Origin of the sequence: Shewanella sp. SM29 (assembly GCF_025654245.1) — a bacterium.
GTDB lineage: Bacteria > Pseudomonadota > Gammaproteobacteria > Enterobacterales > Shewanellaceae > Shewanella > Shewanella oncorhynchi.
The window spans coordinates 1-57671 of sequence record NZ_JAKKRN010000019.1 but is presented as its reverse complement, the minus strand read 5'-3'; the positions used below and the strand labels follow the sequence as shown (position 1 = coordinate 57671).

At 46.0% G+C, this 57671-nt stretch carries 51 protein-coding genes (1 of these 51 running past the window's edge); 20 read left to right on the top strand and 31 right to left on the bottom strand.

From position 1 onward, the window contains the following. Positions 1 to 1217, bottom strand: the 5' portion of a protein-coding gene (locus tag L5L77_RS14115) for a SulP family inorganic anion transporter (RefSeq protein ID WP_105252613.1). It extends 541 nt beyond the left edge of the window; 1217 of the gene's 1758 nt are visible here — the first part of the coding sequence; the start codon lies at positions 1215 to 1217; the stop codon falls past the left edge of the window. A 184-nt stretch (positions 1218 to 1401) separates the two neighbouring features. Further along, positions 1402 to 2028: a LysE family translocator gene (locus L5L77_RS14110; RefSeq protein WP_028760074.1), complete on the bottom strand. Its 627-nt coding sequence runs from the start codon at positions 2026 to 2028 to the stop codon at positions 1402 to 1404. Positions 2029 to 2120: 92 nt separating this feature from the next. Here L5L77_RS14110 and L5L77_RS14105 point away from each other — a divergent pair, with 92 nt between their 5' ends. Next, on the top strand, positions 2121 to 3479 hold the full coding sequence (locus L5L77_RS14105; protein ID WP_173496654.1) for a PLP-dependent aminotransferase family protein: 1359 nt from the start codon (positions 2121 to 2123) through the stop codon (positions 3477 to 3479). 184 nt (positions 3480 to 3663) lie between these two features. On the opposite strand, the gene L5L77_RS14100 is transcribed toward L5L77_RS14105, so the two are convergent. Beyond that, on the bottom strand, positions 3664 to 5538 hold the full coding sequence (locus tag L5L77_RS14100; protein WP_263185437.1) for a choice-of-anchor I family protein: 1875 nt from the start codon (positions 5536 to 5538) through the stop codon (positions 3664 to 3666). Positions 5539 to 5990: 452 nt separating this feature from the next. On the opposite strand from L5L77_RS14100, the gene L5L77_RS14095 reads away from it, so the two are divergent. From L5L77_RS14095 to ilvN, 3 genes are all read left to right on the top strand, one after another. Continuing rightward, a complete protein-coding gene (locus L5L77_RS14095; protein ID WP_263185436.1) occupies positions 5991 to 7214 on the top strand; it encodes a multidrug effflux MFS transporter in 1224 nt (407 codons plus the stop codon). 518 nt (positions 7215 to 7732) lie between these two features. Continuing rightward, positions 7733 to 9451 carry an acetolactate synthase 3 large subunit gene (locus L5L77_RS14090; RefSeq protein ID WP_105252618.1) on the top strand — a complete coding sequence of 573 codons (1719 nt, stop codon included), beginning with the start codon at positions 7733 to 7735 and terminating at the stop codon, positions 9449 to 9451. Then, positions 9451 to 9945: an acetolactate synthase small subunit gene (gene ilvN, locus L5L77_RS14085; RefSeq protein ID WP_028759823.1), complete on the top strand. Its 495-nt coding sequence runs from the start codon at positions 9451 to 9453 to the stop codon at positions 9943 to 9945. The genes L5L77_RS14090 and ilvN overlap by 1 nt, the downstream gene beginning before the upstream one ends. Positions 9946 to 10046: 101 nt before the next feature. Here the strand turns inward: ilvN and L5L77_RS14080 are convergent, their stop codons facing one another. The 14 genes from L5L77_RS14080 to trmJ all read right to left on the bottom strand — a co-directional run bounded on the left by L5L77_RS14080 (position 10047) and on the right by trmJ (position 20542). After that, entirely contained in the window at positions 10047 to 10490 is a 444-nt protein-coding gene (locus L5L77_RS14080) for an Hsp20 family protein (RefSeq protein WP_028759822.1), read from the bottom strand. Between the two features lie 362 nt (positions 10491 to 10852). After that, a complete protein-coding gene (gene ndk / locus L5L77_RS14075) occupies positions 10853 to 11284 on the bottom strand; it encodes a nucleoside-diphosphate kinase (RefSeq protein ID WP_263185435.1) in 432 nt (143 codons plus the stop codon). A gap of 196 nt (positions 11285 to 11480) precedes the next feature. Then, positions 11481 to 11648 (bottom strand): hypothetical protein, encoded by a 168-nt coding sequence (locus L5L77_RS14070; protein ID WP_081729028.1) that lies wholly within the window; start codon positions 11646 to 11648, stop codon positions 11481 to 11483. A gap of 217 nt (positions 11649 to 11865) precedes the next feature. Beyond that, positions 11866 to 12063, bottom strand: coding sequence for a Fe-S cluster assembly protein IscX (gene iscX / locus L5L77_RS14065; protein ID WP_028759821.1), 198 nt, complete (start codon positions 12061 to 12063; stop codon positions 11866 to 11868). A 113-nt stretch (positions 12064 to 12176) separates the two neighbouring features. Further along, positions 12177 to 13082: a 30S ribosomal protein S6--L-glutamate ligase gene (gene rimK / locus L5L77_RS14060; protein WP_006081851.1), complete on the bottom strand. Its 906-nt coding sequence runs from the start codon at positions 13080 to 13082 to the stop codon at positions 12177 to 12179. A gap of 157 nt (positions 13083 to 13239) precedes the next feature. Then, complete coding sequence (gene fdx, locus L5L77_RS14055) at positions 13240 to 13578, bottom strand: ISC system 2Fe-2S type ferredoxin (RefSeq protein ID WP_006081852.1); 339 nt, start codon at positions 13576 to 13578, stop codon at positions 13240 to 13242. Positions 13579 to 13586: 8 nt separating this feature from the next. Beyond that, entirely contained in the window at positions 13587 to 15449 is a 1863-nt protein-coding gene (gene hscA / locus L5L77_RS14050; protein WP_263185434.1) for a Fe-S protein assembly chaperone HscA, read from the bottom strand. Between the two features lie 67 nt (positions 15450 to 15516). Beyond that, positions 15517 to 16041, bottom strand: coding sequence for a co-chaperone HscB (gene hscB / locus L5L77_RS14045; protein WP_263185433.1), 525 nt, complete (start codon positions 16039 to 16041; stop codon positions 15517 to 15519). 16 nt (positions 16042 to 16057) lie between these two features. Continuing rightward, positions 16058 to 16381 carry an iron-sulfur cluster assembly protein IscA gene (gene iscA, locus L5L77_RS14040; RefSeq protein WP_006081855.1) on the bottom strand — a complete coding sequence of 108 codons (324 nt, stop codon included), beginning with the start codon at positions 16379 to 16381 and terminating at the stop codon, positions 16058 to 16060. 14 nt (positions 16382 to 16395) lie between these two features. After that, positions 16396 to 16779 (bottom strand): Fe-S cluster assembly scaffold IscU, encoded by a 384-nt coding sequence (gene iscU / locus L5L77_RS14035; protein ID WP_006081856.1) that lies wholly within the window; start codon positions 16777 to 16779, stop codon positions 16396 to 16398. Between the two features lie 37 nt (positions 16780 to 16816). Beyond that, positions 16817 to 18031, bottom strand: a complete 1215-nt coding sequence (locus tag L5L77_RS14030; protein WP_113940595.1) for an IscS subfamily cysteine desulfurase — start codon at positions 18029 to 18031, stop codon at positions 16817 to 16819. Positions 18032 to 18111: 80 nt separating this feature from the next. Further along, positions 18112 to 18573, bottom strand: a complete 462-nt coding sequence (iscR, locus tag L5L77_RS14025; RefSeq protein ID WP_006081858.1) for a Fe-S cluster assembly transcriptional regulator IscR — start codon at positions 18571 to 18573, stop codon at positions 18112 to 18114. 378 nt (positions 18574 to 18951) lie between these two features. Beyond that, complete coding sequence (gene cysE / locus L5L77_RS14020) at positions 18952 to 19773, bottom strand: serine O-acetyltransferase (protein ID WP_028759817.1); 822 nt, start codon at positions 19771 to 19773, stop codon at positions 18952 to 18954. 40 nt (positions 19774 to 19813) lie between these two features. Beyond that, the gene (trmJ, locus tag L5L77_RS14015) at positions 19814 to 20542 is read right to left on the bottom strand and encodes a tRNA (cytosine(32)/uridine(32)-2'-O)-methyltransferase TrmJ (RefSeq protein ID WP_263185432.1); all 729 of its coding nucleotides are present in this window, start codon (positions 20540 to 20542) and stop codon (positions 19814 to 19816) included. A gap of 153 nt (positions 20543 to 20695) precedes the next feature. On the opposite strand from trmJ, the gene suhB reads away from it, so the two are divergent. Further along, positions 20696 to 21499 carry an inositol-1-monophosphatase gene (gene suhB, locus L5L77_RS14010; RefSeq protein ID WP_028759815.1) on the top strand — a complete coding sequence of 268 codons (804 nt, stop codon included), beginning with the start codon at positions 20696 to 20698 and terminating at the stop codon, positions 21497 to 21499. 276 nt (positions 21500 to 21775) lie between these two features. On the opposite strand, the gene lolE is transcribed toward suhB, so the two are convergent. The 3 genes from lolE to L5L77_RS13995 form a co-directional block, all read right to left on the bottom strand. Then, positions 21776 to 23026: a lipoprotein-releasing ABC transporter permease subunit LolE gene (gene lolE, locus L5L77_RS14005; RefSeq protein WP_105252620.1), complete on the bottom strand. Its 1251-nt coding sequence runs from the start codon at positions 23024 to 23026 to the stop codon at positions 21776 to 21778. Further along, positions 23023 to 23718 carry a lipoprotein-releasing ABC transporter ATP-binding protein LolD gene (gene lolD, locus L5L77_RS14000; protein ID WP_028759813.1) on the bottom strand — a complete coding sequence of 232 codons (696 nt, stop codon included), beginning with the start codon at positions 23716 to 23718 and terminating at the stop codon, positions 23023 to 23025. Before lolD ends, lolE begins: the two co-directional genes overlap by 4 nt. Before the next feature lie 134 nt (positions 23719 to 23852). Continuing rightward, positions 23853 to 25085, bottom strand: a complete 1233-nt coding sequence (locus tag L5L77_RS13995) for a lipoprotein-releasing ABC transporter permease subunit (RefSeq protein ID WP_263185431.1) — start codon at positions 25083 to 25085, stop codon at positions 23853 to 23855. A gap of 94 nt (positions 25086 to 25179) precedes the next feature. On the opposite strand from L5L77_RS13995, the gene L5L77_RS13990 reads away from it, so the two are divergent. The 3 genes from L5L77_RS13990 to L5L77_RS13980 all read left to right on the top strand — a co-directional run bounded on the left by L5L77_RS13990 (position 25180) and on the right by L5L77_RS13980 (position 30393). Then, entirely contained in the window at positions 25180 to 25821 is a 642-nt protein-coding gene (locus tag L5L77_RS13990) for a hypothetical protein (RefSeq protein WP_263172021.1), read from the top strand. 85 nt (positions 25822 to 25906) lie between these two features. Further along, positions 25907 to 29392: a transcription-repair coupling factor gene (gene mfd, locus L5L77_RS13985; RefSeq protein WP_263164790.1), complete on the top strand. Its 3486-nt coding sequence runs from the start codon at positions 25907 to 25909 to the stop codon at positions 29390 to 29392. Beyond that, a complete protein-coding gene (locus tag L5L77_RS13980) occupies positions 29392 to 30393 on the top strand; it encodes a peptidoglycan binding protein CsiV (protein WP_263185430.1) in 1002 nt (333 codons plus the stop codon). The genes mfd and L5L77_RS13980 overlap by 1 nt, the downstream gene beginning before the upstream one ends. A gap of 67 nt (positions 30394 to 30460) precedes the next feature. On the opposite strand, the gene L5L77_RS13975 is transcribed toward L5L77_RS13980, so the two are convergent. The 3 genes from L5L77_RS13975 to L5L77_RS13965 all read right to left on the bottom strand — a co-directional run bounded on the left by L5L77_RS13975 (position 30461) and on the right by L5L77_RS13965 (position 35272). Further along, positions 30461 to 30736 (bottom strand): acylphosphatase, encoded by a 276-nt coding sequence (locus L5L77_RS13975; RefSeq protein WP_028759808.1) that lies wholly within the window; start codon positions 30734 to 30736, stop codon positions 30461 to 30463. 587 nt (positions 30737 to 31323) lie between these two features. Further along, complete coding sequence (locus L5L77_RS13970; protein ID WP_263185429.1) at positions 31324 to 33024, bottom strand: toxin-antitoxin system YwqK family antitoxin; 1701 nt, start codon at positions 33022 to 33024, stop codon at positions 31324 to 31326. Positions 33025 to 33034: 10 nt separating this feature from the next. Continuing rightward, complete coding sequence (locus L5L77_RS13965) at positions 33035 to 35272, bottom strand: hypothetical protein (protein WP_263185428.1); 2238 nt, start codon at positions 35270 to 35272, stop codon at positions 33035 to 33037. An 851-nt stretch (positions 35273 to 36123) separates the two neighbouring features. Between L5L77_RS13965 and L5L77_RS13960 the strand changes: the two genes are divergently transcribed. The 5 genes from L5L77_RS13960 to L5L77_RS13940 all read left to right on the top strand — a co-directional run bounded on the left by L5L77_RS13960 (position 36124) and on the right by L5L77_RS13940 (position 39261). Further along, entirely contained in the window at positions 36124 to 36582 is a 459-nt protein-coding gene (locus tag L5L77_RS13960; protein ID WP_263185427.1) for a hypothetical protein, read from the top strand. A 70-nt stretch (positions 36583 to 36652) separates the two neighbouring features. Continuing rightward, positions 36653 to 37591, top strand: coding sequence for a hypothetical protein (locus tag L5L77_RS13955; protein ID WP_263185426.1), 939 nt, complete (start codon positions 36653 to 36655; stop codon positions 37589 to 37591). A gap of 90 nt (positions 37592 to 37681) precedes the next feature. Continuing rightward, on the top strand, positions 37682 to 38278 hold the full coding sequence (locus tag L5L77_RS13950) for a hypothetical protein (protein WP_263185425.1): 597 nt from the start codon (positions 37682 to 37684) through the stop codon (positions 38276 to 38278). Positions 38279 to 38343: 65 nt separating this feature from the next. Next, positions 38344 to 38970 carry a hypothetical protein gene (locus L5L77_RS13945; protein ID WP_168826262.1) on the top strand — a complete coding sequence of 209 codons (627 nt, stop codon included), beginning with the start codon at positions 38344 to 38346 and terminating at the stop codon, positions 38968 to 38970. 135 nt (positions 38971 to 39105) lie between these two features. After that, positions 39106 to 39261, top strand: coding sequence for a hypothetical protein (locus tag L5L77_RS13940; protein WP_263185424.1), 156 nt, complete (start codon positions 39106 to 39108; stop codon positions 39259 to 39261). Between the two features lie 283 nt (positions 39262 to 39544). Here L5L77_RS13940 and ycfP read toward each other — a convergent pair whose 3' ends face one another. After that, on the bottom strand, positions 39545 to 40084 hold the full coding sequence (gene ycfP / locus L5L77_RS13935; RefSeq protein WP_212601507.1) for an alpha/beta hydrolase YcfP: 540 nt from the start codon (positions 40082 to 40084) through the stop codon (positions 39545 to 39547). Positions 40085 to 40163: 79 nt separating this feature from the next. Then, the gene (nagZ, locus tag L5L77_RS13930; RefSeq protein ID WP_131524457.1) at positions 40164 to 41192 is read right to left on the bottom strand and encodes a beta-N-acetylhexosaminidase; all 1029 of its coding nucleotides are present in this window, start codon (positions 41190 to 41192) and stop codon (positions 40164 to 40166) included. A gap of 385 nt (positions 41193 to 41577) precedes the next feature. On the opposite strand from nagZ, the gene L5L77_RS13925 reads away from it, so the two are divergent. Beyond that, on the top strand, positions 41578 to 42954 hold the full coding sequence (locus tag L5L77_RS13925) for an L-serine ammonia-lyase (protein ID WP_028759794.1): 1377 nt from the start codon (positions 41578 to 41580) through the stop codon (positions 42952 to 42954). A gap of 118 nt (positions 42955 to 43072) precedes the next feature. Here L5L77_RS13925 and fghA read toward each other — a convergent pair whose 3' ends face one another. Together fghA and L5L77_RS13915 are read right to left on the bottom strand one after the other, a co-directional pair. Continuing rightward, positions 43073 to 43915, bottom strand: a complete 843-nt coding sequence (gene fghA / locus L5L77_RS13920) for an S-formylglutathione hydrolase (RefSeq protein ID WP_011919405.1) — start codon at positions 43913 to 43915, stop codon at positions 43073 to 43075. Between the two features lie 134 nt (positions 43916 to 44049). Next, entirely contained in the window at positions 44050 to 45189 is a 1140-nt protein-coding gene (locus L5L77_RS13915) for an S-(hydroxymethyl)glutathione dehydrogenase/class III alcohol dehydrogenase (RefSeq protein WP_014610474.1), read from the bottom strand. Between the two features lie 176 nt (positions 45190 to 45365). Here L5L77_RS13915 and L5L77_RS13910 point away from each other — a divergent pair, with 176 nt between their 5' ends. Further along, positions 45366 to 46244, top strand: coding sequence for a LysR family transcriptional regulator (locus L5L77_RS13910; RefSeq protein WP_028759792.1), 879 nt, complete (start codon positions 45366 to 45368; stop codon positions 46242 to 46244). A gap of 45 nt (positions 46245 to 46289) precedes the next feature. Here L5L77_RS13910 and L5L77_RS13905 read toward each other — a convergent pair whose 3' ends face one another. After that, a complete protein-coding gene (locus tag L5L77_RS13905) occupies positions 46290 to 47579 on the bottom strand; it encodes an NAD(P)/FAD-dependent oxidoreductase (protein ID WP_173244619.1) in 1290 nt (429 codons plus the stop codon). 502 nt (positions 47580 to 48081) lie between these two features. Between L5L77_RS13905 and L5L77_RS13900 the strand changes: the two genes are divergently transcribed. Then, positions 48082 to 48717 (top strand): class I SAM-dependent methyltransferase, encoded by a 636-nt coding sequence (locus L5L77_RS13900; RefSeq protein ID WP_263185423.1) that lies wholly within the window; start codon positions 48082 to 48084, stop codon positions 48715 to 48717. Between the two features lie 51 nt (positions 48718 to 48768). On the opposite strand, the gene L5L77_RS13895 is transcribed toward L5L77_RS13900, so the two are convergent. Continuing rightward, positions 48769 to 49347, bottom strand: a complete 579-nt coding sequence (locus L5L77_RS13895; RefSeq protein WP_263191896.1) for a nuclear transport factor 2 family protein — start codon at positions 49345 to 49347, stop codon at positions 48769 to 48771. Positions 49348 to 49765: 418 nt separating this feature from the next. Between L5L77_RS13895 and L5L77_RS13890 the strand changes: the two genes are divergently transcribed. Further along, positions 49766 to 51754 (top strand): TonB-dependent receptor domain-containing protein, encoded by a 1989-nt coding sequence (locus L5L77_RS13890; protein WP_263191897.1) that lies wholly within the window; start codon positions 49766 to 49768, stop codon positions 51752 to 51754. 535 nt (positions 51755 to 52289) lie between these two features. Further along, positions 52290 to 52580 (top strand): cytochrome c3 family protein, encoded by a 291-nt coding sequence (locus L5L77_RS13885; protein WP_028759787.1) that lies wholly within the window; start codon positions 52290 to 52292, stop codon positions 52578 to 52580. Positions 52581 to 52817: 237 nt separating this feature from the next. Here the strand turns inward: L5L77_RS13885 and L5L77_RS13880 are convergent, their stop codons facing one another. Next, positions 52818 to 54827, bottom strand: coding sequence for an ATP-dependent DNA helicase (locus tag L5L77_RS13880; RefSeq protein ID WP_263185421.1), 2010 nt, complete (start codon positions 54825 to 54827; stop codon positions 52818 to 52820). Between the two features lie 443 nt (positions 54828 to 55270). Here L5L77_RS13880 and L5L77_RS13875 point away from each other — a divergent pair, with 443 nt between their 5' ends. Together L5L77_RS13875 and L5L77_RS13870 are read left to right on the top strand one after the other, a co-directional pair. Beyond that, complete coding sequence (locus tag L5L77_RS13875) at positions 55271 to 55771, top strand: GNAT family N-acetyltransferase (RefSeq protein WP_263185420.1); 501 nt, start codon at positions 55271 to 55273, stop codon at positions 55769 to 55771. Between the two features lie 129 nt (positions 55772 to 55900). Then, positions 55901 to 56878 carry a transposase gene (locus L5L77_RS13870; RefSeq protein WP_263185472.1) on the top strand — a complete coding sequence of 326 codons (978 nt, stop codon included), beginning with the start codon at positions 55901 to 55903 and terminating at the stop codon, positions 56876 to 56878. A 267-nt stretch (positions 56879 to 57145) separates the two neighbouring features. On the opposite strand, the gene L5L77_RS13865 is transcribed toward L5L77_RS13870, so the two are convergent. Then, positions 57146 to 57671, bottom strand: a 526-nt coding sequence (locus tag L5L77_RS13865; RefSeq protein WP_263222966.1) for a GGDEF domain-containing protein, incomplete at its 5' end; no start/stop codon positions are given.

The window sequence follows — 57671 nt, the reverse complement described above, 5'->3', positions numbered from 1 at the left end:
AAGGTTATCCCAGGGATAACCCCAATAAACAACACAGAGAACAAGGTGATACAGGCAAGTAAAAAAGCAGACCTATCCCGCACTCGCAGATTCCACAGTGACTTTAAATCGATAAGCGAGATTGAGGCAATCACCAGCACCACACCTAAGGCGGCACTGGGGATAAACTTCAAAGGCGCAGTGAAAAATAGCGCCACAACACCAATCAATACCGCCGCAATGATAGACACTAACTGGCTCTTACCACCATTGGCATCATTAACCGCAGTGCGGGAATCCGCGCCGCTCACCGCAAAACCTTGAGATATGGCTGACGCTATATTGGCTATACCTAACGCCCTGAACTCTTTATCGGCATCTATATCGTAACCGTTTTTTGCCGCAAAGCTTCGAGCCGTCAACATCATGCTCACAAAGCTCACCATGGCTAAGTTAAGCGCCGGTACCACAAGCTCACGGGCAATACCTAAATCAAATACAGGCGCTTGGAATGAAGGTAATCCAGAGGTCACTTCTCCGACGACGCTAATATCAAAGCTCGTCAGGTTAAACACCCAAACAAGGAAAGCCGCCATCGCCATTGCGCACATAGAAGCTGGCCATTGAGGACGAAACCGTTTCACTAAGGCATAAGTCGCTAGCGTCACAATCCCCATAGTCAATGTCGGCCAATGGGTTTTGGATAAGTAGGAAGGCGCACCGCTGAGGCGTTCGATTAGATAACGCTCATCGAAGGTAAAACCGAAGATTTTTGAAAACTGTCCCACGATAATGGTAATTGCAACGCCATTAAGCAACCCCATCAAAATCGGCTTTGATAGAAAATCGGCGAGCACCCCCAGCCTAAAACGACTCGCAATCAAGCACCAAAAGCCTGTCATGGCCGTCATGGTCATCACTAACTGCCAGTGCTTCATGCTATCCCCTGCAGCTAGGGGCGTGACAACTGCGGCGATAACAGCACAAGTCGCCGCATCTGGACCCACGATTAATTGTTTTGAGGTGCCAAATAGTGCGTATACCAACATTGGTAATACGCAGGAATACAAACCCACGGCAGCATTCACACCAGTGAGCTGGGCATAAGCAATCGCTACGGGTAATGCCACAGCGGCAACGGATAAGCCTGCGCGCACATCATCCCTAAGCCATTGCTTTTCATATTGTAATAATTGCGCCAATCCCGGCATAAACGAAATCAAACTAGGGAACTTCACTCGGCAACCTCCATATACACACTATCAAGATAAGCAACAAGTATAACTGAGACTGAAAATGTTCAGCTAAAAGGTCATTACCTAAAAAGCCATCAATAGTATGTTGGTTATGGCATAAAGCCAATCATTACGCGAGTGTCTTCCTCAGAATATTTATAGGCTTAGGCACTTAATTCAAGCCAAGCTAGCGTAATATCATAGGTAATGACACTAAGAGCAAGCTGCCCATAAACCAATTAAAATGGCGCTTACGTCTATCGGTATTGAGTTTCTTACTGATCGCTGCACCGACAAATACCCAAGTAAATGATGCAGGAAATCCCACTATGTTGAACATTAATACGCCAAGAAACGCACTCAACCAAAAGCCATCGCCACTTAATGTAAAAGCGCTACACAGGGTAATCGTCGACATCCAAGATTTAGGGTTAATCCATTGAAATAACGCAGCTTCAATGAGCGTCATAGGTTTTCGTCCATCATCCAAATGCGTGCTCTGCACTGGCGACGTCACTAATTTGTACGCGAGATACAGCAAATATGCTAAAGCGAAATATTTCAATACTTGGTGCAATACCGGTAATGCTTCAAACAAGGTACCGAGGCCGAATAATACCGCAAGATGTAAAGAGGTCGAACCCAAGCGGATCCCTGCAATATGTGGCACGGTACGCAGCACACCAAAATGCGCTCCAGAGCTAGCTAAGAGAATATTGTTCGGTCCGGGAGTCATTGTCATAGTAGCGCAAAACAGCGCGGTCGAGGCCATTAAAGTCCATAATTGTGGATCATAAAGCAGTGCAGTATTCATATTCGCCTTAAATTGTATGCATACATTTGTTGACATAAAAAGATGCAATAAATAATATACGGAGAATATTAGAGATCAATGGATTTATTGTCATGGGTACAATCTGGACGCCAGACCTAACGACTTTTTCAGGCCCGAAATATCAGCGCTTAGTCAGTGCCATAGAACAAGGCATTTTGCAGAAGGTGTTAACCCAAGGCAGTAAACTGCCACCGCAGCGCCGTTTAGCTGATGCCTTAGGCATCACAATTGGCACTGTGACCCGCGCCTATGCATTGGCGGAACAAAGGGGTTACGTCGAAGCACGAGTGGGAGATGGCACCTATGTCAACGCCTCCCCTGTACCTGAAATGGGTAACGTACAATTGAATATGGCGACCTGTCAGCAGCCACTCACAGATCAAATCAGCACCCTAAGCGATTGCCTCAGCCAATTAGCGAAAGACCCCACTAAATTGAGTCAGTTACTCGGTTATCGCGCCAGTCCATTAGATCAACACCAACAAGTGTTCCACCAATGGTTAAACCAACGCGGCATACAGCAAACGCCCGAGCAACTGGTCTTTACCCATGGCGGCCAGCAAGCCATTTTTGCCTGTTTGAGCGCATTTTTATCAACAGGCGATGTACTGTTACACGAGCAATACAGTTATCCAGGCGTGAGAATTTGTGCTAAACAGCTTGGTGTCACTAGCGTTGGAGTGCCCCTTATCCACGAAGGATTAGATCTGCCGCGCTTTGAAGCCTTATTACAGATCCACAACCCTAAATTAGTCTATCTCACACTGAATAATCAAAACCCCACTTGCATTCAGTACAGTGAATCACAGCGGCAGAAAATCCTTGAATTATCAGAGCAATATCAATTCTATATCATTGAAGATGACGTGAATTATTGTTTACCTGAAGAATGGCATTCGCCCCTGTGGCAATTAGCAAAACAGCTGGCGATCCCAAGGGTGATTTATATTTCCAGCCTGTCAAAATTGTTTTCTGGCGGCTTAAGGCAAGGTTTTATTCTGGTTCCTGACCCCCTTATCGCCCAAGTGCGACTCGCTATTCATAGCCAATGCTGGATGGTGTCGCCGCTGAATATTGAAATTGCCTGTCAGTTGATAAAGAAAGGTCATATCACTGCAGAACGAGATACGCTCGTACGTCAACGCCAACGTCACTGTATCGCCATGGGCGAACGGCTGGGATTAACCCAAACTTGGCGAGGGTTAAACGGTTGGATACAACTGCCAGAAGATATCAAAGCCCATCATCTCGTTACCGCACTGGCCGCAAAAGGCATATTAGTCCGTAATGGTGATGACTTTAATTGCCATGATAATTTTATCCGCTTGAGCCTTGGTGGCGCCGAAAACGACACTCAATTCAATCTCGCGGTTGAATGCATAGAATCGACCATACGTTCCTTAGTGCAAAATGCTTATTCAGTGGTGTAAAAGCGCTTCAAGACCATTAAACTCAGCTAATTTTTATGCGCCATTTCAGATGAAGTTAATTCACACAAAATGGCGAATTTTGTAGAAAAGTGAATAAAAAAGCGCCAGTAGCATGCATGCTACTGGCGCTGATGTTACTGACAAGCTTGATGAACTATCGGTAAGCCATTAGTTATATGCACCACTATTTAATCTTAAGTTGGTAAACACTCGTGGTGCCACTAACTTCATTGCCTATGATTAACAAAGGATTACCATTAGGGCTTTTATCGGCACTGACAAATTTCATCCCTTCTGGCCCTAAATCACCCGCCAATGTCGCATCCCCTTTAACTTCACCCGTATCAGTATCGACAACGAAGTCAGCTTCAAAATCACGATTCACAACATAGTCGACAAAATGCACATCGAAAGGATTAGTCACGTCATAGATCATAAAGCCAGAGGTACGTTCTAAACCAACAAAGGCATATAGTCGTTGACCAATTTGGCCTAGGGCTAAAGCTTCTGGCTCTGGCCCCTTGTCATCGCTGCGACTATCACCTTTATTTTCTTCGTTGTTATTGTTGAACTTATCCCCCAGTAGTGCGGCGGTAATACGCTCAAAATCACTTCCACTGTCAAACACTTGCTGACCATCAGCATTCCAAATCGAGAAGGAACGAGCACCAAAGCTCACGACTTTGTCGTAATCGCCATCCTTATCATCGTCCCCCATGCTCTTCGTTACCTTAAGACGCGCTAATTGGGTTTTATCTTTTGCGGCGGCAAATTGTGGGTGATTCGGGTCGAGCACTAAATCCCCTGCGCGGGCCTCTTCCGAAAAAGCCGCATAGTCACGGGAGTCACCTTCATTCGCAGTCACAATAAAGTCAGTGTTATTCCAACGGTAGCTAGCAAGGGTATCGGGTTGATACATGCCGTACACCCCTGTGTAGCTTTGCAGGTTAACAAGATTGTCTTTGTCACTCGCATCAATTTTATTCACATCAAGCCCGTAATCTTTGAGGCCTAGCGGTAAAATCTTCGAGACTTTCGCATTGGCGATATCAATCACGGCAATAGCATTGTTCTCTTGTAAACTGACAAATGCACGGCGGTTATCTTGGCTAATGGCGATATATTCAGGTTCTAAATCCTGCGCCACACTCGCCATTGGACCATTAATTTTAATGTCAGCGGTGATTTCAGTTGCACGCGCACCGCCCTGATTAAACACACTAAAATCTATGATGGTCGCAGCGGCTGCAGGCTTACCGTCAGTAATCGCAATCAGCGCAACACTGCCTTCAGGATCTAAGGTATAAGCAGGATTAGGTTCGCCTTCATTGGCCACGAGTAAGGTTTTACCGTCGTGGGTGAACACTACATTATCGGGTAAAGCACCGACTTCGACGGCGCTGATAAACTGTGGAGCATCTGTACCATTAAGCTGATAAAAAGCCACAAAACCATTGGCTTGGGTTTTATTGCCTGCAGCGTCACCACGCTCAATGGCAGCCGCTAACAAGTTGCCTGAAATACTCACGCTGTTAACGCTTCCCATAAAGGTTTGACCCACATCCTTAGCAACATCGAGTTCTGCTAATTTTTCGAGATTATTCAATGCTAAAGGATCTGTGGTATTTGATGCAGTCGCTAATAAGCTGCCATCGATAATATCGACTTTGCCGCTAATCGCATTGACCACAAAAATACGGTTAGATGCACTGTGATATTCAACGATTTCAGCAGCACTTAAGCCATAAACGCCAGTCTGATGACGACCAATTAACTCTGCTTTTAAGCTTGCAGTTTGTGGCTGGCAAACATATTGGGTTTGCGCGACTGCAATTTCACTGTTATCCAATTGTCCATTATGGTTGGCATCTAATCCGGTATCGATACGCTGACCACCGGCGGGACAATTTGCATCACCGATAGTTAATGCGGTCACTTTAACCAGTGAATTTAAGCCGTTGTCGCCTTTATCACCTGCTGCGCCATCATCAACGCTGCAAGCACCGAGTAATAAGCTCGCCATAATGGCGGCTGCAAGCGGGAGTCGTTGTGTTTTCATCGTGTCATTCCTGAATATTTTATTTTTAGTAGGGTGAAGCTAAAGCCCACTAAATTAGTCAGCATAAAAGACACTTAGATGACAAAGCAGTGACACTCAGATGACAACTAACACTTTTGAATGAAGCATATTGGAGGATAACGGCTCGAGCCGCCAAGGTTATACCTCGATTATCGAGACTTACTACTTAGTTACAATTTAATCGGTAAAATACGGTAAAGAAATCATCGCAAAGATTGGTTTATTTGTCCTAGCGCTTTACTATGCTATTGCTTAATGCCTTACCGTGAAAATTGATCGAAGCATAATTCACTTTTCCCCAAACACTGCCAATTAGCGCAAGATGCTGGCTAAAAATGGACGGATTAGAGTGAATTGTCCTAGTACAATTTAAACCACGCCGCATAACCCTGAGAAATACGCTTTCAATTCTTTCGCCACCCGAGGTAACAGTGGACCCACAATCACAACCTTCTGCCCATAACGGTAGACGTATACCGAATTTAGCACTGCTTATTCCCATGCTAGCGGCGATTGTCGCGATCACACCATTAGCCATCGACATGTACTTACCTGCGATGTCGACATTGGCCCTTAGTTTTCATACCGATATCACAACAGTGCAACAGTCCCTGAGTATCTACTTAGCAGGTTATGCACTGGGCATGTTGTGTTTCGGTCCCTTAGCTGACCGCATTGGCCGTCGCCCTATGGTGATAATAGGGCTGAGTGGCTTTATGCTAACCAGTTTACTGATTGGGTTTGCTGGTCAAGTCGAAATCTTTCTTGGGTTACGCTTTTTGCAGGCCTTTATCGGCGCAGCAGCGACTGTGGTGGTACCGGGATACATAAAAGAAGTCTATGGCGACAATACCGCCAAAGGTATGTCTTACGTGAGTTTAATCATGATGTTAGCGCCATTACTGGCACCTAGCATTGGCAGCATTATCTTAGAACTCGGTGATTGGCATTTAATCTTCTTCATTCAATCTGCCTATGCCGCGACCCTGTTATTACTCGTGCTGTTTGCGCTAAAAATGCCCAGCGATAAAGATATGGATACTCGCAGCCAAAAATCGTTTCTTGGTGCCTATGCGACCGTATTTTCCCGACCTGGCGTTAAGTTGAACATTGCCAGCGGCGTGTTAACGTCTTTTGCGTTTTTCTGTTATCTCACCGCATCCCCCTTCGTTTATATGGAAGTCTTTGCCTTAGATAAATCCTATTTTGCCATCTTGTTTAGCACCAACGTTGGTGCCTTGATGTTGGCCAATATCATTAATACTCGCATTGTCGGCCGCTATGGTTCGCTGCGTATGTTGCACGTATCGACCTTTTTTGGCGCTATTGCGGGAGCTGGTTTATTAACCGTCAACCTACTGGATATGAGCTATCATTTTACCGTGATCATGCTTATTCCTTTGATGGGCAGCCTAGGGGTGATGTCGGTCAACGCCGATGCGATAGTGCTGATGAAGTTCAAACAAGAAACCGGAACGGCAACGGCGGTTATTGGCACCTTAAGATTTGGCTGTGGCGCATTAGCGGGGCCGTTATTAGCGGTGTTCTATGATGGCACAGCAGTGCCCTTCTCTGCCCTCATGTTAGGCTCTATTGTGTTAGTCGGTATTTGCCAATTTAATCGTCCAAAACATCAAATACAGCCGACGGTTTAAGGATCTATTTTTAAGGTTCCATGGATACCAATGCCACATCGGCAACACATGTTTGATCGCGTGAAAACAGCGCATTGGCTTTCACTAATGTAGCAAATAAGTAATATTTAATCGCAACAGTTAAGTATCTGCTTATCTAACGTCCCACACCAAAACGGCACTTTTAGTGCCGTTTTTGCTTTTTAAGTATCTAACAATCTGAAAAATATAAGATAAGCTCATAAGTCAGCCTAGATTACTTGGCGATTCCAGCAAGTTATCCAGCCATTCAAACGTGAAATTGTTTCAAGTTGGTTATTTTTTACATAAAAGGCTTGAAATGTTGTTTTTTTTGAATATGATGAAATTCTGTTCATTGCAACAGTTGCTGCATCCTAAGGATGAATCACTTGTCTTCTACGAAGTCAGTTCAGCATTTCGGAGTCTGAATTACCCTTCAGGCTTAATTTTTAGAGCGATTACCGTCGCTGTAACAAAATACTGTTTACCGTAACGGTACTATGCAATAGGAGTTCCACATGGAGATGTTATCCGGCGCCAGCATGATAGTGCGTTCTTTGATTGATGAAGGCGTAAAGCACATTTTTGGCTATCCTGGCGGTTCAGTTTTAGATATCTACGATGCCCTGCACGTTATCCCAGGTATTGAACACATACTCGTTCGCCACGAACAAGCTGCCGTGCATATGGCTGATGGTTATGCCCGTGCTACGGGTAAAGTGGGCGTGGTATTAGTCACTTCAGGACCAGGTGCCACCAACGCGATTACCGGTATTGCCACCGCCTACATGGACTCTATTCCCCTCGTCGTATTATCGGGTCAAGTACCGAGCAACCTTATCGGTAATGACGCCTTCCAAGAATGCGATATGATCGGTATCTCTCGTCCTGTGGTCAAACACAGCTTTTTAGTTAAAGATCCCACTCAAATCCCTGAAACAATAAAAAAAGCCTTTTATATTGCCTCTACCGGCCGTCCTGGGCCTGTGGTCGTCGACCTGCCAAAAGATTGCTTAAACCCAGCGCTGCTGCACGAATATATTTATCCCGAAAGCGTGAAAATGCGCTCATACAACCCGACAACCTCGGGGCATAAAGGACAGATCCGTCGTGGACTACAGGCACTATTAGCGGCTAAAAAGCCTGTGCTCTATGTCGGTGGCGGCGCCATTATCTCGGGTTGTGATAAGCAAATTTTACAATTAGCTGAGAGATTAAATATTCCCGTCGTCAGCACACTTATGGGACTGGGGGCTTTTCCAAGTACCCACAAAAACAGCCTAGGCATGCTAGGGATGCACGGTCGCTACGAAGCCAACATGACTATGCATAACTGCGATTTGATCTTCGGTATTGGTGTGCGCTTCGACGATAGAACCACGAATAATGTGGAAAAATACTGCCCGAATGCAACCATTTTGCACATAGATATCGATCCCTCGTCTATTTCAAAAACTATCCACGTCGACATTCCCATCGTAGGGTCGGCCGACAGTATTTTAGACAGCATGTTGACACTGTTAGATGAATCGAACGAGCACAATGACAACGATGCCATCGCCACTTGGTGGAATGATATTGAGCAATGGCGCGGCCGCGATTGTCTGGCCTATGACAAAAACAGTGGTCGCATCAAACCACAGCAAGTGATTGAAACCTTGTATAAGCTGACCAATGGCGATGCCTATGTCGCCTCTGATGTTGGCCAGCACCAGATGTTTGCCGCCTTGTACTATCCGTTCGATAAGCCGCGCCGCTGGATCAATTCAGGGGGTCTAGGCACCATGGGGTTTGGCCTACCCGCCGCGATGGGGGTTAAAATGGCGATGCCTGATGCCACGGTTGTCTGTGTCACGGGAGATGGTTCAATCCAGATGAACATTCAAGAGCTTTCGACCGCGCTGCAATATGATACGCCGGTTAAAATTATCAACTTAAACAATCGTTTCCTTGGCATGGTTAAACAATGGCAGGACATGATTTACTCTGGCCGTCACTCACATTCCTATATGGATTCAGTACCTAATTTTGCCAAAATTGCCGAGGCCTATGGCCATGTAGGTATGACGATCAGCGATCCCGCCGAACTTGAGTCAAAAATGGCTGAAGCGCTGGCGATGAAAGACAGACTGGTCTTTATCGACATCATGGTGGATGAAACTGAGCACGTGTATCCCATGTTGATCCGCGGTGGTGCGATGAATGAAATGTGGCTGACTAAGACGGAGAAATGCTAATGCGTCGAATTATATCTGTATTATTAGAAAACCAATCCGGCGCCCTGTCTCGTGTGGTCGGTTTGTTTTCACAGCGCGGTTATAACATTGAAAGTTTAACGGTGGCGCCAACGGACGATATCACACTGTCGCGGCTTAACATTACGGTCGTTGCCGATGAAATGGTGTTAGAGCAGATAGAGAAGCAGCTACATAAACTCATCGATGTGTTAAAAGTTTCGAATATTACCGAGTCTGCTTATATTGAACGGGAATTAGCCCTTATCAAGGTCCGCGCCCAGGGCGAGTTTAGGGAAGAAGTTAAACGGATGGCGGACATTTTCCGCGGCCAAATTGTCGATGTCACCGCCAATTTATATACCATCCAAATGGTCGGCACATCAGAGAAACTCGATGCGTTTATTCATGCGCTAGGTGAAGTGACTAAATTGGTCGAAGTCTCTCGCTCCGGCGTGGTGGGTTTGGCTCGCGGCGAAAAGGCCATGAAAGCGTAACTTTCTCACGGAAATCTCGTGGACATTTTTTTGCGTAAACACAAAAACATCAAGGGGAGCATTATGCTCCCCTTGTTTTTAGGTGGTTACCGCAGTGTCAATTATGACTGGCTGTCTAGCAAGCGCGATGAAGTGATCTCGATTTTGCGTGGTTTCAACGCTTCAGGGATTTCACGCACTAAATCAATATTGAGTAAGCCATTTTCTAAACTTGCGCCGAGCACAGTGACATAGTCTGCCAGTTGGAAAGTACGCTCAAAACCGCGTTCCGCTATGCCTTGGTACAAGTATTTACGCTCGGTTTGGCTTTCAGCTTTATTGCCTTTCACCAGTAATTTCTCACCTTCACTGCTGATCTCAAGTTCATTCATTGAGAATCCGGCCACGGCCATAGTAATGCGATAACGGTTCTCACCTAATAATTCAATGTTATATGGGGGATAGCCAGTATTGCCATTATTAGCGGCGGCATGTTCTGCCAACTGAGCTAAACGGTCAAAACCAATAGCACTACGGTACAGGGGAGCTAGATCATAATTACGCATATTCATATCCTTGTCTTAAGCAATATGGAGAATTGGCGGACGGTTTTCACGATGAAAACGCTTATAGAGTCTGCCGAGTTAAATCTTCTGTCCTTACGGCACAGAATTCACACTAGGATCCTCATCGAGCGATCCTGAAATAGATATAAGGATGGGAGATAAAATTTCAAGCAAAAAAATAAAAAAAATGTGCAAAATTTAAAAAGACTAATAAAAACAAACTCTAATTAAGTTTTAACACTTTGAATTGACGTGTGATTTGTATAGAGGCATTAGCGTCATTGCAACACGGAAATCTATATTCGCTAAATTGCAGCCAATAAAAAAGGAGCCTAGGCTCCTTTTTCAGTCTTAGCATCGAATTAACGAGTGCGTGGACACAATTCTTCAGCGCTGAAGAAGTAAGCAATTTCACGAGCAGCAGATTCAACAGCATCTGAACCGTGAGCCGCGTTTTCGTCAATGCTTTCTGCGAAATCAGCACGGATAGTACCAGGAGCTGCTTGAGCTGGATTAGTTGCACCTAAAATTTCACGGTGAGCTAAAACAGCGCTTTCGCCTTCTAATACTTGGACCATGATAGGACCAGAAGTCATAAATGCAACCAGAGCACCGAAGAAACCGCGCTCGCTATGCTCAGCATAGAAACCTTCAGCTTGTTCTTTGGTCAGGTGTAACATTTTAGCTGCAACGATCTTAAGACCAGCAGTTTCAAAACGATTGTAGATAGCACCGATGTGGTTTTTTGCAACAGCATCTGGCTTGATAATAGAAAATGTGCGTTCGATCGCCATAACTAGCTTCCTTTGTCAGCAAGTTTAAAAAATTCGCGCGGATTATACGAAATTTAAAAGCTAAATCCTATCTTTATAGCAAATTAGTCTGAGATATTGCGCACATTCGCTTTATTCGTAATCAGTTTGATCACACAAAATACCCCACTAGGATAATAAAATCTTAGCAGGGCATGTTAACTCATTAATAATGGGATTATTTTTTGTTTTTTGCCCAAATACCAGCCCATGCAATTAAAGCAACTAAAATGACTGCGGGAGCAAGATCTAACAAGTGGTGGAATAAACCGACACCGCCATGACCTGGATGAGCCCAAGCCATTGAAGGGACAAGCATACATAACAATACAAGCAAAAGTTTCATGTGAACATCCTTGCAGTTGCGATAATAAAGTTAAGCCATATAAATGCCTTAACCAATATACAACAAATTACGATATCCACTGAAAATGAACTTGACTGTGATCAAACTCTCGCGAAATATTCTCTGCGCCACTGCAAATACGTGAGGTAAATCACCTTAGTTAATCTTCTGAAGGACAAGATGCCTCACATAAAAAGCCGTACCACAACTGTGCTCACTACTTTTCATCAATCCAACACTGCTGAATTGCTTCCAGTATTTTTTCATTGCAATGCTTAGGATCATCAGCAAAATCATTCAAAGCTAACACCCACTCATACAGTTGGGTGAAATGCAGCTGAGTGGGATTCACCTCTGGGTGTGCTTCGAGTAATTCCAACGCAATATCTAACGAATCTATCCAAGTTAATGTCATCGTTTTCCCCTATTCTGTTCGCTTGAATGGATAAGCTAGTGCTTAACGCCGTTACCCATAAGGAGGTGAATCAAGTGTTGATATTCCGTAGTCAATACTCGACAACCGAGGCATTACCCCTGTGCTTGCGTCACCTTTTTTACTTTAATCGCATTTTTTTCAACAAAATCAATAATAGCACCCGCCACATCTTTCGTGGTGGCGCCTTCAATCCCCTCAAGCCCTGGTGAAGAGTTCACTTCCATGATCACAGGGCCATGGTTTGAGCGTAACAAATCAACCCCTGCCACATTTAATCCCATCGTCTTCGCCGCACGAATAGCTACAGAGCGCTCTTCAGGAGTCAGTTTGACTAAACTCGCCGTGCCACCACGGTGCAAATTAGAGCGGAACTCACCGGGCATAGCTTGACGTTTCATGGCGGCAATCACTTTATCGCCGAGCACGAAACAACGAATGTCTGCGCCGTTAGCTTCTTTGATATATTCCTGCACCATGATGTTGGCTTTCAGGCCCATAAAGGCTTCAATCACGCTCTCAGCCGCTTTGCGGGTCTCGGCTAATACCACGCCAATGCCTTGGGTGCCTTCGAGTAATTTAATCACCAGAGGCGCGCCACCCACCATATCAATCAAGTCGGGGATATCACTCGGTTTATTGGCAAATCCAGTAATGGGCAAGCCAATGCCGCGGCGTGACATCAGCTGCATAGAACGCAATTTGTCACGTGAGCGCGAGATCCCAACAGAATCATTTAAAGCATATACGCCCATCATCTCAAACTGACGCAAAACCGCCGAGCCATAAAAGGTAATCGACGCCCCAATGCGGGGGATCACAGCATCAAATGCGGGTAACTCTCGCCCACCAATGTGGATACTCGATTGCCGCATGTTGATATTCATATAACATTCAAGGGGATTGATTACGTGTACTTCATGACCACGTAATTGAGCCGCTTCAACGAGTCGCTTCGTTGAGTATAACTCAGGCCCTTGCGATAAGATCGCTATTCTCATTTGGTCTCCGGCAACCATTAATTTTGAGCGCATAATACGCCTGCGCAGGGATAAATCAAACAACTAGAGGCATAGACAAGATTAGTTGCACAAATGCTCAACGCCAAAAGCAAAAAACCAGTCACGTGGACTGGTTTTAACAATTATCGCGGCAGCATTAATTGCCTTCGCTGACCATGTTAACCGTGTATTTAGGGATCTCAATCACCATGTCAGTGTCGACCACTTTCGCCTGACAAGATAGACGGCTTTCGGGCTCAAGTCCCCAAGCTTTGTCTAACATGTCATCTTCCAGCTCATCACTTGGCTCAAGATCATTAAAGCCTTCACGCACGATACAGTGACACGTCGTGCAAGCACAGGACTTTTCACATGCATGCTCGATATTGATGCCATTACGCAGCGCAACATCAAGAATGGTCTCACCAACATTCGCCTCAAGCACTGCGCCATCTGGGCACAACTCGGCATGGGGAAGAAAGACTAATTGGGGCATTACATCACCTATATGTTGTCGATCGACTGGCCTTTGAATGCCACTCGAATAGAATTGTCCATACGTCTGGCAGCAAAATCTTGGGTTTGCTCATCCAGTTTTTCAATCGCGAGCTTAATCGCATCGGCATCATCGCCCGCGGCAACTTGCGCCACATTGGCCATAGTGGCATCGATTTGTCCACGCTCATCGGCATTCAGCAAGTCGCCATCTTTCGCTAACGCGGCATGTAAAGACTCGAGTACCCTCGCCGCCTCCACTTGCTGCTCGGCCAGCATACGACGACCGATATCGTCTTTGGCATACTTCATCGAATCTTTCAGCATAGTGGCGATTTCAGTATCCGATAAACCAAAAGAGGGTTTAACTTGAATGCTTGACTGCACGCCGGTGGATTTCTCCATCGCTGTCACGCTGAGTAAACCATCTGCATCCACTTGGAAGGTCACCCGAATGTGCGCAGCGCCAGCAGCTAACGGCGGAATACCCTTTAAGGTAAAACGCGCCAGTGAGCGGCAATCGGCAACGAGCTCACGCTCACCTTGCACCACATGGAATGCCATGGCCGTTTGACCATCTTTAAAGGTGGTAAATTCCTGCGCCCGTGCAACCGGAATCGTGGTATTACGCGACACCACTTTTTCCACTAAGCCGCCCATGGTCTCTATGCCTAATGACAAAGGGATCACATCGAGCAATAACAAATCCGATTCGGGTTTATTACCCACTAAAATGTCGGCTTGAATGGCTGCACCAATGGCGACAACACGATCGGGATCAATAGACGTCAGCGGTGGTTTACCGAAGAAAGCTTCGACCTGTTCACGCACTAATGGCACGCGCGTTGAACCGCCAACCATCACAGTTTCAAGCACTTCATCCGTCGTGACGCCCGCATCACGCAGGGTACGGCGACAGCTGGCAATGGTCTTTTTCACCAATGCCGCAATCATGGCATCAAATTCAGCTTTAGTAACGATTTGCGTCAGTTCAGTACCATCGGCAAGGATCACTTTTGCTTCAGTTTCTGCTGCATCCGTTAAGGCTTCTTTGACTCGACGCGATTCAATCAACAACTGACGACTTAATTGTGAGTCGATGTCGCTAAGCTGCCACACTTGTTGCATATGTGCTTGCAGTAAATGATCGAAATCATCGCCGCCAAGCGCTGAATCACCACCAGTGGCTAACACTTCGAATACACCGCGATTCAAGCGCAAAATAGAAATATCGAAAGTACCGCCGCCTAAATCATAGATGGCAATCACGCCCTCTTGCTTAGAATCTAAACCATAGGCAATCGCAGCAGCAGTCGGTTCATTCAACAAACGTAGCACTTTAACACCCAGCAAAGCTGCGGCATCTTTTGTGCCTTGGCGCTGGGCATCATCGAAATACGCAGGCACAGTGATCACCACGCCTTGCAGTTCGCCGCCTAAGGTTTTTTCAGCGCGGGCGATCAGCGGACGTAAAATCTCCGCAGATACTTGCACGGGATTCACTTGGCCTTGGGGAGTCACAAATAAAGGTAAACCGTTTTCGCTTTCGGCAAACTCGTAGGGCAATGATTGCTCGCCAGCTTTAATATCCGCTAGGCTGCGGCCCATAAAACGCTTTACCGAAACGATCGTGTTTTGCGGATCCTGCGCCGAACTCAACGCCGCAAGTGCGCCGACTTCGACTGAATCTTGGGTATAACGCACGATAGAAGGTAATGAATGCTGTCCAAGTTCGTCCGGCAAGGTTGCCGTCTCTCCACTTCGAACGGCCGCCACCAAAGAATTGGTCGTACCTAAATCTATGCCAACGGCAAGTCTATGTTGGTGCGGCGCGGCACTTTGACCGGGCTCAGCTATCTGCAAAAGGGCCATATATATCCAACTTAGTAATGCCAACTCAAGCGTACTTGAGTCAGCAAAGTAACATAAACACGGAAAATCAATCTAACAGAGCGTCTTCGACTCTGGTCAACTCGTCGTGTAATTTTGCCATAAATTTGAGTTTGCGAACTTGATCCGCCGCTAACAATGCATCTTCAGCCTGCTCACTGGTTAACAGTTGAGTCAGTTGCTGAGTGAGTTGCGCGCGGTACTCTGCAAACGATTGATATAGCTCGTCAATACTTGCTTGAGGATCGGCAGTATCGCGTATATCTTCTAACGCCTCGCGCCATTCCATTTGCTGCATCAAGAAGCCAGTATCTTTCACTGTCGTGGTTTCATGGCTTAATTCAATACCACGCAGCGATAACATATGCTCGGCGCGGCGAATGGGATCTTTTAAGGTTTGAAAACCATCATTGACTTGCGCCGTGCGCTGCACCGACAGCAATTTTTGCTGATCAGTATCATTGGCAAATTTATCGGGATGAACCGCCCGTTGCAGTTCGCGATAGCGTTCTGCAAGTAAGGCGGTATCAATATCGAAGGCAGGGGAAAATTTAAACAGCTCGAAATAATTCATGCGTCAACTTTAGCGGTTAAACAGTGAAACTCTCACCACAACCACACTCACCTTTTGCGTTAGGATTATTAAATTGGAAGCCTTCATTCAGCCCTTCTTTAACAAAATCCAGCTCGATCCCTTGAAGATAGATAAGGCTCTTGGCATCTATGATGATTTTCACATCTTCGATATCAAACACTTCATCGTCATCATTTAAAGAATCAACGAACTCAAGTACATAAGCCATACCAGAACAGCCTGATGTTCTTAAGCCGAGACGCAGGCCTACACCTTTGCCTCGGTTGACTAAGAAAGATCTGACACGATCGGCTGCCGCTGGGGTCATTGTAATCGCCATCTTAACTCCAGATGTTACTTAGCTTGTTTCGATTTGTACTCGTCGATAGCAGCTTTAATGGCATCTTCAGCCAAAATTGAACAGTGGATCTTCACTGGTGGCAATGCCAATTCTTCAGCGATATCCGTATTTTTGATCGCCGCAGCTTGTTCGATAGTCTTGCCTTTAACCCACTCAGTTACCAGTGAGCTAGACGCAATCGCGCTACCACAACCGTAGGTTTTGAACTTAGCGTCTTGAATGATGCCATCAGCACCAATTTTCAACTGAAGTTTCATCACGTCACCGCAAGCAGGTGCGCCTACCATACCGGTCACGACCGAAGGATCGTTTTTATCAAAAGAACCAACGTTACGTGGGTTCTCATAATGATCTATCACTTTTTCACTGTAAGCCATGGTACTGCTCCAAAATTATCTATTGTAAAGGTCAGAATTAATGATGTGCCCATTGAACTTGGTTCAGGTCGATCCCATCTTTAAACATTTCCCACAAAGGAGACATTTCTCTTAATTTATCAATAGATTGAGTAATTACTTCGATAGCGTGATCGATTTCTTCTTCGGTTGTGAAACGGCCGATAGAGAAACGAATCGAGCTATGTGCCATTTCATCGTTTAAGCCAAGCGCACGTAATACGTAGCTAGGCTCTAGGCTGGCTGAGGTACAAGCCGAACCCGATGAAACCGCTAAATCTTTCAGTGCCATCATTAACGACTCTCCTTCAACATAGTTGAAGCTGACGTTGAGGCTACCGCTAACACGCTCAATCGCATCACCATTGATATAGGTTTCTTCAATGTGCTTGATGCCATTCCATAATTTGTCACGTAATGCACCGATACGAGCATCATCAGAGGCCATTTCCGCTTTTGCGATTGCAGCAGCTTCACCTAAACCTACGATTTGATGCGTTGGTAACGTACCGCTACGCATGCCACGCTCATGACCACCACCGTGCATTTGCGCTTCTAAGCGAATGCGTGGCTTACGACGAACATATAGTGCGCCGATACCTTTAGGGCCATACATTTTGTGACCAGAAATCGAGATCAAATCCACTTTAGTGGCTTGCACATCGATAGGTACTTTGCCTGCACTTTGTGCCGCATCCATGTGGAAAATGATGCCCTTTGAACGGCATAGCTCACCGATGGCATCGATATCGTGGATAACACCGATTTCGTTGTTCACGTGCATAATGCTGACAAGGATAGTATCGTCACGCATCGCTGCTTCTAAACGTTCCATCGGAATGATGCCGTTTGCAGCAGGCTCTAAGTAAGTCACTTCGAAACCTTCACGCTCTAATTGACGACAAGTATCGAGAACTGCTTTATGTTCAGTCTTACTGGTGATGATGTGCTTACCTTTCTTGTGATAGAAATGAGCAACACCTTTTATCGCTAAGTTGTTCGATTCCGTCGCGCCAGAGGTAAACACAATTTCGCGGTGATCGGCGTTAATTAACTCGGCAACTTGGTTGCGAGCAATATCCACCGCTTCTTCGGCTTGCCAGCCGTAGCGGTGTGAACGTGAGGCCGGATTACCAAAGATGCCGTCCATTGTCATGCATTGGAACATCTTTTCCGCGACTCTAGGATCAACAGGCGTGGTGGCGGCATAATCTAAATAGATAGGAAGCTTCATAACACACTCCGTACTGAGCAGTCTCTGGTAGAGGCTACATACAACGTACAAAAATTATTTTTATATATAACAAAGTGCCGCTATAAACTGACTCTTTGTTCCTTTTGCATAGTGTCTTGCTTAAGTGAGATAAATTGCACATCTCGCTTCTGCATCAAGCCGGCAAGACTGATACCATCTAAAAAATCGGAAATTTGTTTGCTTAAATCGCCCCAAAGTGAATGGGTTAAACAGCGAGTTCCACTCTGACAATTGCCAAGTCCTTGGCAACGAGTCGCATCGACAGACTCATCTACAGCATGGACAACCATGCCGACTGAAATATCATTGGCTTCTAGACCTAAGCGATAACCACCGCCCGGTCCACGTACACTGGCAACTAAACCGTGTTTTCTTAGCTTAGCGAAGAGTTGTTCCAGATAGGAAAGCGAAATCCCTTGTCTTTCAGAGATATCCGCTAAGGGAACTGGTCCCGATGCTGAGTGGATTGCCACATCTAGCATAGCGGTTACTGCATAACGACCTTTTGATGTAAGTTTCATAACTACCATAGCTCCCGAACAGGTATGCATTATTTCAACATACCCGAGTAATTCAGTCAAGTATTAAAACCTACTAAAACACTCAAGTATATGAGTGTGCACATAACCAATACCCTTTCATCTTGGTGGGGTATTTAACCTTTTTCTAGCCTAAGATTCAATGCTAAAGCGCCAATTAATCGACATCTAGCACGATATAAACGCAGGATAAAAGTGATCTCGGTACTATGGCGCGATCAAACTCAGGTTTGATCGCAATATGCGCCTTTACAACAGGATGAGCTAAAGTAAAACGCTAAACGAAACCCTTGTGAGGGTCAGCCCTTAAGCAAGTTAGACCACTAAGTTAAATCATTTCGTTGAACCATTTCTTGAAACTTAGATACTCGGATCAAACTCATCTAATGCACTATGGCGTTTTTCCGCTGCCGCTTTTTCTGCATCATTAAACTCGCCCATATCCAGCTCTGGCAGCTTTTCAGTGCAGACATTGCCACCCAGCCCTTGAATGGCTTGACACAACTCTTGAACTTTCGAGTCCATCAAATGCATGTGATCGAGCATCTGCCCTATTGCATTGGCCACCGGATCGGGATTATCCGGTGATACCGCGTACGCATCGAAGCCATATTTTTTTGCCATCGCGCTGCGGCGTTCAGTTTTCTCTTTCGATTGCGGTGACGGTGTAGCCACCACGCGCCCAGGAATCCCCACAACCGTGGTATCTTTGGGCACATCTTTCACCACAACAGAATTCGAACCCACACGCGCACCATCGTGCATGGTAATAGGACCGAGGATTTTTGCCCCTGCGCCCACCACCACGTTATTGGCTAACGTCGGGTGACGTTTCCCCGCCTGCCAGGTGGTTCCACCAAGCGTGACACCGTGATAAAGAGTGCAATCATCACCAATCTCAGCCGTTTCACCTATCACAACGCCCATACCGTGGTCGATAAAAAATCGATGACCTATGGTTGCACCAGGATGGATTTCAACCCCTGTCAACCAACGGGAAAACGTCGATAAACAACGTGCCGTTAAGCGCCAATCGCGCTTCCATAGCTTATGGCTTATCCGATGCAACCAAATGGCATGCATGCCTGGATAGTTAACCAAGATCTCAAACGCGCTACGCGCCGCAGGATCACGGTGATATATAGATTCAATATCTTCTTTTAGCCTAGCTATCACGCCCATTGTTTATCCTTCGCGATTAGTGTTAATTATTAAGGTTTGGCTATTTTTCTTTAGCACCCGCCACTTTCTCAATTGACGTCAAAATACCCCTGAGGATATTCATTTCCTGACTCTCAATCCGTGCACGACTAAACAAGCGGCGAAGTTTCATCATCACTTGTCCAGGATGGTTCTTGATGATAAATCCTGTTGATAACAGTGTCGTTTCAAGGTGTGCGAAAAAACGTTCCTGATCGGCAGCCAAGGGATACTCAGTCAGCTCTTCTTCGGCCACTTCTTTTTGCGCGAGATGGGCAACGCGGGTTTCATAACAAATGATTTGTACGGCTTGTGCCAGATTAAGCGAGCTGTACTCTGGATTTGCAGGGATAGCCACATGATAAGTGCACTGTTGCAGCTCTTCATTGCTTAAACCATGGTTTTCACGGCCAAACACAATCGCAACAGGGCCTTTAAGTGCCTCGGTCGCTAATTTCACCCCAGCTTGTCTTGGCTCTAACATGGGCCAGTCTAAGGTGCGACTGCGCGCGCTGGTTGCAATCACTAGACTGCAATCGGCAATCGCTTCAGCAAGTGAATCCACTTTCACAAGATGTTTCAGAATATCCGATGCACCCGCGGCTAATGCTATGGAATGACCGTCGGGTTCAACCCGGGGTTCTGCAAGATACAGAGTAGACAGACCCATAGTCTTCATCGCTCTGGCAGTAGAACCAATATTGCCGGGGTGCGAAGTCCCCACTAAAACCACTCGAATATTACTTAGCATGAAACAACTTAATTTAATTCATAAAACGTTGGGGACGAATATTATCACAGCCATTGCCGAATGCTTATATGAAAATCGGTATTTGATATAACTATCAAATCGAGTATAATACCGCCCGCTATTTTAACGTTCTTTAACATCCAGGGGATTGCAATGCATCCGATGCTGACGATTGCTGTACGCGCTGCCCGCGCGGCCGGCCAAACTATTATGCGCGCCTATACTGAACTTGACCGTATCGAAGTCAGTTCAAAAGGTATCAACGATTTTGTTACCAGTGTAGACAAGGAAGCAGAAGCGACAATTACTTACCAAATTCGTAAATCTTACCCTGATCACACTATCGTGGGTGAAGAGAAAGGCGAAAACCGCGGTGAGAATAAAGACTATGTTTGGATAGTCGACCCTCTGGATGGCACTAACAACTTTGTTAGAGGCATTCCCCACTTCGCGGTTTCAATCGCTCTGCAATACAAAGGCAAGACTGAAGTTGCCGTTGTTTACGATCCTGTCCGTGAAGAACTCTTTACCGCTGTACGTGGTAAAGGCGCCAAACTCAATGATTTCCGTCTGCGTGTGACCAACGTGAATGAATTAGCGCCTACCATGATTGGTACTGGCTTCCCATTCAAAGCGCGTCAACACACTGAAACTTACATGGCTATTTTCGGCGAAGTCTTCGGCCAATGTGCTGACTTACGTCGCGCAGGTTCTGCCGCATTAGATTTAGCCTATGTTGCCGCGGGTCGTTTGGACGGTTTCTTTGAAATCGGCTTAAAGCCATGGGACATCGCTGCTGGCGATCTGATTTGCCGCGAAGCAGGCGGTACAGTGACTGATTTTACTGGCAACCATAACTATTTGGTTTCGGGCAACATCGTTGCTGGCTCACCTAAGGTGACCACAGAATTAGTGAAGATCATGCGTCCATTATTGAACGAAGGCTTAAAGCGTTAATCAAGATTAACACTTAGCTTTAAATAAACGCATAAAACAGATACAAAAAAGGCCAGTGGTAATCTCTTTAAGAGCGCCCACTGGCCTTTTTGTTTATGTGGTTTTCATTCTAAAGCCTTAAGTACTCGAGTCATCAAGTCCTCAGTCGCCACAATTTCGTATTTAGAAATAGTATAGTAATTAAGCAATAGTCATTGGGAAGAAAGGAGTGTCCTGAAAACATCTGCACTGATTTCAGCCCAAATCGGCTAACAGGACGAACAACCACTTATCCAGTTATCTACCCGCTAACGCTTGTGCTGGTGCAATTTGGCTCGCCTTCCAAGCGGGATACAAAGTCGCGATTAAACTCATCACAAACGCCATCACAATCACCAGTACTGCATCCGAAACATGCAACTCAGACGGTAAAAAATCGACAAAGTAAACATCGGCCGAGAGCAGTTGAATACCGAGTAACTGCTCAACTGAGCTCGCAATCGCACTTAAATTCAGCGCCACACTAATGCCAATAATGCCGCCAAGACCACAGCCAAGCAGACCATTTAACGCGCCCTGCACCATGAAAATCCCCATCACAGCCAAACGACTCAGGCCCATGGTCATCAAAATCGCAATTTCGGACGCTTTATCCCGCACCGCCATCACTAAGGTGGAGACGATGTTAAAGCAGGCCACACCAATCACCAACACTAGAACTAAATACATCACAGTACGAACTAACTGAATATCTTGATATAAATGCCCTTGGGTACGTGTCCAGTCACTGATATACACAGACTGCTTTTGCGCATAACCGAGTTCGCGCACTTTTACTGGTGCATCAAACACTTTATCGACGCTAATACGCACACCCGTTACACCGTTATTCATGTTCAAGATCTGCGCCGCGTATTGCAATGGAATATAAGCGGTTGTCAGTTCAAGCTCGCCGCCCAGATGATAGGTGCCTGACACCACAAAACGATGGCTCTTCGCCGCACGTAAACTGCCTGCCGCGTCGGGATCGATATCCTGCACATATAAGGCCAGCGTATCACCCACCTCAAGCCCCAACTTAGTCAATAAACTCTCGCCAAGGACGATATGATTCTCATCTTGGCTCAGACTCTGCCAGCTTGCATCACTCATAAACTGTGACAAAGTTGAAACCTTCGTTTCTTCTTTCGGATCAATACCCACCACGGCTAAGCCTTGAAAACCACCAGGCTTCTGCACTAAACCTTGCATGCGAATAAAGGGGGCAGCACCACGAATACCTTCAATTTGTAGTGCACCTTGCGCAACACTCTGCCAATTGACGATAGGTTCGTCCACCCCGACAATGTCCGCCTGCGGCACTACACCCAGTAATCTTTGCTCTAGCTCGCGCTCAAAACCATTCATTGCAGACAGAACTATGATCAATACCGCCACACCTAAAGCGATACCGGCAGTCGATGCAAAGGAAATAAAACTAATAAAACTGTTGGATTGGCGGGCGCGATAAAAACGCCAACCAATGGATAGGGCTAACGGTCCTTTCATACTTGGGTTTCCGCCGCTAATTGCAAGTAACCGTTTTTCATCATCAGTTGGCGGTCCATACGGGCAGCCAATTTATGATCATGGGTCACCACCACAAACGCCGTGCCTAACTGATCGGCCAGCTCGCGGATCAACTCATAAACCGCATCGCCACTGTTAGCATCTAAATTACCCGTAGGTTCATCGGCCAGCACTAACTTAGGTTTATTAATCAACGCCCTTGCGATAGCGACACGCTGACGTTCGCCGCCCGATAATTCGGCGGGGATGTGAGTCATGCGATGGCCTAGCCCTACCCGCTCCAATAAGACTTTGGCATCGGCGAGTGCTTGTTTACGGTCTTTACCTTGAATAAATGCCGGCATAGCGACATTTTCTAGCGCAGTGAATTCAGGCAATAAATGATGGAATTGATAAATAAAGCCGAGATCTTGATTGCGGATCTGCGCTTGGCGCGCACTAGACACTTGGTATAAATCTTCGCCTAGCAACAAGACTTTGCCCGCGGTTGGCTCATCCAAAGTGCCCATAATATGCAGCAGTGTGCTCTTACCTGAGCCTGAGCTGCCGACAATCGCCAACTGCTCGCCCTTAAACACCTGCAAATCGACATTAGACAACACTTGCGTGGTCACGGCGCCATCATGGTAACTCTTACTGACACTCTGCACTTGCAGTAACACGTCTTGCATTGAAGTTCTCTCTTAAACATGCTTTGGCATCGATTTATTTCATTAAATCAATACATTAAATTATTTTCATCTTGGCAAACCATCACTCACGGATGAATGCCCATGGGTGACGACTAATCATAAAAGCTCACGGGTTACTCGTATCTCAACGCAGTTGCGGGTTGCACACTGGCCGCACGCAGCGCGGGATATAAGGTCGCCAACAAGGTGACCAATAGCGTGCCTATCACGATCACTGACAACTGCATCAACTCCAGTTTTACTGGCAAACTCTGTCCCGCACCTAAAATCGAAATGCCTAAGGTCGTCATAATGCCATTCAGATTCAAGGTGATAAGTATACCTACCGCGAGCCCAAGCACTAAACCGAGTACTGCATTGAGCGAACCCTGCACCACAAAAATGCCCATCACGGCGGGCGTGGTTACACCTTGGGTTTTTAGCACTGCCACATCCGTGGTTTTATCGACCACCATCATCACTAGCGCCGAAACAATATTGAATGCGGCCACGGCCACAATCAGGCTCAGCATCAGCGACATCATGTTCTTTTCCATTTTTACCGCACCAAACAAGTGACCATAGGTATCACGCCAATCGCTGGTTGTTACCTTAATATCTTGTTTAGCGAGAACATCCTGCACTTTAGACGCTAAAGCGGGCGCGCTAAAGGGATCGGTTAAATAGAGTCTAAGCTGATCAATAGCCTCACTCGGTTGGCGCATTAGACGTTTTGCATCTTGATAATGGATATATGCAACGCCGGCATCAACCTGAGAGCCCATTTCAAAAATGCCAGATACCAAGAACTTACGTTGACTCGGAACTGGGCCTAATGGGGAGTACACCACACCATCGCCACTCAATAATCGTACCGTATCACCGGGAGCAACTTTGAGTTGCCGTGCGAGCTCAGATCCTAAAATCACCTTGAAGTCGCCACTCGCCAACTGTTCAAATGCACCTGAGTAAGTATGCTGCGCAACGGAGGATAACTTTTGTGCTAATTCGGGAAACACCCCATAAACCTGCACAGCGCGAATATTCGACGCAGATTGCACCATGGCCTGCGTCGACACGCTCGGTGTAATGCCTAACACCCCCGGTAAGGCTTTAAGCGCACTCGCCTGCTTTGTCCAATCGACTAATGGCGCTTCGCTATAAAGGGTTAATTGTGGCACTGCACCTAAGATACGTTGCTTAAGTTGGCCTTCAAGGCCATTCATCACTGAGCTGACAACGATCAAGGCTGCAACGCCTAAAAAAATGCCCGAAACGGCAAATAAGGTAATGAACGACGCGAACGCGTTCGCTTTTTTGGCCCGCCAATAACGGTAACCAATATAGAAAGGGAATCCTGGATTCATTGAAAGAGGGTTGCGTCCTGTGTGCTGAACTTGCTAAATCATGAAGATGGGCACGATAATAGGGGTATTGGTCCTATAAATAAAGAGGCAAGCCTTGTTCACTGACACCAATCCGTATTTTAGTGTGCCTCACCACTTTACCGCCTACCTAAGCCAATGGCCGAGTTCCCAGCCATTACCCTCAGAAATGGCTCTGAGATCAATGCAATCATTAGGCATTCAACTGCTCAGCGAAGTCAAAACACTCGAAGCTAACTGCTTGCTACAGCTGCGCCATTTAGATAACGAGGCAAAAGTTGTCGTGGATTTTTTAAAGCTGCAATCCCGCAAAGTAGATCTAGTGCTGCAACATGTATTAGAAAAAGAAACCCAAGAGGGCGAAAAATGCTTTGGTAACCAATTTGGTGGCAGTGGCCTGAGATTACTCACCCCAACAGCCTTAGACATTGGCTCCCACTATAAAATTACTCTGTTTATTCACGACGAATTAGTTGCCATTCTCTGTTTTGGCAAAGTCATTGCCACTCAAGCACAAAAAATAGCACAAGCCGAAGGCAATATGAGTCGTAATGACAGTACAGAGCAACATACTCAACCTGAACATCTACAATGGCAAACCGACTTTGAATTCAGTCAAATTCTTGAATCTGACGTGGAGCAATTAGTCAAAGCCAGCCTCAATGTGCAACAGAAACAACTCAAGTTACGCAAACTCGCCAGAGACGAGCGTCAATAGCCGCTGACTTTTCTCTGGCACCTACGCCATCAAGTCTCTACAATGTCTGCAACTCTTTGTGAATGAATCAGTTTATCGCACGCCAATGACTCACATATCAGCCCTAACGCCGCCAGCCGTCAAAAATGGCACTCAAATTCAGACTCTGTCCACCGTGGGCGGCGTTTGCCAAGCCGTTACACTCGCCAATTTAGCGCGTCAACATAAGGGAACGACCTTAGTCGTCACCAGTGACACGCCAAGTGCCTTAAGCTTAGAGTTAGAGCTGAGTTATTTGCTCAGTAAAACAGGCATTAAGGTCAGATTATTCCCTGACCGCGAAACCTTGCCCTACGACAGTTTTTCGCCCCACCAGGATTTAATTTCCCAGCGACTCGAAACGCTATCGCAGTTGTCTCAGATTGAGCAAAATATCGTTATCGTGCCCGTCACCACCTTGATGATACGCCTGCCACCTAAGGCCTATTTAAGCGCCAACGTGTTTGTGCTCAAAAAGGGGGATAGCTACAAGTTACACGATGTACGCCAGCATTTAACCGACACTGGCTACCATTCGGTGGAGCAAGTGTATGAACATGGCGAGTTTGCCATTCGCGGTTCGATTCTGGATATCTTCCCAACCGGGATGAATATGCCACTGCGCATCGAGCTATTCGATGAAGAAGTGGAAACCATTCGCCATTTTGATCCCGAAACCCAACGCTCATTGCAACCTGTCGACTCGATTCGCCTATTGCCCGCAAAGGAATTCCCCACCGACAGTTCGGCCATCGAAGGTTTTAGGCAAAGATACCGCCGCCGTTTCGAGGTCATAGTCAAAGAGCCGGAATCGGTTTATCAGCTAGTGAGCCGTAACTTGATGCCGGCGGGGATCGAAAACTACCTGCCGCTATTTTTTGATGACACAGCCACCCTATTCGATTACTTGCCCAAGGACACTCAACTCGTCACCTTAGGCGATATCGAAAAGTCGGCGCGCGCCCATCTACAAGAAGTCGAGCATCGCTATCAAGACAGACGCGTCGATCCGCTGCGGCCATTACTGGCGCCTAAAGAACTGTATTTACTCATAGAAGAGTTATTTGCCGCCTTTAAACCGCTGCCACGTTATCAAATGCAAGTGCCAGCAGATGGCACTGAAACAACGAAAGCGGTTGTTATTGCCGCCAGTACCCTGCCCGACATCAGCGCCAATCATAAATTAAAGCAACCGCTGCTAGCGCTGCAAGATTATGCCAGCAGCGCCAAACGCATGTTGTTTAGCGCTGAGTCCGAGGGTCGCCGCGAAGCGCTGCTTGAATTGCTCGCTAAAATTCAGTTAAAACCTGCGCTGTTTAACCATTTTGATGAATTTATTCAAAGTGATGCCAAGTTAGGCCTTATCGTGTCGCCGCTGTCACGCGGTTGTTTGCTGCAGATCAGCGCCAAAGAAAGTATCAGTATCATTTGTGAGACTGAACTCTTCGGCCATCGTATTTCCCAGCAACGTCGCCGTGAAAAACAGCGTCAGATCAGTAATGATGCCCTGATTAAAAACTTGGCCGAACTCAAAGTTGGCCAGCCCATAGTGCATTTAGAACACGGCGTTGCACTTTATCGGGGCTTAGTCACCCTAGATACGGGTGGACTGGTCGCAGAATACTTGCAATTAGAATACGCTGGCGGTGACAAACTGTATGTGCCAGTGTCTTCGTTGCATCTCATCAGCCGTTACAGTGTTGGCGCCGATGAAGACGCCCACTTAAATAAACTCGGCAACGAGACGTGGGCTAAAGCCAAGAAAAAGGCGATTGAAAAAATCCGCGATGTTGCGGCCGAGCTGCTCGATGTCTATGCCCGTCGCCAAGCGCGTCCCGGCGAAAGCTGCGCAATTGACGAAGAAGAATACGCTCAATTCGCCCGCGGCTTCCCCTTCGAAGAAACCGTCGATCAAGAAAGCGCCATCATCGCCGTGTTAGCCGATATGCAATCGCCGACCGCAATGGACAGATTAGTCTGTGGCGATGTGGGCTTTGGTAAAACCGAAGTCGCCATGCGCGCCGCCTTTGTGGCCGTCAACGCTGGCAAACAAGTGGTCGTGCTAGTTCCGACCACACTGCTTGCCCAGCAACACTATGAAAACTTTAAAGACAGATTTGCCGACTGGCCCGTGGTCACTGAAGTGATGTCACGCTTTCGTACCGCCAAAGAGCAGACTCAAGTGCTGCAGCAATTGGAAGAAGGCAAAGTCGATATCGTTATCGGTACCCACAAGTTACTGCAATCTGAGGCTAAGTTTGAAAACTTAGGCCTATTGATTATCGACGAAGAACACAGATTCGGTGTGCGTCAGAAAGAGAAAATCAAGGCGCTGCGCGCCAACGTGGATATCTTAACCCTGACCGCAACGCCTATTCCGCGCACCTTAAACATGGCCATGTCGGGTATGCGCGATTTATCAATTATCGCCACCCCGCCCGCCAAACGTTTAGCGGTGAAAACCTTTGTGCGGGAATCCGATCCTGCAACCGTGCGCGAAGCCATTTTGCGGGAAATTCTCCGTGGCGGCCAAGTGTATTACCTGCACAATAATGTTGAAAGTATTGAGAAATGTGCCCAAGGCATTATCGATTTATTGCCTGAAGCGCGAGTCGTCGTTGCCCACGGTCAAATGCGTGAGCGCGATCTAGAACGGGTAATGTCAGACTTTTACCATCAAAGATTCAACGTGTTAGTCTGTACCACTATTATCGAAACTGGTATCGACGTCCCAAGTGCCAACACCATTATTATTGAGCGCGCCGATACCTTTGGTCTGGCACAGTTACACCAATTACGCGGCCGCGTCGGACGCTCGCACCATCAGGCCTACGCTTATTTGATGACGCCGCATCCCAAACGTATGACCCCAGATGCGCGCAAACGTTTAGAAGCCATTGATGCTCTTGAAGATCTCGGTGCGGGCTTTATGCTGGCGACCCAAGATTTAGAGATCCGCGGCGCAGGTGAACTCTTGGGCGATGAACAGAGTGGCCATATTTCGAAAATTGGTTTTAGCTTGTACATGGAAATGCTCGAAGCGGCAGTAAAAGCCTTAAAACAAGGCAAAGAACCGTCACTGGCGCAAATGCTCAATCAGCAATGCGAAATTGAACTGCGTATCCCCGCCCTACTGCCTGAAGCCTATGTGAGCGACGTAAATATTCGTCTGTCGCTCTATAAACGCATCGCAGGCTGCGAAACACAGGCGGCGCTGGATGAGTTAAAAGTCGAATTGATCGACCGTTTTGGCTTATTACCTGAACCGACGCGTAACTTAATGGAAATGACCCTCTATAAACATGAGGCGACTCGCTTAGGTGCGACTAAAATAGAAGTGCACAGTAAAGGTGGCAGCATCGAATTTAGTGATGATCATGTCATAGATCCTGTATTTATTATTGGATTACTCCAAAGCCAGCCACAAATCTATCGAATGGAAGGACCGAATAAGTTAAAGTTCAGCCTTGCAGCCGAAACCAGTAAAGACAGGCTCGCTTTAGTGAAACTCTTGCTAGAACAATTATCGCAACATCGTCTTGGAGATAAATAGTGTTACGTAAACTCGCGGTCTCTATCGCTACACTCATTGCACTATCACACAGTCAGGTCGTCCAAGCAGAAGCTTGGTTCGAGGTTGAAGTCTATGTGTTTGAACGCCAAAGTCAGTCAAGTGAACAATGGCCTGATGCGCCGAACAAGACGAAAACCGATAACGCAATAGACTTAATCTCCCCAGCTATCGCGCAAGCAATCACGCCGATACCCAGCGCATCTGCGCCTTGCACACTGGTATTTGATGCCGATGCAAATAGCCACTGCGCTGAAACCTTAAACGGTACCTCAACGTCAGAACCTATGCCTGCCGCGCCTGCGAGTGTGGAATATCGTTACCCGCCGGTGATCCCATCAGAAATCAGCAGCGCACAGATCAGTTATCCTACAGCCAATGGCAACCCAGTATTGTTAACCCGCAGCCAAAGTCAGTTCGCGAGCATTATCAATAGTATTTCCCGCGAACGTGGTACGCGCAGTTTACTGCACATGGCTTGGCAACAACCTATGCGTGGTAAGAGTGGCTCAGTACCCATACGCTTATTTGCGGGTAAAGATTTCTCAGGTACTTATCACTTCGATGGCAGAAAAATCATTAAGCAAGCTCAAGCTGAGCCTATGATTAATGCCGATGGCACGCCAATGCTTGCACCTGCTGTATCACCAGTATGGGAATTAGATGGCACACTGAATATCTATTTAAGCCACTATTTGTATATTGAAACCGCATTGCACTTGCGCAAAGAAGGCAGAAAGTTAATGCCAGCCGTACCCAGTGATGCGGCCGATACCAGCGCAACACTCACGGCACCCAAAGTCATGACACCATTTTTAATGTCTGTGCCTTTGGAGCAAAACCGCCGTGTGAAGAGTGAAGAAATCCATTATTTAGATCATCCCGAAATGGGCATGGTGATCCAAATCCGCAAGATGGCGCAACCCAGTGCAATGCAAAATAATCAGAATGCCGAATCAATACAGACTGTTGGCCAATACTGAACAAACGCACAACCCGCACAATTCTTAAGTTAAAACGGTGCAGTTAAGTTAACACGGTACGTTTAAATTAAGACTGAACGATGGAGAAATCGAGGTAGATATCATCAGCCTCGTCTTCTCCTACTGTTACTGTTAATCCCTCAGTGCAAGGCACACCTACTTCGCACCAAGCAATTAAAGCATTAACCGCAATGTCACTGCCTTGGGCGAGAACTTCAACACTACCATCGCGGCAATTGGTTACATATCCTGTCACGCCCAAGGCTCTGGCCTTAGTCAGGGTCGCATGACGGCAACCAACACCTTGCACTTTTCCCGTCAAATTAATTAATACTCGCTTCATCTCACGCTCCTTTTTCACGGAACCTTGTTATAGAAATAAGCATAGCCGCAATTATCCAAAGGCTAAGTGTTAACCTATGGATTTGTAGAACAAAAAACAAACAATATTTAAATTTAGGCAAAAAAAAACAGCTAACAAGACTGCTGCTAGCTGTGTCGGGCGACATACGCAAAGGGATATCCAATAAATGGACAAATAAAACAGCAACTCTGTATCATTCTGTTACAAAATAGCAAGGGTCGCTACTTTACACAATAAATAATTATTTTCAAGAGTTTGAAAAGTAAAACTATCCATCCCGAATGAATATAATGCTTTTAGCTGAAAATCAGCTCGTACACCCATCTGCATTGTTCATGTTTAAAAACACCCCCTGTGATAGCCAAAGAAGTATAAAGGCATGTTGACGTTTAACGCTGAGATTGTGTTTGTTCTGGCAAGTTAGTAAACACGAAACGAGGGGTTGAGAAGTCCCCCTCTAATGACATGCCTGACGATAAAGCAAGGCAGCAAACTAGATGCAAAAAAGCAAAAAACCGACCTAATTAGTCGGTTTTTGCTTGATTGTGTGATTAGGTGATGAAGTGCTACTCGCTGATCATCTGACCATTTTGATAGCGATACTCGGATGACGGTTCACCATTAAAGTAGTACACCGACCTGCCGTGCAGTTGATTATCAAGATACTCATCACTTTGCAGCAGGCTGCCATCTTCATTAAAACTATAGCCTTTACCTTGCAATTGACCTTTATCATCATACTGGGCCTGCCCTAATAAATGACCATTGGCGGAAAAGGCTTGCCAGTGACCCACTTCGTGTCCAGCTTTATAGTTGCCATGCCATAGCTTAACCATGCTGTAGCTGCTTTCATCTTGCAGCAGCCATTGGCCTTCGCGCTGACCGTTAACATACTGACCTTGGGCTTGCAGTTGTTTATCAAAGCCACGCAGTAAATACGCGCCATGTAACTTAGCGTTTTTATAAAACTCTCGACGCATTATCGTGCCATCGGCTGCGATTTCTGTTTGTTCACCACTCAGCTCACCTTGTTGGTTAAACTGCTCATTGCGCGTCGTATCCGCGTTTTTTGTGACCCACTTGCCGGACTTTAACCCTAAGTGATATTGGCCGATGACAAAGCCGCCGTCCTCGGCCTTATCTTCTCGATATGCACCGTGCATTTGACCTTTGCGGTAGTTTATCCGCCTGATATAACCGTTCCAACCAGCACCGATATACAAGCCATCGTATCGCCCCTTGAGTTGTTCATCACGTTCAATCAGCTCACCAGCTGCATCAAAACGCTGACGTAAGCTCCAGTCTTTTGTAGTATCTTGCTGATATTGATAAGTTAACTTACCCGCAGAATCGAAGCGCTGTTCAGTGCTAATCTGACCTTTAGCGAAGTATTGCGTGTCGGTTTGGGTCGCAACGTTACCGGCATTATCATAGGTAATATGTTGAATTTCACGACCATCCTTATCATACTTTTGCCGCTCTGCTAACCGCCCTTGTTCATCAAAACGCTGCTGGTTTCCCACCTGTTTATCATGCTCATAGTGTTTAATCTCTTGCAGCACATCGGCAGCTCGGTAAATCAACACTTCGCCGTGTATTTTCCCCTTAAGATAAAACTCTTTAGTGTATAACCAGCCGTCTTTTGTCCAATACAGTCGCTCGCCTTCTCTTTTTCCCGCCACCATATTAACGGTTTGCTCCGGCTGACCATTGTTATGAAAGCTTTCATATAGCCCTTCCATACCGTTAGCGCCGTAGGTTACGCGTGTTTGCAACTGGCCATTGTTAAAATAACTTTGCGATAATCCTAATTCAGCACCATTCACACGATGCTGAAGCTCCCTTAATTGACCATTAGTATGGTAACTTTTCTGATCTCCATGCAACTGGCCATGCTGGTAGTGGTACTCTCCCGAGAGCGCTCCGTCTTCCCAATAATGCAGATGCGTGCCTTGATAACGCCCTTGTGCATCGCTACTGCCCTTGCGAGACAGTTGACCATCGGGATAGAAAAACTCAAAATCACCAACGATAAAACTCTCGGCTAAATTGGGACTGTTGACGCAGCCCTTAAAAACGGGTTTATCCGTCTCCAGATAAAAGAGTTGTAGCGGCCACTCGCCATTTTGCTCTGTCGGCGCTTGCTCCTGATAATAAATGGCTTCACCAGGCACATCGCTAAGCCGCCATAGTTCGTCGAGTAAAATTCGCTCAGCCGACAGATTAAACGACATAAGTAGCGCAAATAATAGTAATAAGACTCTCATATTCTGCTCCTTAAGGTAACGCAGGGAATGCATTAACCCACTGTTTATTGACCGGTTCGCCGCTTATCGTCAGCTGCTCTATCTGTGCTGCGCGCCCCGCCAGTACAAACCAGCGTTCCTCACGTAATACTTGCTGCAACGGACGCTGATAAAAATCACTGCTGTCACCTTGAATAGCAGGAGATAGCTGTAAATTTTGCGCATTTAAAAAACGATAGCGCCGCATAAAGTCGGCCACGGTTTGATGGGTATCAACATTCGGCAACTGAGTGATATCAATCAACCAGCTTTGCTCGGGTTGATACGCTAGCGCTTGCCATTTGGGCGTACCGGTACAGGCCAAAGTGCTGCTGACATTGATGTCGTAAAAATTGCGGCGGATCCCATCGGCGCTAGTCAGTTGGTACAGCACAAACTTATCCAGCCCTCCACCAAAACCCGTGTTGTTAGTGCTTGTGTTTGTCCATTGCAGTGTGTGCTCGTTGACCTTAGGTGCATCGACAACACTGAGCGTGCACACTACTGCTTGCTCGGAAGTTAACAGCAAACTGACGCCGTATTTGGCCACGACTTGCGGCTCAAGTAAGGCGGGGTCTTCAGGTGCAGTAACTTGCGGCTGATTAACATAGGACGCATACATATCATCACTATAAAGCAGTTGTTGCTGCGCCGGCGGATAGGCGACATTTTGCGCGTAATCTTGAGTCGGAATAAAACGAATGTTCTTAGTCAGTTCACCACTGTCAACCACAGTATTCACATAGAGTGTCAGCGTGGGCGGCGCTGCGGGAAAGGTAAACTGTGTGATCGATTCATATTGTGCAGCTGAGGCCAACGCCACCATATTTTGCTCTGCCGGGGTTAACCAATCCGGCCCAGTGGGCGGCGGTGAAAGATATTTCACCATAGCGCCTTCGGCACCGTCAAAGCGCCGGTATAACCAAGATTTGTCAGTGCTGCCTCGCGATTTCAGCAAATAACTGAATGGTTTATCTGGGATTGGCGAGAGTTCCAGCTGTATATCTTCATATTGCAAGGCCACAGTTTTGCTGGGATCGGGGGTCAGGTTAAGTTTGACTAATTTCGCGCCGCGATAATGGGCAGTCGCGCGAAACTCAGCAACCTGAGCTAAGAGGTCATTCGGCGCATTCCAACCGATAAGCAAATTCTGCTGCTCAGACTGATGGAAACCATCCTGTTCTGGATAACTATAACTACCTACCTTGCTCAATTGCAGCGGCAGTACTGTGCCATCCGCACTGTGTGCTGTGATATCGGTTAAGCTAAACCCGCCTTCGGGTTTAAAACCTGAAAAGTCATACTGATAAGTCAGCTTTAATAAATCATCTTGCTGGTAAAAGTAGCCCGCATCATAGGCAAATACAGCATCTTGGGTTAAGGTCTTATTGACGTTATCCAACACAACGTCAGGTTGTTTTTGATACTCAAATACTGGGAAATCATAAAAACCTAAATACTGCGTCAGATCGCCCAACTGGCGCTCCTGCGGCAACATAATAACGTTGCTGCGCACAGTGCCCTTATAGCCGTAGCGCTCAAACGGCGCTTCCGCCACTAAGGCTAACTGCGCTAACCAACCCCGCTCACGCTCTAACATCAACTGACCGTATATTTTGGCTTGTTCGCCGCCACTTTCAACTTTGGCTAACACATGCGTATCAGTGACTTGCAATACAGTAAGCTTGGCATTGGCGTGGTCTTGATAGGCAGGAAGCGCGACGACCGCCCCTGCTTTGGCGGGTATGGTGCTAAGGAAGGCCGATGAGCTAAAGAGCTTTTTCAGTTCCTGCTCAAGCTCTGCGCCGCGTTCAGCCAGCAGGGCCTGCCATACCGGTTTGTTCAATGCACTGAATTCTTTAACGCTGCCATCGTCTAGATTTAACGTAAATTCAAACCCCTGCGAGAAAATAGCGTGCATTTCTGGATTACGATCGGCCCGCTGGCCACTACTGACGCCGCTCCCTTGGCCATCGCGCATGTTCATATAATCGACATGCACTTGAAACCGACTGTTTTTGCCTGTTTCGAGGACCTTATAACGCAGCAATTGATGTGACGTGGCGTTAACCGTTTCGGTACGCTGACCATTGTCTACAGTGATGTTAGTGGTGCTATACAGCTGATACGAGCGCTCTTCCCCTTTTTCAGGCGTAAACTCAACATCAGCATCCCCAAAAGAACAGGCCGATAATAAACAGCATGCAACTACGCTAACCAAGTACTTCATGGTTATTCCTTGTATCTCAAACAAATAGTAAGCGCCGCATTATGCCCTTTCATACCCAGTAAATAAAATGCTTTGGCTATTTATGCCTATCCAGCGCAACACCAGAGTGCGCGACTAAGCATCCTTTTTAGATAGTCACAGGTACAACAATGCCAATCTTAGGCAAATTCTTAATGACGAATTCCGGCATCAAGAACTGATGCAAACAGCTAGCTGTGCGGCATTAATTGTCATTGTTTCCCAGTGACTCGCCGATTTTTTATTTAATAAGAAGTATCCCTATAGGCTCGACGGTAACATCTGCAGCACACGGAAGTGCAAATACCGCGTTCACATGGTCAATGATGTTCCCGGCATCATAGTGACATTTCCCATATCCCTATGGGTCAGATGTGAAAGAGCACCCATATCGCCAACGGTCACTGTTGTAACTGTAGTGGCACACAAATTAGCCCTAAACAGCTTTTGCCCCAAAGCTTGCTAGCACTCGGCAGGTGAATAGCAAACTTACAAACAAGTTGCCATACAAATTCTCATCTATTTACTCAATGTTTGGTTTTACAGTAAATCGCCTAACAATGTGCGGGTATACAGTCGTATTTAAATTTAGATATTTGGGGGTGATTTGAAGACAAAATCAGTACGCATTAATCAAACTGATAGAATCTCATAAAATCAATTAATTAAATCTACTTTTGGTTAATAGATTTGAAAAACGCGCATGCGCGTTTTTCCTGATGGTGTATTTGATAGAAAGCTGATAAGTTATTTATATACAGATAGTTAACTGTGCGCGCTTTCACTGGTAACGCGCATGAACACTAATCGAACGTTAGCTGCAAAGAGGCATAATGTCCCAATACAAACTGACGGAAGAGATCCTAAAAAGTTCTAATGCAGCAATTTGGGACCTGGCGAAGCTTGAGTGGTCCCTGTATCAAATATACGAAGCGGAGGAGCCGGAAACCTGCTTGTGCGGTCACTTCCCAATAATTGAAGTTTGCACCCTTCAAAACAAGCTTAACGGTCAATTTGCAACCGTTGGCAATTGCTGCGTTAAGAAATTTATAGGACTGCCATCAGACCTAATATTCCAAGCCGTCAAGAGAGTCCGAAAAGACAACCAAAAGTCACTTAATGCTGAAGCCATTAGACATGCATATGAAAAGAGCTGGATAAATGGGTGGGAGTATAATTTCTCAATCGACACAATGAGAATGCGCTCACTTACCAGCAAGCAGCTCCAAACTCGCATTAAGGTCAATGAAAAAATGCTGGCAAACATGAAAAAGAACTGTGGTAACGGCTAAAAATGCGCTCAACTGTCGCTCATTTCGTCAGTTAGCTTAATCGTTATAAATCACTTGAGTTCGGAGGATTATGAATATTTCAACCTTAGAAATAAGTAAAACGGCAATGTATCACGGAGAGTTTACAGACCGTAAAAAAGAGTTTTCAGAAGCATGTAAATGGCTATCCGAAGAGATGGGTTTTCCATATAAAAGTACTCGAATGGGCGACTACGAGCGGCTGCTAAAAACATTTGTTAACCCTGGAGCTAAAGCGCCTACGGAACGAGACTTAATTGATGATTTTTATCACTTCATGCAAGCAGTGACCGAGGCGTGCCAGATCATCCGATTATGGAATACTTTTAAAGATGGTAAGCACGAGGGTTTAAAAGATCGTATTAAGCATGTTATGTCAGGTAAGAGCATACGTACCGAAGCAATCAAAAAGAACAAAAAGGGGCAGAATGATGACCCTGCACGAGATTTTGCGTTTGAGCTGAATATTGCCTCTAGGTTTCTCAAAGGCGGCTATGAAGTGGATCTAACAGATGATTGCGATGTGGTTGTTACTATTGATAAAGATAAATTGTACGTAGAGTGCAAACGTATAAAGTCTTTGAAAAAGTTAGCCACTCGCATTAAAGAAGCATCAAACCAGATTGATACACGCATTGGTTTAAATCGTAAAAATAAGTATGGCTTGATAGCAATGGACGTGACTGATGTACTTTTGCCTGAGGGCACAGTAACAGCAACTAGCGATGTGCGTTTGTATGACATGGAAATACAAAAAGCAATTACAGGTTTCGCTAAAGAGCAGCAAGATGTATCAGCCAAAAACGCAGGTCGTAATGTAGCAGGAATTTTATTTGAATTTAGTTCGAGCGCATTCTTTTCTCATGAGGAAAAGGAACCTGCATTGGGCTTTGGGCGCGCTGCGTGCATGTATAGGCAGGCTAGTCAAAATAAAAAGTCGTTGGCTCTAGTCTCTGGTTTTATGGACAAAATTGCCAACCAAAATCTATAAAGTTCAGATTTATAACAAGCGTTCCAATTGACCTCATACTGTCACGAATTTTGCGTTATTTGGTGATCACTCTCGTATGGACTTGAGAATATGTTAAAAGAAATAGATTGTGATTTGGTTCAAGTCAGGGAAACTGGACTCGGGATGATTCTCCGAGTTGTAATCCTACAAGCTAACGGTTGGGCTGAAGACTTCAAATTTCTAGTTCATAAGTACGCACCTAACGAAATACCTATTGATAATGCAGATATTGACTGCCCGAATTGGACTGGACGTTGGTTGATTGCTCAAACGTTCACTGCAATGGCCCTTGAAGCATTCTATTACGATTATGTAATAGAAAAGGAATCTAAGACTAAAGCAGAAAATAAATGTTCGCCTGTTGTGAGATACCAATATTTAGCAGAAACTTATCTCGGTCAAATTAACGTCACTGATAGTGATCTGTATATTCAGTTAAAGGCTTTGAATACGCTAAGGCGTCACTGGGTCCACAATAAAAGTACTGATTTGGGAAAGTATAGTTGCCCTGATAAATATTTTAGTCTAGGTCATTGCTTGGCATTACTAACCAGTGTGTTTCGATTGTTTGAATCGAATGATTATTCATGTATTGTCGCTAGAGTCTATAGAGAAATACTTGAGCAAGCACAGAGTAATGTAAAAGATATAATTGAAACTATATAATATGAAGCACATAACAAGGGCGTGTAATCTGACCCCAGCGTTATGCATAAAAACGGAGTCTGAGCATGGTCGACATTAATCGAAAAAAAGAGCTACGGTATTTGTTCTTGCACAAGCTGTACGAACTGACCGACGGAAGTGAGCTTAAAAGGGTTGCTAAAGAAGATGTTGCTAAGCACTTTGATGTTACGCCACAGGAAACTCACGATATTTGGAAGTACCTGAAAGGTGAATACCTCGCCGATCCAGTGAATATGGCCGTGTCGATTACTCATGCAGGGGTCGTGGAAATTGAAAGAGCCGTAACTGAGCCAGATAAACCAACGCAGTATTTTCCACCCGTGAATATAATTAATGTTCATCAAATGCATGGCTCGGTAATTCAACAAGGAACAACAAATAGCACCCAAACAGTACAAATAACAAATGCTGAAAAATTTGCGATTAATGAATTTATGGGAAAGTTGAAAAACGCCTTGCCAGAACTGAACTTGGATGATTCTGCGCACTCAGAAATTTCAGCTGATATAGCTACAGTCGAAGCACAAATTGGCTCGAAAATGCCAAAGGGTGGAATCATAAAGGAAAGTCTTCTTTCCATTCAGCGTGTTCTTGAAGGCGCATCGGGTGCCGTTCTCGCTCAGCAATTACTTCCATATATTCCGGCACTTCTCGCTACTTTTGGCTATTGAAAATACATAACAATCAGCTTCACTGGATTCGCTCGCTCTCCTGTTAGCAGGGACGTTAGTCCATAGAAATATTAATCCGAGACTCACATAGTAGAGCAAAAGTCCTAACACACAATGTCCAAGAGTGTGTTGCGTATGTCTTTTAAATCTACAGGTTACGTGAATGCACGAAAGGTGAGCCATGGTGATTGGCGAGACGACCGTCCGCCCCATGGACGGGGCGGTCGAGCATCCACGGACGGACTGGCTGCGAGTCGGCGAGTCAATGCCATGGCAAGCCTATATGCGTAGATACCAGCCAACGCTAATCCCCTAAAACCAAAACCAAAAGTCGCAGCCTAGACTACTTTCCTACACATTTAAGTCCAAAACCAATACAGTCGATTTTACAATCTAGAGCCCTTAGTGTGCCCTGCTTAAAAATATCCCAACAGCCACAGTCATATTCGCAGTCGCAATGTGCGTCACATGAAGTACGAAAGCCAAAACCATAAGGCGGAATAGCCGATGAGATAAATCCACTCCCCTCTTAAATATAAAAAGAGGAGTGATACTTTTATTCAATCGATATAAATCAAGCCAACTTAAAGGCTTTTATTTTGGGGAGATGGGCGGCGAGTTGGGGGAATTTGTGGGGCTGAATGTCATCCCAATCAATCGAATAATAGGCGCTTAATTCACTGGCGAGTTGCTGATTATCGAACATCTCATCATTAACCGAAAATATACACATGGCCTTGTGAGTATTCTTTTCACGAAATTGCGACACGCACTTATTGGCAATATCGGCATATTCTTCTGGGCGATCAATCTTGCCCTGCATATTATTTTCTGGGTGCAAATTAGGATTAATCAGCACTGATTTAAGACCATTTAAAAATCCAATCCGTTCGGCCCAATAAGCGCCGAGTCCCACGCCAACCATTAACGGCGCGGGATCGTCGCTATGCTGCATTTGCTTAGCGACTTCCTTGAGCAAGTGTTGCATGTCGTGCTTAGGGTGCAAGGTGCTGTAACTGATCAAACGCACATCAGGGTCAATAAATTGCAACTGACGCATTTTTTCGTGATTACCTGGGCTAGTAGCATCAAATCCATGAAGATAGAAAATCATATCAAGGCCTTTTAATCATTTTTGATTACAGTGAATTAACTAACCCTAGCAAAAGAGTGATCTCACACCTTGCGCTACATCAAACTTTCGCCTGTTGAGCCAAACAAATTTGCTCGGCAAGCTGCTTGGCATTTTCCCAACGAGCCGTATTATCGAGCGCCGCTGCCGTTTGCGAGGCATTGGGTTTAAGTAAACTCGCAGGATACTGTGGCGCGCTCGCAGGCCATGTAAAGCCATCCAGCAGCGACATCACGCCCGCATTGTCATTACACACTAAAATCATGTCGCAACCTGCGGCTAAGGCGGCGCTGGCCCTTGCACGGTAATCGCCCGCAAATCCTGCGCCTTGCATGCCGAGATCGTCAGAGAAAATCACCCCGTTAAAGCCAAGTTCTTTACGCAGCACTTGTTTTAACCAGTATTCAGAGAAGCCCGCAGAGTTAGGGTCAACTTTAGGGTAAACCACGTGCGCGGGCATCACGCCTAATAATTTCTCTTTTGCGATCAATTCTTTAAACGGTAGGATATCCTTTGCAAAAATCGCCTCGGCATCGCGATCATCAATGGGTTTCTCGTAGTGCGAATCCGCCACTACACTGCCGTGCCCGGGGAAATGTTTACCCACGGCGCCCATGCCAGCTGCGGCCATGCCAGCAATAAAGCTTTCGGCCAATGTAATAACCTCGGCGGGCTCTGGGCTAAAGCTGCGTTTACCTATGACTTGGCTCACGCCGTTTAAGTCCAATACGGGCGCGAAACTTAAGTCGATATCGCAAGCCAGTAATTCAATCGCCATCAAGAAACCGAGCTCACAGGCCCAACGCTTGGCCAATACCATATCGCCCTTTGCTGCGGGTAAAATGTCGCCCATGGCGGGAATAATGGTAAAGCCATCACGGAAACGTTGTACTCGGCCCCCCTCGTGATCTACGGCGATTAATATTTCTGGGCGTATTTGGCGTATCTGTTGTACCAGACGGATCAACTGATCACGGCTCGAAAAATTGCGGGAAAATAGGATTAAACCACCCACCTGTGGATGGCGTAGCATCTCAGATTCAGCCTCACTGACGTCCAACGACAGTAAATCCAACATTAAATAGCTCATACTTCTCCCTAAAAATATTCATTAATACTCAAAAAATAACCACTCAAGCCATAAGTAGTCCACGCTCACAAAAAAGCTAAAAAAAGCGAGCCACCTACTCTTGTAGCGCTGTCGAAGCCTGTATTCTTGGCCATAAAATGGCCTGTAAAAAAGTCCCAATTAAGTTCAGCTTATCCGAACTATTACGAATAAAAAAAACTAATGTGAATTGTCACACTAATCTATGGGATACTGGCGTTAGAGTATCACACAAGCAGATTTCGCATGAAAGAACGCCGCCACTGACCAGAGTACACGCGCAAGATTAGCGTGCTTCAATCTGCAGAGCGAGCAATCCCATGCACTCAGACTAAAATAATAAACAAGACACAACAGGACTTCTATCATGATTAGCGTATTTGACATGTTCAAGATCGGCATAGGTCCATCGAGTTCACATACCGTCGGCCCAATGAAAGCGGGCAAAATATTTATGCAAAACCTGACTGACTCAGGACTCGTGACCCAGATTGATGAATTAAGAGCCGAACTCTTTGGCTCCCTCGGCCAAACAGGCAAAGGCCACGGCACGGGCAAAGCAGTGATTTTAGGCTTAATGGGCGAAGATCCCGAAACCGTGGACACTGACAGTATCGACGGTATTTTAGAACACGTCTCCAAGGACGAAACCTTAACGCTGCACTGTGGCAAAGTAGTTAAGTTTACCCGTGAGCAAGGCATTACCTATCACAGACGCAAAACGCTACCTGCGCATGCTAACGCCATGACCTTGTACGCTTACTGTAAAGGAGAATGCATTTTTGATCGCACTTACTACTCAGTGGGTGGCGGCTTTATTTTAGATGAAGATGAAATTAGCCAACGTAATGCATCGCCAGCCTCACAAATTGAATCGGCACCTTTTGATTTTGTGAGTGCGGCTCATTTACTGGAATTATGCGGCGAGCAAGGTCTCAGCATTTCTTCTTTAATGATGGCGAACGAACTAAGTTTAGCCACTGAAGATGAAGTCAAAGCCAAGCTGTGGAATATTTGGCAGACGATGAAAACCTGTATCGAACGCGGTTATCAGAAGGAAGGTATTTTACCTGGCGGCCTAAAACTGCGTCGTCGTGCACCTGCACTGTACCGTCGTTTGAAAGCCGAAGGCCGTAACAATGTCGATCCATTAACCGCTATGGATTGGGTCGATTTATTCGCCCTATCGGTCAACGAGCAAAATGCGGCCGGTGATCGCGTCGTGACTGCGCCAACAAACGGTGCTGCGGGAATTATTCCTGCCGTTTTATGCTATTACGATACCTTCGTACAAGAAGTGGATATCGATGTCTGCGCCCGTTATCTATTAACTGCCGCTGCGATTGGTATTTTGTACAAGAAAAATGCCTCAATTTCGGGCGCCGAAGTCGGTTGCCAAGGTGAAGTGGGCGTGGCCTGTTCTATGGCCGCTGGCGCACTGACTGAAATCATGGGCGGTACGGTTGAGCACGTTGAAAACGCGGCTGAAATCGGCATGGAACATAACTTAGGTTTAACCTGCGATCCTGTGGGCGGCCTAGTGCAAGTGCCTTGTATCGAACGTAATGCCATGGGCGCGATCAAAGCGATCAACGCTTCTCGTATGGCCCTACGCGGTGACGGTAACCATAAGGTTTCACTGGATAAAGTGATCAAAACCATGATGGACACCGGCAGAGATATGCGCAGTAAATACAAAGAAACCGCCAAAGGCGGCCTAGCAGTCAACATTGTTGAGTGCTAAGTGCTGAGTGTTAGTTCACTCCCACTAATCGCTTAAATCGCACCATAAAAAATGCCGCAACTCACAAAGTTGCGGCATTTTTGTTTTAGCTCATCGGCGTGACTGCTGAATCGGCTATTTAAGGCTTAAAGTACAAGCTATGGAACTTAAGGTGCTCTTCAATAAAGCTCGCGATGAAGTAGTAGCTGTGATCGTACCCCGCTTGCATCCGCACATCCAAGGGATAACCCTTGGTATGGGCGATATCCACCAGCGATTGTGGCATCAATTGGGTATCTAAAAAGCTATCGGCTTCACCTTGGTCAATCAGTACTGGCACTTCGCTAATCGCGAGCTTAAGCAACTCACAGGCATCATACTGCCGCCAATGTTCACGATTTTCACCTAAGTACTCGCTAAAGGCTTTAATACCCCAAGGTGCATTACTCGGATTCGAAATCGGGCTAAAAGCCGAAATTGAGCTATATCTGTGCGGATTACTCAGACCAATCACCAAAGCACCATGACCGCCCATCGAATGGCCGGAGATAGCGCGCTGGGTAGTGACGGGAAAATGCGCTTCAATCAAGTTAGGCAGCTCATGGACTATGTAATCGTACATTTTGTAATGACGATTCCAAGGTGCTTTTGTCGCATTGAGGTAAAAACCCGCGCCTAAGCCTAAATCGTAAGCTTTATCCGCCGCATCGGGCACATCGTCACCGCGAGGACTGGTATCAGGGGCGACAATCGCCATCCCAAGTACCGCTGCCATGCGCTGTGCACCCGCCTTCTGCATAAAGTTTTCATCGGTACAGGTTAGACCTGAAAGCCAATACAACACAGGCACAGGTTTATTCACCGCCTCAGGCGGCAGATAAATCGCAAAGCGCATCTCGCAGTTTAACGACTGAGATTGATGGCGATATTGCTTATGCCAACCACCGAAACTCTTGTTACAACTGATATTTTCTATGGTCATACAAGTCCTTTTAAGCTCAATCTTTTAGCGCTTGGTCATAGCGTTAGTCATCTGATCAGTTGGCAACACAGCAGACAGATTTGCACCTGTCTGCCGGTTTGTCACTGAAGCATCAATTGACAATGCAAAACCACTTATTTATCAAAATGGATCACGCTACGGATGCTCTTACCTTGGTGCATCAGCTCGAACGCTTCATTGATTTGCTCAAGTCCCATAGTATGGGTGATAAAATCATCGAGCTTAAACTCACCCGCCATGTAACGCTCAACAATGTGTGGCAGTTCAGAACGCCCTTTCACACCGCCAAAGGCAGAACCGCGCCATACTCGCCCAGTAACTAATTGGAATGGACGGGTTGAAATCTCTTGACCAGCACCGGCAACACCTATGATCACCGACTCTCCCCAGCCTTTATGGCAACACTCTAAGGCGCTGCGCATCACGTTGACGTTGCCGATACACTCGAATGAGTAATCCACGCCGCCATCGGTCATTTCAACGATCACCTCTTGGATGGGCTTATCGAGTAATTTAGGATTGATGCAATCGGTCGCGCCGAGTTTTTTGGCTAACTCGAATTTAGACTCGTTGATATCAATCGCGATAATGCGGCTGGCTTTGGCCATAGTAGCACCGATAATCGCCGATAAACCGATACCGCCGAGGCCGAAAATCGCCACGGTTGCGCCTTCTTCCACTTTGGCCGTGTTCATCACAGCGCCCATACCAGTGGTCACGCCGCAACCCAGCAGACAAATTTCTTCTAATGGCGCGCTCTTATTGACTTTCGCCAATGAGATTTCAGGTAACACGGTATATTCAGAGAAGGTCGAGCAGCCCATGTAATGGAAAATAGGCTTGCCATCAAGATAAAAACGCGTGGTGCCATCGGGCATTAAGCCTTTACCTTGGGTCGCACGAATTTTTTGGCACAGGTTAGTTTTGCCCGATAGGCAGAACTTACACTCGCCGCACTCTGGGGTATAAAGTGGGATCACATGATCGCCCACTTGCACGCTGGTCACACCCTCGCCCACTTGCTCAACGATACCGCCGCCTTCGTGGCCTAAAATCGCTGGGAATACGCCTTCTGGATCGTCACCGCTCAGGGTAAAGGCATCCGTGTGACACACGCCCGTAGCCACAATGCGCACTAAAACTTCGCCCGCTTTAGGTAACATCACATCCACTTCTTCAATCTTAAGCGGTTGTCCTGGTCCCCAAGCCACTGCGGCCTTTGATTTAATAAACTGCGGTTTTTCGTTCGACATTGTTACGTCCCTTGAATAGGTAATAGGAGTAAGTCATTGGTGTATCATAAATTCAATTCAGGCCAAGCAAATTCTTGCGACCATTGCACTGATGCTACTGAATAGGAGGATTGTATTTGTTTCTCAGCGAGAGACAATCTAGTATTCAAGCAATTCATTTTTACTGAGTAACAACAATGTATCTCTGGGACGGCATTTCTGAATTTGTCGCGGTGGCTGAGGCCGAAAGTTTTACCCTAGCGGCGCAGCGGCTGAATATCTCCACCGCCCACGTTAGCCGCCAAGTGAGCACCTTAGAAAACCGCCTCGGCACAAAACTCTTTTACCGCACAACCCGCAAAGTGTCGTTAACCGAAGAAGGCACGATTTATTATCGTCACTGCCGCCAATTACAAACGGGGTTAGAAGAAGCCGAGCGCGCCATCTCAAACCTAAAGGACTCACCCCAAGGCTTAGTCAAGCTCACGGCGCCCGTCGCCTATGGCGAGAAATTTATCATGCCATTACTCAATGATTTTATGGTGCAATATCCCAGCGTTGAATTTAGCGTCGACTTGACCAATCGCACCTTGGACTTGATTGAAGGCGGTTATGATCTGGCCATTCGCCTCGGAAAACTCGCAGATTCGAGTTTGATGGCCAAACCGCTCAGCAGCCGTACCCACTATGTCGCCGCCTCACCAAGCTATGTGGAAAAATACGGTCAGCCCCATACCTTATCAGAACTTAGCCAGCACAATTGTTTGATCGGTAATCATAATTACTGGCGCTTTGTAGAAAATGGCCGCGAGCGCAATATTAAAGTCCGCGGCAATCTCAATTGTAACAGTGGCTACGCATTAAGGGATGCGGCACTAAAGGGCATAGGGATAGTTCAACTGCCTGATTATTATATTGAAGAAGATATTCAAACCGGACGGTTGCTCTCCTTCCTTGACAGTCACCGCGAAGCCAAAGAAGGCATTTGGGCACTCTATCCGCAAAACCGCCACCTGTCGGCTAAGATCCGTGTATTGGTCGATTACCTTGCCGAAAAACTCGCCGAGCAGGATTAAATACTGTTTGAGCAGATTGATTGGTAGCAGACAACACGGCGCAGACTAGCGCCAGTTTTCCCGCAAAGTGTAATACAACATGCCTAACGCCAACGCTTGATTGCCGAACCATTCATTTAACGGAATGCGGATATGGCGCATGGCGGCAAACAAATCAAACTCACGCAATTGCCCGTCCATCGCATTGGCCATGATCTCGGCCATAATGTGCGATGTCGCTACTCCGTGCCCAGAATATCCTTGGCAATAGAACACATTAGGCGACACTTTGCCGAGCTGCGGGATACGGTTAATCACAATTCCTGCCATTCCCGCCCACGCAAATTCGATATTAACGCCCTTTAATTGTGGAAACGTACGCTCAATCGCGGGCCGTAATTCCGCAGCCACATTTTTAGGATCGCGGCCGCTGTAGTTAGTGCCGCCGCCGAACATCAGCCGTTTATCCGCGGTCAGGCGATAGTAATCCAGTACAAAGCGGCAATCATACACGGCTAAATCCTGCGGATTGATTTGCAAAGCGACATCATCGGGCAGAATCGCAGTGGCGCAATTGCCTAAGGACGCCGGAAATAACATACCACGCAGTTTTGGACGGGCGAGTTTATGGTAAGCATTACCGGCGATCAGCACACTGTTGGCGCGCACTTTTCCCTTGGCTGTGACAACAGTCGCCACATCGCCTTCTTCAATATCAAGTACGGGTGAGTGTTCAAAGATTAACGCCCCAAGACCTGCTGCCGCGCGGGCTTCACCCAGGCATAAATTGACTGAGTGCAAATGCATGTTGCGCCGATTGACTAAGCCGCCGTGATACAAGGGCGAGCCTAAATAGGCAGGCATTTCATCGGCGAATACCAGCGTCATAAATTCACCCATGCCGCGGCGCTGCGCCTCATCATGCATAGCCCTAAGCTCGTGCATGTGCTTTGGCTGGTAAGCGGTTTGGATATGACCAAACTTTAAATCACAGTTTATGCCGTACTTGGCCACCCGATTTTTAATTATATCGTGGCCGCGCCAACGCATATTCCACACATAATCTTCAGCTTCATTGCCGATTTGACGGCGCAGCTGTTTTGTCATCGCAACATCGCCGGACAAACTGCCCGTCACCTGCCCACCATTGCGTCCGGTCGCGCCCCACGCAATTTTATTGGCCTCAATAAGTGCCACTTTATAGCCCTTCTCAGATAATTCCAACGCCGTTGCCACGCCGGTAAAACCGCCACCGACAATCGCTACATCGACTCGAATGTCGCCTTCAAGCGCAGGATAATCTGACTCTTGGTCAATGGTGGCATTGTAGTAGGAGGCGCAACGCTCTGCTGGCATGGTCATTCCTTGATGTTGAAAGTTAACTGTTGAAAATTAACTGTTGAAAGTTGATGGCTGAAAGTGAGTGTTAAGTCTTAGTTCTGGGCACTCGTTTTAACGCGGCATTATACCGACGTTGTTTTATATTTTTTACAAGCGTTCAGAATTTGTGAGTATATCTAAGTTGAGATCGAGGTCAACAGTGAATTGCGATAACTATTTTTGCAGGACATGACAAAGGGAGTAGAGCTGGCTGCAGGCTCCTTCTTGAAGAACCTGAAATGGAGGTGCTTGAGATGGAAGCTTCTGAGATGGAAGCTTCTGAGATGGAAGCTTCTGAAATGGCGGTACCTAAAATTAAGGCACTAAAATTAAGGATCTAAAATTAAGGTACCTAAGATAGAGACTCCGAATGTTAAGGCGCGGCTGATTTTATCTTTTAAGCCTTATACTTTTTGCTGGTTTAAGATAGGCTTGTGCGGCGTCATCCTCTTTTTATCTCAGCAACCTAGAGTCCATTATGCCACTATTACCACTTGTCCAATTGCCGTTTTCCCAAGCATGTGAAAACAACAAAGCGCCGATTTTAGCGGTATTAACACAAGCATTCTCACTCAACCAACATGTACTCGAAATCGGCAGTGGCACAGCGCAACATGCTGTGTATTTTACAGCAAATCTTCCCCATTTAATCTGGCAAACCAGCGATCAGGCTGAATATATTGAGGTCATTACCGCAAGGTGTATGCATGAAGGCAAGCGACCCAATGCAGCGGCAAACCTACGCTTACCACTTACCCTTGATGTTACCGCGCCATGGCCGGTGAAGGGATTAACATTTGATATTGATGGCGTATTTATTGCAAACACTTTGCATATTATGAGCAAAAATATGGTTGAAGCGTTTTTTACTGGCCTTGGTCTGTATCTCCCCCAACTCAAGACCCTGTGCATTTACGGCCCCTTTAACTACCAAGGCGAATTTAGCAGTGACAGCAATCGCCAGTTTGATGCCTTTTTAAAACAGCGCGATCCCGCCAGCGGCATTCGTGATATTGAATGGATTTGCAGTTTAGCCAGCGAGCAAGGCCTAACGCTGAAGCAAGATGTGGCTATGCCGGCCAATAATCGACTACTGCATTTTGTTAGAGGCTAGCTTTTTGTTAAAGGCTCATTTTTTGTTAAAAGCTAGCTTTGGTTGAGTGGTTTAGTCCGTTTTGGCCTCGGCGGTTCTGTGCCCATAGCTCAGCACTCGGGTAGCTTTCCACTGTTCGTTCTGTTTGCGCCATACAATGACAAAGTCGGCTAGGCCATCACAGCTACCTGTTTCAAAGCTGCAAAAACGATGAACGCCTTGCTCTATCGCGCCAAACTCTTTCACCGGAAACACTTTCATCGTGCCCGCAACTAACTCGCGGCGGTAATGGCCACAGGCATATTTTTCGGTATTAGCGATCATGTCCTTGCGGTTCCAAGTGACGCCACCCGTGTCGTGGTAAAACTCTACATCTTCAGTGAAAAAATCAGCGTGTTTCTTTAGTTCAGCGGGGACGGCGCACTTATTGAAACTGTCGAACACAGCAAAATCCACCGCTGCAATTTGGGTAGATAAAGTGTCTGTAAGTGCAGTAGCGGGCTGCGCAATGTCAGCTTGTGGAGCCCCAGCCGTTTTAACTGATGCTGCTTTAGCTAATGTTGGCGTATCTGTGGCAACAGCAGGTTCGGTAGTGGCGAGTGACAAAGTTAAAACAGTGACTGTGGCTAGGCTATAAAATGCTGGATTCATATTCTCTCCGTAAATATTGGCAATACATTTTGTATGGCGACTATTCACGTCACAAACATGAATGCACCACGAAACATAAAGTCACATCGCCAGCAAAGCTTATGCCAGTTAAAATATCTATATTAATCATATTGATATAGCTTCATATTACGTTACGCAATTTTGTGCGGTGATAGTTTCTGATTATTCTCACTATTTTTTAGTGATTTATCCGACGATCGTCATACTCAGTACCTTATGCTCAATGCGATCAATCAGGATGACCATGCCAGCGAGCCACTCGTCGAATATACGGGCTATCACACTGTTATTAAACACTAAAAATTTACACTGCCTTTACACAAAAGAGAGACATCCAAGCTTGAAGCTATAATTAAGAATAATTATCATTCGCCAAAATTACCGAAGGAAGAATGATATGCCCCGCTTTATCCGTCGCACTCGCCAAACCTCGCATCTATCTCATGCAACACAGACACCTATGTTGAGCCAGCTATCACGCGCTATTGGTTTATGTTTGTTATTACCTGCAGCATGGGCTAGTGCTGCAAATACGCAAGATACCACTCCAGAAATGGAACGCATGGTGATCACAGCAACACAAACTAAACACTCGGAGCTTTCGGCGCCCGCTTCGGTGTCCGTGATTAACCGCAGTGAACTTGAAGCGCTAGTCATAGACGATCTCGCTAGCGCAGTCCGTTATTTACAGGGTGTGAACATCAGCGAAGGCACGCCCTATGGCCGCAATGAGATCAGCCTGCGAGGTTTGGATTCAGATTACACTTTAATCTTGATTAATGGCCGCCGCATTAACTCCCGCGAAGCATTAACCTCTGGTTATGGCAACGATTTTGACTTGTCCTCTATTCCAATGTCTGCCATTGAACGTATCGAAGTTGTACGTGGGCCTATGTCATCCCTCTACGGCTCAGAAGCTTTAGGCGGTGTGGTTAACGTCATACTGCGTCAACCGACTGAAGACTGGCAAACCAGCGTTGGCGTGCAATACGATGCACCTACCAGTGGTAAGGGTGGCGATAGCACTAAGTACAATTTCTACAGCAGTGGCGCGCTGATCAAAGATAAATTACTGGCAAACTTAATCGTTGACAGCAATAAACGCGATGCATGGCGCTCGGACTTAAAACCCACTATTGATGCGCTAGAAGACAGAGATGAAATCAGCGCCCTCGCCAATTTACAATGGCTGATTGATAACCAGCAAGATCTGCAATTTGACTTAAGTTACGCCAACGATGAACGTGAGTCTGATTGGAATAACTACGGCACGATTCTCACCAATAACCAACAAGCGGAGCGGATAAGTTCAGGTCTGACCCATAATGGCCACTGGAACTGGGGCGATACTCGCCTGCGCTATTACTATGAAAATGTTGGGGTGACTGACGACTCAGCGTTAATCGCCGAGATTGGTAATATCACCCAAACCAACCACAATCTCGACGGTCAAACCACTGTCCTGCTTGGCGATCACATGTTAACCAGCGGTGCAGAATACCGTTGGACCCAGCTCGAAAATAGCCGCAATATTTTAGGTGATGGCACCTTAGACGACAGCCAATCGGCATTGTATCTACAAGATGAATTTAGCTTAGGCGAACTCAATATCACCTTAGGTGGGCGCGTCGATCACCACGATGTGTACGGCACCGAATTTAGCCCACGCTTGTATTTAGTGTATAACTTAAGCTCTGAATGGGTCATTAAAGGTGGTGGCGGCAAAGCCTTTAAAGCGCCAAATATGGCGCAATCCCAAGCCGATTATATTATCCCCGCTTGTCGTGGCGCCTGTACCGTTGCGGGAAATCCTGATCTTCAACCCGAAACCTCAGTGAACTACGAGTTATCGACCCAATATCAAACCACGGATTTTGGTGGCTCGATCACCTACTTCCATAACGATGTAGAAAATAAAATTATCACCGAAACTTGGAATAGAGTCCCAGGTACAGTATTAACTTACCAAAACGTGAACGAAGCTAAGATCACTGGTTGGGAATTACAAGCTTGGTACAATTTAACTCAAGATCTCAGCCTAAACGGTAATTACAGTAAAACCGATGCCGAAGATAAGCAAAATGGCGCGCCTTTTACCTTAACACCGGACGACAGCTATAACCTAAAACTGCAATGGCAGGCATTCGATGGTTTATCCACCTTTATCGCCTACCATTATACTGGCGAGCAGTATTTGCGAGCCAATGTCAAATCAGAGGGTTATGGCTCGCTCGATATAGGTGCGAATTATCAAATTAATCCTATGTTTAGACTGAAGCTTGGCGTGACTAACCTAACGGATTCTGAACGTGACCAAGTTGCCACCGACCTTGATTATATTCAAAAGAGTCGCAGTATTTATGCTGGGGTAACTGCAAGTTTCTAAGCTCTACAAGCCAGAAATTAATGTGTAATTATAGCTCTGCTACTCAACATTAAACATCATAGGCGAAGCCCGTTTTGGCTTCGCCTATTGTTTTAAGACCAAAATAAATATCACACATCCGACTAGAAAAAGCAAAATCAATATATTTTCTAAAATATAGAATTTTTAAATAAACATCAAAAATATAAATTACATAATCCAGATTTAAATCATTAGTCTTTTACATTCCGCAATATAACCTTGATCATACTTTAACGCTAAAAAATAACTCACCCGTTAACCTTTGATAACGATCAAGGTTTTGTCATATTAAAAAACTATTATACACACGCAAGACTGCTAAAGCTTGAGGTGTAAAATTCTCGATTATTAAACTTACGCACCAAGCAAAAGCAATATTATCTTTCCGTTTATATCACTAATAAAACAGCGAGAAAAATACAGTTCCAACTTCAAGTTACATATTTCATAGCTAGATATGTGATTTACTCGCTTCAGAATGATGATTTAACCAACAATAAAAAAGGAAAATAACATGCTTAAAAAGATGATGCTAATGTGCGCACTGTGCTTTTCAACTAATTTAATGGCGGTATCACTTGCCGACAGTCATTCTGAAAGATCTGACTGTGAATCCTGCCATAAAGATAAAAAACCTTCAGCAGATTATGTTTTTGAAAATCAGCAATGTGTATCATGCCATGGAGAAATGAAAACTCTCGCAGGTGAAGCTCATACTAAACATGATGGCGTTTTAACATGCACCAATTGCCATATCGCTCATCAAGAAAAAGCACCAGCAGATGCTTGCAAAGAATGCCATTAATTCACTAAAAATCTAAAACCAAAGGCCGAAGAATTATTTATTTTGAATGGAACCATTAGGCAGGATGCCACTTGACCCAACCTCCAAGGGTGTTTGCCATCTATTGCTCACAGGTGGCAATTTTTACCTACGTTTTTATATCCTTACAATATGTGTAACGGCTCAATACTTAGCTCAGAATCCCATGTCAGGCAAATAGGGCAAGTTTAATTGTGCTAGGTAAGCCATAGACGACTCTCAGGGGATTGTTCTCAAAAACGCCAATGCCTTTTCTAGGTCACGGGTGCGCGCCATCGGTGGCAGCGAGTTTAAAAAAGCTTGGCCATAGTAGCGATTCACAATGCGATTATCGCAAAGGATCAGCACACCGCGATCTTTTTCATCGCGAATAAGACGGCCAACACCTTGTTTCAGCGCAATAATGGCCTGAGGTAAGGACACTTCAGTAAAAGGATCGAGTCCCTGACGACTCACATTGTCAGCTCGGGCGCGATACAGGGGCTCATCGGGCGACACAAAAGGTAATTTGTCGATAATCACGCAGCTTAACAATTTACCGCGCACATCCACCCCTTCCCAAAAACTACTGGTGCCGAGCAATACCGCATTGCCGAGTTGGCGAAACTTAGTCAGCAGACTCTGTTTACCCGCTTGGCCTTGTACCAGCAGCGGATACTGAGTGCGAGTTCGCAGTGCCAGCGCCGCTTGTTCGAGCATTTTATGGCTGGTAAATAAAATGAAAGTCCGTCCCTGTGCCGCATCTATCGCTTGCACGCACACATCCACCAACTGCTTTAATGCTTGCTGTTGATTGGTCACGCTCCCAAGTTGTCTCGGCACACAAAATACCGCTTGGCGGGGATAATCGAAGGGACTGTCGAGAATACTTTGCTGCGCATCGACGATACCCATTTCTCGGGCAAAATGAACAAGACTGAGGTTAACCTGCAAAGTTGCCGAGGTAAATATCCAGCTGGTTTCGGGCACAAATAATTGTTGGCACTCACGGGCAATATTGATTGGTGAAATTCGCAGCACCACAAAGCGACTACCAAATTCGATGCTGTAGGCCGCCAGATTATTATCGCAGTTAAAAAACCCACTGAGCTTGTTATTCAGCTCCGCCAACTTAATGGTGATATCATCTAACAATTCACTACGCCCAATATGGGCCATTAATAAATTCTGCAGCGCGGTTAATTCCGCTAATAAATCCCATGACGCCGCCGCGAGCGCTTTATTGCCCAGCAATAAACGCCAATCGGATTCGCCGCAGGAATATAACTGATTATGCCAATCACTTAATTTAGCGAGGCAACGCTGGCAAAATTGGGCGAGTTGCCCAGTATCACTGAGTTCAGTCTGATAAATAGCGAGTAGCTTTTGAATGAAATCATCGATAGTACGACTCGAACATTGCTGGCCAAAATAGTTAACGCAAATATCGGGTAATAAATGCGCTTCATCGAAAATCACCACATCAGGATCGGGTAATAACTCGGCAAAGCCCGTGTCTTTCAGTACGCTATCGGCGAAAAATAAATGGTGGTTAACCACAATGATTTTAGCATCCAGGGCACGGCTGCGCGCCTTGCGGGTAAAGCAGGCATCGTAAAAATCGCAGCGCTTACCAATACAGCTTTCCTTAGTGCTGACCACAAGTGGCAGCGCCGAAGAATTCTCAGGCACTGAGGTTAAACCGCCAATATCACCATCTTTACAGGTGCTCGCCCACTGATTAATTTTCAACAAATCATCCAACAAACGCGCATCGATATGCGTCGCCTCGCTCATTTGCTTATCGAGTCGCCACTGGCACAGATAATTATTGCGGCCCTTTAGTAGAGCCAGTTTAGGCTCAATCCCCAACATGGCGACCAGCGCGGGTAAGTCTTTAAAAAACAACTGCTCTTGCAAGTTTTTACTGCCCGTACTTACGATGACTTGCTTACCGCTCAATATCGCGGGGATCAAATACGCAAAGGTTTTACCTACCCCCGTACCCGCCTCAATCACCACATTGCCCTTCGCCGCTATCGCCTCACTCACTTCCTGTGCCATTTGCATTTGGCTTGTTCGCGCACTAAACCCTTGAATATGTTTAGACAATACTCCATCGGGCAAAAATGCGCGTTGCACTTCGGACGCGAGTCGACTCACCGCAGCGGCGCCTTTTAAGGCAGAAGGCTTAGCGACGGTTTCTTTAGAGGAAACATGCTTTGATGTCGGTTGGCGAGAGCGAGTCAAAGGGAGAATCAATCCTTTATCAAGGTGTTAGGGAGCGTTATAAAACAATGTAGTAAGGCCACGCTATAAGCTGCTGCGGGGCTGCTGAGCGAGTGCATAGTGATACTTTAATTAACCACAAGCACTGGTTAGTGCCGCAAGCCGCGACCGTAAACAATAGCGTTAAGCTTAACGGCTCGAAGCATTATGCTGATTTGAGATAAGACTACAAGTTAGCCGCGTAATTAACGCCAATTTAAACGTCGGTATTTGCTAGCATCCGCCAAAGCATGTGCGCTAGCTGTAACAGTTCCAAACTTCTGTCGATTTCAGCCTGCCACTAACCATTTGAAATAAATAAGCTACCTCAGCAAAGCAAAACTCTATACCATTATATACGCTCGATAACAGGATGTTTCAGTGCCCAAGCATCAATACTAAGACGCAGGTAATCAGGATGAATGATGTCAAACGTTAGTCTTATCAATTTAAAAACAAGTGACACCACAACACTACAACGTCTGCTCCAACTTTATTATTTTGATTCAACACATTGGAGTAAAGAAGATATAGGCATTGATGGGTTATATGATGGCTCTACAGCCTCAGATCTTGAATCCTATGTTAACTCACAAGAGGCAAAAGCCTACCTCATTTGGGTAAATGAAGTATTGATAGGCTTTGTTCTACTAGAATGGGTTGAAGATGAAAAAAGGCTTATCTGGGAACTGGCTGACCTCTTTATTCTTCCTAAATATCGCGGTGGTTGGATTGCGCTCGAAGTAGTCCGTCAAATATTTGAGCAGATTAGCACACCGATACTGGTCGCTACGTTCAAAGAAAATGAACTGGCTTTGCGCTTTTTTAAAGCGGTATCAAAACGATTACAGCTTAATTCAGTACGTGAGTTAATCGAGGATGAAACTACGCCGTTTTATACTTTCATCATAAATGAACACATCTAACAATCGATGTTATTCAAGTTTTTCTAAGCCACCCATTGTTAATTATTGTGAATTTGATGGTGCTTCTTGGTGAATCACCAAATTTGCAACTAGGCTTAGTGTCTGTTTCCCCGCACAAGGAGTGTGATGATGCCACAGCCAAGGAGAACTCAAGTCAGTTTGGAAGATACGCCCTTTTATCACTGCTGTAGTCGAGTAGTCAGACGTGCCTATTTGTGTGGTCAAGACCTTTTCTCAGGTAAAAATTACGACCATAGACGCGAGTGGGTAGAGCAGCAATTACTTAAACTGGCTCAAGTCTTTGCTATTGATGTTGCAGCATATGCAGTGATGAGCAACCATCTGCACTTGGTACTCTGTGTGGATATTTACCAAGCCAATCAATGGAGCGATAGAGAAGTGCTTGAGCATTGGCATCAAGTATTTAAAGGCACTGAATTAACACAACAATTTGTCAAAGGGCACGTTGTTGAAGCCCATGACGTGGCTAACCTTAAACACCATATCGCTCTATACCGCAGTCGCTTAAGTGATATCTCTTGGTTTATGCGAGCGTTAAATGAACCTATCGCCCGTAAGGCAAATCAAGAGGATAACTGCACAGGACGCTTCTGGGAGGGCCGTTTTAAATCCCAAGCCCTACTCGATGAGGCGGCAGTACTCGCATGTATGACCTATGTTGACCTCAACCCTATCCGCGCTCATCTAGCCACAACACCAGCAACGTCGGATTTCACCAGTATTCAACGGCGTATCCGCGCGGCACTCGCAGGCAAACAACCTCAAACATTATTGCCCTTTATCGGTAATGAGCGGGACAATATGTCTAAAGGGCTGCACTTTGATTTACAAGATTATCTGCAACTGGTCGACGATACAGGCAGAATTATTCGCGATGATAAATGCGGGAGTATCAGTTCGAGCAGTGCTAGCTTACTGAGTCGCCTTAATATTCCACCTGAGCATTGGCTTAAGCTCACTCACCATTTCGGACAGCTATTTAAAGGTCCCGTGGGTACTTTGCAAGAGCTCACTTGTTACTGCGAACACCTTGAAAAGCGACGAAGGCATTATCGACACAGCTGCCAGCATTTAATGGCAAGCTGACCGAAGCAGAGATAATTTAGTGTTCAAATTGATTAATCCACCGCAGTGGAGAATATGGCTCGAACTTAATTCATCCAATTTCAGCTAACTATCGGCAAATTAATACAAAACGACCAAAAAAACCTCGAAAATGTGACTTTCAACCTCAGTAAAAATACCTTTGGTAAATGCGATTTGGTGTTGTAGGCTATGTTTCGCATCATGGGTGGCTTAGAAATCGCTTGGTTTGGTATCGCGATGCTTAGATTTCGTCAACCATTGGGTTCGCTAAGCTTTAGCCGTTAATATCACATCATCCCAAACCACGACACGATTTCGCCCCGTAGTTTTAGCGTGGTACAAGGCTTTATCGGCCTCGGCCACCAGCTTTTCAGCATCTGAACGGCACTGACTCCCGATTTCAATCGGTGAAGGCACAGACTGAAGCGCTAAAATACCGCTGTTTTCTTCGATGGCATGATGAGTAATTACAGGTGTTAACGCACTCACTCCTGCCGAAAATTGATAGTGAAAATCGGCGACTATCGCTGAAATATCTTCATTCGCAAGCGCTAACATCATACGCGTCACAATTTTCTGCGCGACATCGACCGACGTTTCTGGCAGTAATAGCGCAAATTCCTCACCGCCGAAGCGACCAAAGATATCGTATGGGCGCGTGCGAGCACTGATAAATTGGGTAAAATGCTGCAGTATCTTGTCACCCACTTGATGCCCATAGCGATCATTAACGAGTTTAAAATAATCGATATCCATCATGACAAGGCACAAAGGTAACTGTAGACGACTCAAG

What these genes read in the sequence shown, in the direction of transcription:
- L5L77_RS14110 (WP_028760074.1), bottom strand. Translation starts at nt 2,028, where the DNA reads ATGAATACTGCACTGCTTTATGATCCACAATTATGGACTTTAATGGCC.
- L5L77_RS14105 (WP_173496654.1), top strand. Translation starts at nt 2,121, where the DNA reads ATGGGTACAATCTGGACGCCAGACCTAACGACTTTTTCAGGCCCGAAA.
- L5L77_RS14100 (WP_263185437.1), bottom strand. Translation starts at nt 5,538, where the DNA reads ATGAAAACACAACGACTCCCGCTTGCAGCCGCCATTATGGCGAGCTTA.
- L5L77_RS14090 (WP_105252618.1), top strand. Translation starts at nt 7,733, where the DNA reads ATGGAGATGTTATCCGGCGCCAGCATGATAGTGCGTTCTTTGATTGAT.
- ilvN (WP_028759823.1), top strand. Translation starts at nt 9,451, where the DNA reads ATGCGTCGAATTATATCTGTATTATTAGAAAACCAATCCGGCGCCCTG.
- L5L77_RS14080 (WP_028759822.1), bottom strand. Translation starts at nt 10,490, where the DNA reads ATGCGTAATTATGATCTAGCTCCCCTGTACCGTAGTGCTATTGGTTTT.
- ndk (WP_263185435.1), bottom strand. Translation starts at nt 11,284, where the DNA reads ATGGCGATCGAACGCACATTTTCTATTATCAAGCCAGATGCTGTTGCA.
- L5L77_RS14070 (WP_081729028.1), bottom strand. Translation starts at nt 11,648, where the DNA reads ATGAAACTTTTGCTTGTATTGTTATGTATGCTTGTCCCTTCAATGGCT.
- iscX (WP_028759821.1), bottom strand. Translation starts at nt 12,063, where the DNA reads ATGACATTAACTTGGATAGATTCGTTAGATATTGCGTTGGAATTACTC.
- rimK (WP_006081851.1), bottom strand. Translation starts at nt 13,082, where the DNA reads ATGAGAATAGCGATCTTATCGCAAGGGCCTGAGTTATACTCAACGAAG.
- fdx (WP_006081852.1), bottom strand. Translation starts at nt 13,578, where the DNA reads ATGCCCCAATTAGTCTTTCTTCCCCATGCCGAGTTGTGCCCAGATGGC.
- hscA (WP_263185434.1), bottom strand. Translation starts at nt 15,449, where the DNA reads ATGGCCCTTTTGCAGATAGCTGAGCCCGGTCAAAGTGCCGCGCCGCAC.
- hscB (WP_263185433.1), bottom strand. Translation starts at nt 16,041, where the DNA reads ATGAATTATTTCGAGCTGTTTAAATTTTCCCCTGCCTTCGATATTGAT.
- iscA (WP_006081855.1), bottom strand. Translation starts at nt 16,381, where the DNA reads ATGGCGATTACAATGACCCCAGCGGCAGCCGATCGTGTCAGATCTTTC.
- iscU (WP_006081856.1), bottom strand. Translation starts at nt 16,779, where the DNA reads ATGGCTTACAGTGAAAAAGTGATAGATCATTATGAGAACCCACGTAAC.
- L5L77_RS14030 (WP_113940595.1), bottom strand. Translation starts at nt 18,031, where the DNA reads ATGAAGCTTCCTATCTATTTAGATTATGCCGCCACCACGCCTGTTGAT.
- iscR (WP_006081858.1), bottom strand. Translation starts at nt 18,573, where the DNA reads ATGAAACTTACATCAAAAGGTCGTTATGCAGTAACCGCTATGCTAGAT.
- cysE (WP_028759817.1), bottom strand. Translation starts at nt 19,773, where the DNA reads ATGGGCGTGATAGCTAGGCTAAAAGAAGATATTGAATCTATATATCAC.
- trmJ (WP_263185432.1), bottom strand. Translation starts at nt 20,542, where the DNA reads ATGCTAAGTAATATTCGAGTGGTTTTAGTGGGGACTTCGCACCCCGGC.
- suhB (WP_028759815.1), top strand. Translation starts at nt 20,696, where the DNA reads ATGCATCCGATGCTGACGATTGCTGTACGCGCTGCCCGCGCGGCCGGC.
- lolE (WP_105252620.1), bottom strand. Translation starts at nt 23,026, where the DNA reads ATGAAAGGACCGTTAGCCCTATCCATTGGTTGGCGTTTTTATCGCGCC.
- lolD (WP_028759813.1), bottom strand. Translation starts at nt 23,718, where the DNA reads ATGCAAGACGTGTTACTGCAAGTGCAGAGTGTCAGTAAGAGTTACCAT.
- L5L77_RS13995 (WP_263185431.1), bottom strand. Translation starts at nt 25,085, where the DNA reads ATGAATCCAGGATTCCCTTTCTATATTGGTTACCGTTATTGGCGGGCC.
- mfd (WP_263164790.1), top strand. Translation starts at nt 25,907, where the DNA reads ATGACTCACATATCAGCCCTAACGCCGCCAGCCGTCAAAAATGGCACT.
- L5L77_RS13975 (WP_028759808.1), bottom strand. Translation starts at nt 30,736, where the DNA reads ATGAAGCGAGTATTAATTAATTTGACGGGAAAAGTGCAAGGTGTTGGT.
- L5L77_RS13970 (WP_263185429.1), bottom strand. Translation starts at nt 33,024, where the DNA reads ATGAGAGTCTTATTACTATTATTTGCGCTACTTATGTCGTTTAATCTG.
- L5L77_RS13965 (WP_263185428.1), bottom strand. Translation starts at nt 35,272, where the DNA reads ATGAAGTACTTGGTTAGCGTAGTTGCATGCTGTTTATTATCGGCCTGT.
- L5L77_RS13960 (WP_263185427.1), top strand. Translation starts at nt 36,124, where the DNA reads ATGTCCCAATACAAACTGACGGAAGAGATCCTAAAAAGTTCTAATGCA.
- L5L77_RS13955 (WP_263185426.1), top strand. Translation starts at nt 36,653, where the DNA reads ATGAATATTTCAACCTTAGAAATAAGTAAAACGGCAATGTATCACGGA.
- L5L77_RS13950 (WP_263185425.1), top strand. Translation starts at nt 37,682, where the DNA reads ATGTTAAAAGAAATAGATTGTGATTTGGTTCAAGTCAGGGAAACTGGA.
- L5L77_RS13945 (WP_168826262.1), top strand. Translation starts at nt 38,344, where the DNA reads ATGGTCGACATTAATCGAAAAAAAGAGCTACGGTATTTGTTCTTGCAC.
- L5L77_RS13940 (WP_263185424.1), top strand. Translation starts at nt 39,106, where the DNA reads ATGTCTTTTAAATCTACAGGTTACGTGAATGCACGAAAGGTGAGCCAT.
- ycfP (WP_212601507.1), bottom strand. Translation starts at nt 40,084, where the DNA reads ATGATTTTCTATCTTCATGGATTTGATGCTACTAGCCCAGGTAATCAC.
- nagZ (WP_131524457.1), bottom strand. Translation starts at nt 41,192, where the DNA reads ATGAGCTATTTAATGTTGGATTTACTGTCGTTGGACGTCAGTGAGGCT.
- L5L77_RS13925 (WP_028759794.1), top strand. Translation starts at nt 41,578, where the DNA reads ATGATTAGCGTATTTGACATGTTCAAGATCGGCATAGGTCCATCGAGT.
- fghA (WP_011919405.1), bottom strand. Translation starts at nt 43,915, where the DNA reads ATGACCATAGAAAATATCAGTTGTAACAAGAGTTTCGGTGGTTGGCAT.
- L5L77_RS13915 (WP_014610474.1), bottom strand. Translation starts at nt 45,189, where the DNA reads ATGTCGAACGAAAAACCGCAGTTTATTAAATCAAAGGCCGCAGTGGCT.
- L5L77_RS13910 (WP_028759792.1), top strand. Translation starts at nt 45,366, where the DNA reads ATGTATCTCTGGGACGGCATTTCTGAATTTGTCGCGGTGGCTGAGGCC.
- L5L77_RS13905 (WP_173244619.1), bottom strand. Translation starts at nt 47,579, where the DNA reads ATGCCAGCAGAGCGTTGCGCCTCCTACTACAATGCCACCATTGACCAA.
- L5L77_RS13900 (WP_263185423.1), top strand. Translation starts at nt 48,082, where the DNA reads ATGCCACTATTACCACTTGTCCAATTGCCGTTTTCCCAAGCATGTGAA.
- L5L77_RS13895 (WP_263191896.1), bottom strand. Translation starts at nt 49,347, where the DNA reads ATGAATCCAGCATTTTATAGCCTAGCCACAGTCACTGTTTTAACTTTG.
- L5L77_RS13890 (WP_263191897.1), top strand. Translation starts at nt 49,766, where the DNA reads ATGCCCCGCTTTATCCGTCGCACTCGCCAAACCTCGCATCTATCTCAT.
- L5L77_RS13885 (WP_028759787.1), top strand. Translation starts at nt 52,290, where the DNA reads ATGCTTAAAAAGATGATGCTAATGTGCGCACTGTGCTTTTCAACTAAT.
- L5L77_RS13875 (WP_263185420.1), top strand. Translation starts at nt 55,271, where the DNA reads ATGTCAAACGTTAGTCTTATCAATTTAAAAACAAGTGACACCACAACA.
- L5L77_RS13870 (WP_263185472.1), top strand. Translation starts at nt 55,901, where the DNA reads ATGCCACAGCCAAGGAGAACTCAAGTCAGTTTGGAAGATACGCCCTTT.